At 64.5% G+C, this 57,671-nt stretch carries 49 protein-coding genes and 2 tRNA genes (1 of these 51 running past the window's edge); 33 read left to right on the top strand and 18 right to left on the bottom strand.

The window, feature by feature from the left end; translation table 11 throughout:
• Window positions 1–258, bottom strand: the start of a protein-coding gene (locus tag ABB26_RS01605; protein WP_057631828.1) for an ABC transporter ATP-binding protein. Its footprint begins 831 nt before the window's first position; the window shows 258 of its 1,089 coding nt (coding positions 1–258); its start codon is at window positions 256–258; its stop codon lies beyond the left edge, outside the window.
• A 327-nt stretch (window positions 259–585) separates the two neighbouring features.
• Here ABB26_RS01605 and zwf point away from each other — a divergent pair, with 327 nt between their 5' ends.
• The 5 genes from zwf (at window position 586) to eda (ending at window position 6,530) form a co-directional block, all read left to right on the top strand.
• A complete protein-coding gene (zwf, locus tag ABB26_RS01600; RefSeq protein ID WP_057631827.1) occupies window positions 586–2,025 on the top strand; it encodes a glucose-6-phosphate dehydrogenase in 1,440 nt (479 codons plus the stop codon).
• Entirely contained in the window at window positions 2,022–3,029 is a 1,008-nt protein-coding gene (gene glk / locus ABB26_RS01595) for a glucokinase (protein WP_057631826.1), read from the top strand. The genes zwf and glk overlap by 4 nt, the downstream gene beginning before the upstream one ends.
• A complete protein-coding gene (gene pgl / locus ABB26_RS01590; RefSeq protein ID WP_057631825.1) occupies window positions 3,026–3,745 on the top strand; it encodes a 6-phosphogluconolactonase in 720 nt (239 codons plus the stop codon). Before glk ends, pgl begins: the two co-directional genes overlap by 4 nt.
• 154 nt (window positions 3,746–3,899) lie before the next feature.
• Window positions 3,900–5,816, top strand: a complete 1,917-nt coding sequence (edd, locus tag ABB26_RS01585; protein WP_057631824.1) for a phosphogluconate dehydratase — start codon at window positions 3,900–3,902, stop codon at window positions 5,814–5,816.
• Between the two features lie 54 nt (window positions 5,817–5,870).
• The gene (gene eda, locus ABB26_RS01580; RefSeq protein ID WP_057631823.1) at window positions 5,871–6,530 is read left to right on the top strand and encodes a bifunctional 4-hydroxy-2-oxoglutarate aldolase/2-dehydro-3-deoxy-phosphogluconate aldolase; all 660 of its coding nucleotides are present in this window, start codon (window positions 5,871–5,873) and stop codon (window positions 6,528–6,530) included.
• Between the two features lie 220 nt (window positions 6,531–6,750).
• Here eda and ABB26_RS01575 read toward each other — a convergent pair whose 3' ends face one another.
• From ABB26_RS01575 to ABB26_RS01535, 9 genes are all read right to left on the bottom strand, one after another.
• Window positions 6,751–9,873, bottom strand: coding sequence for a discoidin domain-containing protein (locus tag ABB26_RS01575; RefSeq protein ID WP_057632007.1), 3,123 nt, complete (start codon window positions 9,871–9,873; stop codon window positions 6,751–6,753).
• Between the two features lie 159 nt (window positions 9,874–10,032).
• A complete protein-coding gene (locus ABB26_RS01570; RefSeq protein WP_057632006.1) occupies window positions 10,033–10,869 on the bottom strand; it encodes a carbohydrate ABC transporter permease in 837 nt (278 codons plus the stop codon).
• 11 nt (window positions 10,870–10,880) lie between these two features.
• On the bottom strand, window positions 10,881–11,762 hold the full coding sequence (locus ABB26_RS01565; RefSeq protein WP_057631822.1) for a carbohydrate ABC transporter permease: 882 nt from the start codon (window positions 11,760–11,762) through the stop codon (window positions 10,881–10,883).
• Window positions 11,759–13,039: a sugar ABC transporter substrate-binding protein gene (locus ABB26_RS01560; RefSeq protein ID WP_425477232.1), complete on the bottom strand. Its 1,281-nt coding sequence runs from the start codon at window positions 13,037–13,039 to the stop codon at window positions 11,759–11,761. Before ABB26_RS01560 ends, ABB26_RS01565 begins: the two co-directional genes overlap by 4 nt.
• A gap of 10 nt (window positions 13,040–13,049) precedes the next feature.
• On the bottom strand, window positions 13,050–14,582 hold the full coding sequence (locus tag ABB26_RS01555) for a glucoamylase family protein (RefSeq protein ID WP_245626116.1): 1,533 nt from the start codon (window positions 14,580–14,582) through the stop codon (window positions 13,050–13,052).
• Window positions 14,583–14,783: 201 nt separating this feature from the next.
• Window positions 14,784–17,753 carry a TonB-dependent receptor gene (locus tag ABB26_RS01550; RefSeq protein WP_057631819.1) on the bottom strand — a complete coding sequence of 990 codons (2,970 nt, stop codon included), beginning with the start codon at window positions 17,751–17,753 and terminating at the stop codon, window positions 14,784–14,786.
• 80 nt (window positions 17,754–17,833) lie between these two features.
• The gene (locus ABB26_RS01545) at window positions 17,834–18,853 is read right to left on the bottom strand and encodes a LacI family DNA-binding transcriptional regulator (protein ID WP_425477231.1); all 1,020 of its coding nucleotides are present in this window, start codon (window positions 18,851–18,853) and stop codon (window positions 17,834–17,836) included.
• Between the two features lie 129 nt (window positions 18,854–18,982).
• Window positions 18,983–19,261, bottom strand: a complete 279-nt coding sequence (locus ABB26_RS01540; RefSeq protein ID WP_057631817.1) for a BolA family protein — start codon at window positions 19,259–19,261, stop codon at window positions 18,983–18,985.
• Window positions 19,258–19,557, bottom strand: coding sequence for a YciI family protein (locus ABB26_RS01535; RefSeq protein ID WP_057631816.1), 300 nt, complete (start codon window positions 19,555–19,557; stop codon window positions 19,258–19,260). Before ABB26_RS01535 ends, ABB26_RS01540 begins: the two co-directional genes overlap by 4 nt.
• A 348-nt stretch (window positions 19,558–19,905) precedes the next feature.
• Between ABB26_RS01535 and ABB26_RS01530 the strand changes: the two genes are divergently transcribed.
• From ABB26_RS01530 to ABB26_RS01520, 3 genes are read left to right on the top strand one after another with little or no spacing between them, the layout of a single operon-like run.
• A complete protein-coding gene (locus ABB26_RS01530) occupies window positions 19,906–20,808 on the top strand; it encodes a segregation and condensation protein A (protein WP_057631815.1) in 903 nt (300 codons plus the stop codon).
• 16 nt (window positions 20,809–20,824) lie between these two features.
• Window positions 20,825–21,679, top strand: a complete 855-nt coding sequence (scpB, locus tag ABB26_RS01525) for an SMC-Scp complex subunit ScpB (protein ID WP_057631814.1) — start codon at window positions 20,825–20,827, stop codon at window positions 21,677–21,679.
• The gene (locus ABB26_RS01520; RefSeq protein ID WP_057631813.1) at window positions 21,672–23,363 is read left to right on the top strand and encodes a pseudouridine synthase; all 1,692 of its coding nucleotides are present in this window, start codon (window positions 21,672–21,674) and stop codon (window positions 23,361–23,363) included. The genes scpB and ABB26_RS01520 overlap by 8 nt, the downstream gene beginning before the upstream one ends.
• Window positions 23,364–24,071: 708 nt before the next feature.
• Here the strand turns inward: ABB26_RS01520 and ABB26_RS01515 are convergent.
• From ABB26_RS01515 to ABB26_RS01505, 3 genes are all read right to left on the bottom strand, one after another.
• Entirely contained in the window at window positions 24,072–24,506 is a 435-nt protein-coding gene (locus ABB26_RS01515; RefSeq protein WP_057631812.1) for a hypothetical protein, read from the bottom strand.
• A gap of 93 nt (window positions 24,507–24,599) precedes the next feature.
• Window positions 24,600–25,415: an amidohydrolase gene (locus ABB26_RS01510; protein WP_057631811.1), complete on the bottom strand. Its 816-nt coding sequence runs from the start codon at window positions 25,413–25,415 to the stop codon at window positions 24,600–24,602.
• Window positions 25,416–25,539: 124 nt separating this feature from the next.
• On the bottom strand, window positions 25,540–26,688 hold the full coding sequence (locus ABB26_RS01505) for a pyridoxal phosphate-dependent aminotransferase (protein WP_057631810.1): 1,149 nt from the start codon (window positions 26,686–26,688) through the stop codon (window positions 25,540–25,542).
• 176 nt (window positions 26,689–26,864) lie between these two features.
• Between ABB26_RS01505 and ccmA the strand changes: the two genes are divergently transcribed.
• The 15 genes from ccmA to ABB26_RS01430 all read left to right on the top strand — a co-directional run bounded on the left by ccmA (window position 26,865) and on the right by ABB26_RS01430 (window position 40,212).
• Entirely contained in the window at window positions 26,865–27,524 is a 660-nt protein-coding gene (gene ccmA, locus ABB26_RS01500) for a heme ABC exporter ATP-binding protein CcmA (RefSeq protein ID WP_057632005.1), read from the top strand.
• A complete protein-coding gene (gene ccmB, locus ABB26_RS01495) occupies window positions 27,521–28,216 on the top strand; it encodes a heme exporter protein CcmB (RefSeq protein ID WP_057631809.1) in 696 nt (231 codons plus the stop codon). Before ccmA ends, ccmB begins: the two co-directional genes overlap by 4 nt.
• Window positions 28,217–28,258: 42 nt before the next feature.
• Window positions 28,259–28,957: a TetR/AcrR family transcriptional regulator gene (locus tag ABB26_RS01490; protein WP_057631808.1), complete on the top strand. Its 699-nt coding sequence runs from the start codon at window positions 28,259–28,261 to the stop codon at window positions 28,955–28,957.
• A gap of 218 nt (window positions 28,958–29,175) precedes the next feature.
• Window positions 29,176–29,928 carry a heme ABC transporter permease CcmC gene (ccmC, locus tag ABB26_RS01485; protein WP_057631807.1) on the top strand — a complete coding sequence of 251 codons (753 nt, stop codon included), beginning with the start codon at window positions 29,176–29,178 and terminating at the stop codon, window positions 29,926–29,928.
• On the top strand, window positions 29,925–30,098 hold the full coding sequence (locus ABB26_RS01480) for a heme exporter protein CcmD (RefSeq protein ID WP_057631806.1): 174 nt from the start codon (window positions 29,925–29,927) through the stop codon (window positions 30,096–30,098). The genes ccmC and ABB26_RS01480 overlap by 4 nt, the downstream gene beginning before the upstream one ends.
• Entirely contained in the window at window positions 30,095–30,562 is a 468-nt protein-coding gene (ccmE, locus tag ABB26_RS01475; protein ID WP_057631805.1) for a cytochrome c maturation protein CcmE, read from the top strand. Before ABB26_RS01480 ends, ccmE begins: the two co-directional genes overlap by 4 nt.
• On the top strand, window positions 30,563–32,497 hold the full coding sequence (locus ABB26_RS01470) for a heme lyase CcmF/NrfE family subunit (protein WP_057631804.1): 1,935 nt from the start codon (window positions 30,563–30,565) through the stop codon (window positions 32,495–32,497).
• Window positions 32,494–33,120 carry a DsbE family thiol:disulfide interchange protein gene (locus ABB26_RS01465; RefSeq protein WP_057631803.1) on the top strand — a complete coding sequence of 209 codons (627 nt, stop codon included), beginning with the start codon at window positions 32,494–32,496 and terminating at the stop codon, window positions 33,118–33,120. The genes ABB26_RS01470 and ABB26_RS01465 overlap by 4 nt, the downstream gene beginning before the upstream one ends.
• Window positions 33,117–33,569, top strand: a complete 453-nt coding sequence (locus ABB26_RS01460) for a cytochrome c-type biogenesis protein (protein ID WP_057631802.1) — start codon at window positions 33,117–33,119, stop codon at window positions 33,567–33,569. The genes ABB26_RS01465 and ABB26_RS01460 overlap by 4 nt, the downstream gene beginning before the upstream one ends.
• Window positions 33,563–34,579, top strand: a complete 1,017-nt coding sequence (locus tag ABB26_RS01455) for a tetratricopeptide repeat protein (RefSeq protein ID WP_057631801.1) — start codon at window positions 33,563–33,565, stop codon at window positions 34,577–34,579. Before ABB26_RS01460 ends, ABB26_RS01455 begins: the two co-directional genes overlap by 7 nt.
• Window positions 34,580–34,653: 74 nt before the next feature.
• Window positions 34,654–35,793: a homoserine O-acetyltransferase MetX gene (gene metX, locus ABB26_RS01450; protein WP_057631800.1), complete on the top strand. Its 1,140-nt coding sequence runs from the start codon at window positions 34,654–34,656 to the stop codon at window positions 35,791–35,793.
• A 285-nt stretch (window positions 35,794–36,078) separates the two neighbouring features.
• Window positions 36,079–36,948, top strand: a complete 870-nt coding sequence (locus ABB26_RS01445; RefSeq protein WP_057631799.1) for a DNA ligase — start codon at window positions 36,079–36,081, stop codon at window positions 36,946–36,948.
• A gap of 229 nt (window positions 36,949–37,177) precedes the next feature.
• Window positions 37,178–37,408 (top strand): hypothetical protein, encoded by a 231-nt coding sequence (locus ABB26_RS01440; protein ID WP_057631798.1) that lies wholly within the window; start codon window positions 37,178–37,180, stop codon window positions 37,406–37,408.
• Window positions 37,409–37,473: 65 nt separating this feature from the next.
• A complete protein-coding gene (locus ABB26_RS01435; protein WP_057631797.1) occupies window positions 37,474–38,088 on the top strand; it encodes a DUF1294 domain-containing protein in 615 nt (204 codons plus the stop codon).
• 132 nt (window positions 38,089–38,220) lie between these two features.
• Window positions 38,221–40,212: a PEP/pyruvate-binding domain-containing protein gene (locus ABB26_RS01430; RefSeq protein WP_057631796.1), complete on the top strand. Its 1,992-nt coding sequence runs from the start codon at window positions 38,221–38,223 to the stop codon at window positions 40,210–40,212.
• Between the two features lie 31 nt (window positions 40,213–40,243).
• On the opposite strand, the gene cydC is transcribed toward ABB26_RS01430, so the two are convergent.
• Both cydC and cydD read right to left on the bottom strand, forming a co-directional pair.
• Window positions 40,244–41,944, bottom strand: coding sequence for a thiol reductant ABC exporter subunit CydC (gene cydC / locus ABB26_RS01425; RefSeq protein ID WP_057631795.1), 1,701 nt, complete (start codon window positions 41,942–41,944; stop codon window positions 40,244–40,246).
• Window positions 41,941–43,662 (bottom strand): thiol reductant ABC exporter subunit CydD, encoded by a 1,722-nt coding sequence (gene cydD, locus ABB26_RS01420; RefSeq protein WP_245626107.1) that lies wholly within the window; start codon window positions 43,660–43,662, stop codon window positions 41,941–41,943. The genes cydC and cydD overlap by 4 nt, the downstream gene beginning before the upstream one ends.
• 202 nt (window positions 43,663–43,864) lie before the next feature.
• Here cydD and ABB26_RS01415 point away from each other — a divergent pair, with 202 nt between their 5' ends.
• The 10 genes from ABB26_RS01415 (at window position 43,865) to pgaD (ending at window position 54,610) form a co-directional block, all read left to right on the top strand.
• Window positions 43,865–45,439 carry a cytochrome ubiquinol oxidase subunit I gene (locus tag ABB26_RS01415; RefSeq protein ID WP_057631793.1) on the top strand — a complete coding sequence of 525 codons (1,575 nt, stop codon included), beginning with the start codon at window positions 43,865–43,867 and terminating at the stop codon, window positions 45,437–45,439.
• Window positions 45,440–45,454: 15 nt separating this feature from the next.
• Complete coding sequence (gene cydB, locus ABB26_RS01410) at window positions 45,455–46,606, top strand: cytochrome d ubiquinol oxidase subunit II (RefSeq protein ID WP_057631792.1); 1,152 nt, start codon at window positions 45,455–45,457, stop codon at window positions 46,604–46,606.
• A gap of 34 nt (window positions 46,607–46,640) precedes the next feature.
• Window positions 46,641–46,751, top strand: a complete 111-nt coding sequence (gene cydX / locus ABB26_RS01405; protein WP_057631791.1) for a cytochrome bd-I oxidase subunit CydX — start codon at window positions 46,641–46,643, stop codon at window positions 46,749–46,751.
• A 60-nt stretch (window positions 46,752–46,811) separates the two neighbouring features.
• Window positions 46,812–46,888 (top strand) — tRNA-Pro (locus ABB26_RS01400).
• Between the two features lie 162 nt (window positions 46,889–47,050).
• Window positions 47,051–47,127: transfer RNA gene (locus tag ABB26_RS01395), tRNA-Pro, on the top strand.
• A 260-nt stretch (window positions 47,128–47,387) separates the two neighbouring features.
• A complete protein-coding gene (locus ABB26_RS01390) occupies window positions 47,388–48,587 on the top strand; it encodes a CynX/NimT family MFS transporter (RefSeq protein WP_057631790.1) in 1,200 nt (399 codons plus the stop codon).
• 277 nt (window positions 48,588–48,864) lie between these two features.
• Window positions 48,865–50,904: a poly-beta-1,6 N-acetyl-D-glucosamine export porin PgaA gene (pgaA, locus tag ABB26_RS01385; protein WP_057631789.1), complete on the top strand. Its 2,040-nt coding sequence runs from the start codon at window positions 48,865–48,867 to the stop codon at window positions 50,902–50,904.
• A 1-nt stretch (window position 50,905) separates the two neighbouring features.
• Entirely contained in the window at window positions 50,906–52,804 is a 1,899-nt protein-coding gene (pgaB, locus tag ABB26_RS01380; protein WP_057631788.1) for a poly-beta-1,6-N-acetyl-D-glucosamine N-deacetylase PgaB, read from the top strand.
• Between the two features lie 7 nt (window positions 52,805–52,811).
• A complete protein-coding gene (gene pgaC, locus ABB26_RS01375; protein WP_057632004.1) occupies window positions 52,812–54,059 on the top strand; it encodes a poly-beta-1,6-N-acetyl-D-glucosamine synthase in 1,248 nt (415 codons plus the stop codon).
• Window positions 54,056–54,610 (top strand): poly-beta-1,6-N-acetyl-D-glucosamine biosynthesis protein PgaD, encoded by a 555-nt coding sequence (pgaD, locus tag ABB26_RS01370; RefSeq protein ID WP_083490625.1) that lies wholly within the window; start codon window positions 54,056–54,058, stop codon window positions 54,608–54,610. Before pgaC ends, pgaD begins: the two co-directional genes overlap by 4 nt.
• A gap of 179 nt (window positions 54,611–54,789) precedes the next feature.
• Here the strand turns inward: pgaD and ABB26_RS01365 are convergent, their stop codons facing one another.
• The 3 genes from ABB26_RS01365 to ABB26_RS01355 are packed head-to-tail and all read right to left on the bottom strand — an operon-like array spanning window position 54,790 to window position 57,477.
• A complete protein-coding gene (locus ABB26_RS01365) occupies window positions 54,790–56,037 on the bottom strand; it encodes a glutamate-5-semialdehyde dehydrogenase (RefSeq protein ID WP_057632003.1) in 1,248 nt (415 codons plus the stop codon).
• Window positions 56,038–56,066: 29 nt separating this feature from the next.
• Entirely contained in the window at window positions 56,067–57,215 is a 1,149-nt protein-coding gene (gene proB / locus ABB26_RS01360; protein ID WP_057631787.1) for a glutamate 5-kinase, read from the bottom strand.
• 4 nt (window positions 57,216–57,219) lie between these two features.
• A complete protein-coding gene (locus tag ABB26_RS01355; protein WP_057631786.1) occupies window positions 57,220–57,477 on the bottom strand; it encodes a YciI family protein in 258 nt (85 codons plus the stop codon).
• Window positions 57,478–57,671 lie beyond the last annotated feature (194 nt).

The following is a 57,671-nucleotide window of genomic DNA, read 5'->3' as shown; positions in this document are numbered from 1 at the left end:
CGCGTAGTTCTGGAACACCATCGCGATGTCGCGATCCTTCGGCGCCACGTCGTTGACCACGCGGTCACCAATACTCAACGTGCCGGCGCTGATCTCTTCCAGCCCGGCCACCATGCGCAGCAGTGTGGACTTGCCGCAGCCGGACGGCCCCACCAGCACCATCAGCTCGCCATCGGCGATCTCGAAACTGGCCCCGTGCACGGCTACCTGACCGTTGTCGTAGACCTTGCGCACCCCGTCGAAACGAACCTTAGCCATCTTCACCTCTTCAACATCACGCCGTACTCGCGACCGAACCACTGCCATTGCAGCAACTTGACCGCTGTCATCGAAACACTGCAATCGTATACATCGGAAACCGAGTGCACCGTAAGCATATTCATATGGCACCATCGACCTTGCACTCGCGGAAGGCCTGCGCCGCAGGGGGAACGGGCGAAAACCCCCGCCCTGTCGCGATCCGGACCATGGACACCCCCGCTGCGACGCCCCGCTCCGCGGCCAATCGAACATACGCTACCCACTGGGCCAGCGCCTCATCACGACCAATTGACAACGATGTCACCAGCACACGAAACTCGGACCATGCATGACACCCTCTTCCTGTTCGGTGCCACAGGTGATCTGGCCCAGCGCTATCTGTTCCCCTCCCTGTTGCGCCTGCTGGGCGATGGATTGCTACCGGAAGACTTCCGCGTGCGTGCACTGGCGCTGTCGCCGCACGACACCGACAAGTTCCGTGACCTGCTGCGCCCGCGCCTTGAGCAGGCCATGCCGCAGGCCAGCCAGGGCGACATCAACAACCTTCTGGCGCGCATCGACTACCGCTCGGTGGACCTGCGCAACGCCGAATCGGTGGCCGAATCGGTCAAGGACCTGGTCCATCGCAGGTGCGTGAGCTATCTGGCGATTCCGCCGGGCCTGTACATCTCCACCTGCGAAGGCCTGGCACTGGGCGGGGCGCTGACCGCGCCGAACCGCCTGATGCTGGAAAAGCCGATCGGCTCCGACACCGACAGCGCTGAAGAAATCCTGCAGTCCATCGGCAAGCTGGTCGACGAAGACCGCGTATTCCGCCTGGATCACTACCTCGGCAAGGCGCCGGTGCAGAACCTGATGGCGCTGCGTTTCGGCAACACGCTGCTGGAGGCGGTGTGGAACCGCAACTTCATCGAGTCGGTGCACATCCTGGTCGCCGAGAGCGATGGCGTGGATGGCCGTGATTCCTATTACTCACGCTCCGGCGCGCTGCGCGACATGGTGCAGAGCCACATCCTGCAGCTGCTGTGCCTGGTGGCGATGGAGCCGCCGGCATCGCTGGAAGCGGACCGCATCCGCGACGAAAAGGTGAAAGTGCTGCGCGCCCTGCGCCCGCTCGACGCCAAGCACGCCGCCAAGGATTCGGTACGTGGCCGCTACACCGCCGGCACCATCAACGGCCAGCCGGCACAGGCCTACCAGCCGCCGGAAGGCAGCGAGGCGGAGACCTTTGTCGGCGTCACCGCCCACATCGACAACTGGCGCTGGGCCGGCGTGCCGTTCCATCTGGTTACCGGCAAGCGCCTGCCCGAACGCACCACGCGCATCGAGGTCAACCTCAAGCCGGTGACGCATTGGCTGTTCGAGCGCCCGGACCGCAAGCATGCCCAGCCCAACCGTTTGACCTTCCAGTTGCAGCCGCAGGAAAACATCCAGCTCGGCCTGATGAGTTCGCTGGCCGGCCCGGAATGGGGCGCGCTGGAGCTGCAACCACTGGAACTGGAACTGTCCGTGCCGACCGGCCTGCATCGCCGCATCGCCTACGAACGCCTGTTCCTGGATGCCTTCAACGGCAACCACGCGCTGTTCGTGCGCGATGACGAAGTGCGTGCGGCCTGGGCCTGGATCGACAGCGTCAGCGACGCATGGAAGGCAGGCGATCTGCCGATGGAGCCCTACCCGGCTGGCAGTTGGGGCCCGTCGCAGGCACATCAATTCCTGCCTGCCGCTATCGTTGCCGAAAACCGCACGGAATCCGGGCTGTGAGCCAAGCGGCCAACGCGGTGCTGGTGGCCGACATCGGCGGCACCAACGCACGTTTCGCGCTGGCGGATATCTCCGCCAGCGTTCCGCTGGACCAGAACAGCATCGACGAATATCCGGTCACGGAGTTCGCCTCGCTGGCCGATGCCGCCGCGCATTACCTGCAGCAGCAAGGCACCACCGCCAGCAGCGGCGTGTTCGCCGTGGCCGGGCGTGTGGACGGCGATGAAGCCCGCATCACCAATCATCCGTGGGTGATTTCGCGCTCGCGCACGGCAGCACAGCTGGGTTTCAGCGAGCTGCACCTGATCAATGACTTCGTCGCCCAGGCCATGTCCATCGCGCTGCTCGGGACACAGGACGTAGTACAGATCGGCGGCGCCAGCTGGTCACCGGCACCTGCCGGCGAATCCCGCAACTACTGCGTGCTCGGCCCGGGTACCGGTCTGGGTGTTGGCGGACTGGTGGCGCGCGATGGCCGCAACTATCCGCTGGCCACCGAAGGCGGCCACGCCAGCTTCGCCCCGGCCTCACCGGAACAGATCCGCATCCTTGAAATCCTTTCGGCACAGTTCGGGCGCGTTTCCAACGAGCGCCTGATCTGCGGCCCGGGCCTTGTCAACATCCACCGGGCCCTGAGCGAAATCGCCGACACCGACCCGGGACACCTGCAGCCGGCCGACGTCACCGCCCGCGCAACCGAAGGTGATGCCGTCGCGGCGCGCGCGGTGGAAGTATTCCTGGAAATTTTCGGTGCCGTCGCAGGCGACGCCGTACTGGTGCAGGGCGCATGGGACGGCGTGTTCCTGACCGGCGGGCTGGTACCGCGCCTGCTGCATCAACTGCAGCACTCCGGCTTCCGCCAGCGCTTCGAGAGCAAGGGACGCTTCTCCGCGACCATGTCGCAGATTCCGTCCATGGCCATCACCCATCCCTGCCCTGGCCTGCTCGGTGCCGCCGCTTACGCGGTGGACATGCAGCGGGCCGCTTCTGGAGCAATCGCATGACCGCCGCCGTATCCGACCGCATCACGCTCATCCGCCACGCCAACGAGGCCGAATGGATCGAAGACGTGGCCAAGGAGATGGAGACGATCCTGACCCAGGAAATCCAGCAGCGTGGCCGCGCGCGCATGCTGCTCTCCGGCGGCACCACACCCGCACCGATCTACGAACTTCTCGCTGAGCAGCCACTGGAATGGGCACGCATCGAGGTGGGCCTGGCCGACGAGCGCTGGCTGTCACCACAGGATCGCGACAGCAATGCATGGCTGGTGCGCAACAGCTTCATGAATCTGGCAGAAGGCGCGCATTTCGATCCGCTGGTGCGCGTGGGCCTGCCCATCGCCGAATGCGTGCACAGTGCCAACCTGCTGGCTGCACATTCGCAGCCGGCCTGCCTGGTGGTGCTGGGCATGGGCAATGACGGCCACACCGCGTCGTTGTTCCCCGGCTCGCGTGACCTTGGCCGCGCACTGCAGAGCAACCAGACCTACGCCTCGCTCGATGCCAGTGGCTGCCCCGTCGCCAAGGACTGGCACCTGCGCATCACCCTGACACCGCACGGCTTGGCGCCGATCAACAACCGCCTGCTGCTGTTGCGTGGCAAGCAGAAGCTGGAAGTGCTCAACGCCGCAATTGAATCCGGTGACGTGCATACCTATCCGGTACTGGCTGCGGTCAACGCGCCCGGAAGCAAGCTGCGCGTACATTGGTGCGCGTAACAACAGGGCACAGGGACATGGAAATCGGGACCGAAGGATTTGGATCGTTCTGATTAAGCGACGCCTTGAACCGAGCTTCCGCAACCCACGCATGCAAATGCACCTGCCTCTGTCGTTCCCTGTTCTCCAATCCCCATTCCCAGCCTAAAAGCCAATGAGCCTGCATCCGAAAATCCATGCCATCACCGAACGCATCCGCCAGCGCAGCGCCCCGTCGCGCGCGGCATATCTGGCGGGCATCGATGCCGCCCTGCGTGAAGGTCCGTTCCGTGCGCGCCTGAGCTGCGGCAACCTGGCGCATGCCTTCGCAGCCTGCGGCCCCACCGACAAGAGCCGGCTGCGCGGCGACGTGACGCCGAACCTGGGCATCATCACCGCCTACAACGACATGCTCTCGGCCCACCAGCCGTTCGAGCATTACCCCGAACTGATGCGCGATGCCGCGCGCGAGATCGGCGCCACCGCACAGGTGGCCGGCGCCGTGCCGGCCATGTGTGACGGCGTCACCCAGGGCCGTGGCGGCATGGAGCTGTCTCTGTTCTCGCGCGACATCATTGCCCAGGCCACCGCCATCGGCCTGAGCCACGACATGTTCGACGCGACCGTCTATCTGGGCGTGTGCGACAAGATCGTGCCCGGCCTGTTGATTGGCGCACTGGCCTTCGGCCACCTGCCGGCGGTGTTCGTGCCGGCTGGACCGATGACGCCGGGCATTCCCAACAAGAAGAAGGCTGAGGTCCGCGAACGTTATGCCGCGGGCGAAGCTACCCGCGAGGAGCTGCTGGAAGCCGAATCGGCGTCTTACCACGGCCCGGGCACCTGCACCTTCTACGGCACCGCCAACTCCAACCAGGTGTTGCTGGAAGCGATGGGCGTGCAGTTGCCGGGCGCTTCATTCGTCAACCCGGAACTGCCGTTGCGCGATGCGCTGACCCGCGCCGCGACCGTGCGTGCGCTGGAAATCTGCGCGCTTGGCGACGACTTCCGCCCGTTCGGTCATTTGATCGACGAACGCGCCATCGTCAATGCCGTCGTTGCACTGATGGCCACCGGCGGCTCCACCAATCACACCATCCACTGGATTGCGGTGGCGCGTGCGGCCGGCATCGTGCTGACCTGGGACGACATGGACGAACTGTCGCAGATCGTGCCGCTGTTGGCCCGTGTCTATCCCAATGGCGATGCCGACGTGAACCGCTTCGCCGCAGCTGGCGGCCCAGGCTTCGTGTTCCGCGAGCTGATGGACGCAGGTTTGATGCATGACGACCTGGTCACCATTGCCGAAGGCGGCATGCGCGCCTTCGCGCAGGAACCGCGACTGATCGACGGCAAGGTGAGCTACGTGCCTGCCGTGGCCGAAAGTGCCGATGAGGAAGTGGTGCGCCCTGCGTCCAATCCGTTCGAGGCACAAGGCGGCCTGCGTCTGCTCAAGGGCAACATCGGCAGCTCGCTGATCAAGTTGTCGGCGGTGAAGCCGCAGTACCGCACCATTGAGGCACCGGCCGTGGTCGTGGATGCACCGCAGGTGTTGAACAAACTGCATGCAGCCGGTGCCTTGCCGCATGATTTCGTGGCGGTGGTGCGTTACCAGGGTCCGCGCGCCAACGGCATGCCGGAACTGCATTCGCTGGCGCCGCTGCTGGGCCTGCTGCAGAACCAGGGCCGGCGGGTTGCACTGGTCACCGACGGTCGGTTGTCGGGGGCATCAGGCAAGATCCCGGCCGCCATCCATGTCACGCCGGAAGCCGCGCGCGGCGGCTCCATCGCCCGCGTCCGCGAAGGCGACATCATCCGTCTCGACGGCGAAGCCGGCACGCTGGAGGTGCTGGTGGATGCAACCGAATGGGCATCGCGCGGCATCGCCGCCAACACCGCACCGGCCGGCAACGACATGGGACGCAACCTGTTCGCCATGAACCGCCGCATGGTCGGCCCCGCCGATCAGGGCGCGGTGTCGATCTCCTGCGGCCCGGCACGCCCGGATGGCAGCGTCTGGGAATACGACGCCGAGTACGAGCTTGGCCACGATGCCGCAGCCGCTGGCGCTCCGCACGAAGCCAAGGACGCTTGATCCCCGCGCGCTGCCACGATTGCAGCGCGCTCCCCGTATCAGTAAAGGAACACGATGAGCATTGCCCAACATCAGGATCGCGCCGAGCAGTTGTTGACCGCAGCCGGCATCCTGCCAGTGGTCACCGTCCATACGCTTGACCAGGCGCGCGCGGTCAGCGCTGCGTTGCTGGAAGGCGGCCTGCCGGCCATCGAACTCACCCTGCGCACGCCGGTGGCGATGGAAGCGCTGGCCATGCTCAAACGCGAACTGCCCGACGTGGTGGTGGGCGCTGGCACCGTATTGACCGTCGATCAGATGCAGCGCTCCATTGATGCTGGTGCTGACTTCCTGGTGACGCCGGGCACGCCTGCACACATGGCCGATGCGCTGGCCGCCGCACAACTCCCGGTGGTGCCGGGCGCGGCGTCGCCGACCGAACTGCTGGCACTGGTCGCGCGCGGCTTCCGCATCTGCAAGCTGTTCCCGGCCACGGCCGTGGGTGGTCTGGCGATGATCAAGGGTGTCGCCGGGCCGATCCCGGAGCTGAAGCTGTGCCCCACCGGCGGCATCACCGAAGCGACGGCTGGCGATTACCTGTCGCAGAAGAACGTGGTCTGCATCGGCGGATCGTGGATGGTGCAGGACGCATGGATCCGCGAAGGCAACTGGGATGCGGTGAAGCAGTCGGCCGCGGCCGCGGCGGAAATCGTGAAGCGCGCCCGCGCGCTCTGAGTTTTACAGGTACGACGGTAGATCTCCCTCTCCCTCCGTCTACTGACCTGCGCCTCGGAGTTCGAGGCGCAGTTTTTGTTTGCAGGGTCCGATGGGTGAGCGGGTTGGCAATCCATCACTGTAGAGCGGAGCCATGCTCCGCTGGGGCATTGTTCGCAACCCGATGACGCTTTGCATGGCATGGCCCGGCGCTACAGGAGCGCTTGCATGGCTCGGGAGGTCAGCGACGGCTGCGCTCGCTGCGGCGCAGCTCGGCGGGAATTTCGATTTCGACCTTCGCTGGCAAAGTAGTGATGCGCAGTTCGTTGGCCATCCATTCCACCGGCTCGCCGTTGACGGTTGCCGTGCCCGGCGTGCCTGGATACGGCCACGGCAGCACCAACCCACCTGCCTGCAACTGCAGGCCTTCAGGGACCTGCAAGGTCAGCTGCTTGTCACTTCGAACAAGGCTGTACTTCACCGTCCCGTGTGCGGTGTGCAGGCCGTCGATGGCGATGCCCTTGCCACTCAGCCAGGCGGCCGACACACCGGCTGCCAGCACGATGGCGTCATCCACTTCGCGTTCGTAGGCAAACATGTCCAGTGCGGAGCGAACGAAATCCGATGCCACCCAGGCATGCGGCAGATCGCCGACGAAGAACGGCTTGCGCGGGGTTGAGGACACCACTTCCGCCCACTGGTTCCAGCCTTGCGGTGCCCGATCCTTGAAGAAGTAATCGCTGGCCTCGGTCGCCCGGGCGCGCCACCCCAGACGCACGAAGGCGGCGACATTGCGCCATTCGTAAGGCGTGTAGTCCTTCCACTGGCGCTTGCCATCGCGGCGTTCCACGAAGTGCGCCCAGTAACGCTCGAAGGTGTTGTTCAACGCAGGCTGCGGCAAGCGCCCCTGTTCGCCGCCCGGCGCCAGTGAGATCGTGGTGGAGGTGGCATCGAAGTCACCCAGTTCCACCGAGCCCGGCAGGTAGTCGATCCTGTGGGACTGCATGGTCGCCAGCAGTGAGTCGTTCAGATCCTGGCGGAACTGATCGCGCGAGGCCGCCATCACCAGCGCCTCCTCTTCCAGACCAAGCGCGGCCGCCATGTCGGCTGCGTCCTTGTAGCCACGCAATGCCCAGAAATCGTCCCAGTACGAATGCACCGGCTTGGCCGAATAGCCTTCGTGACTGATCGAGGCCGGCATCATCCCGTAGAAGCCCGGATGACGCGCACGATTCTCCTCGGTGCGCTCGCTCAGCCGCAGAGTTTCCATGTACTGCCACGCGCCCTGCACATGCGGCCACATGCGTTGCAGGAAGGCGAGATCACCGGTGTGTCGCCAGTATTCGGCGATGGTGTAGATCAACTCGCCGTGGCTGTCGTTCTCCGGTACCGGATCGCTGCCACGCGCGTCCACGCAACACGGCACCATGCCGCTCTCGAACTGGTACGGCGCGTACCAATCCACGTACTGGCGCACGGCATCGTCGCGCCCCATCCGCAGCAGACCTTCCGAGATCATCGCGCCGTCACGTATCCAGCTGCGGGCGTAGGAACGGGTTCCGGGCTGCAGGCTGGGACCGACGCGCGAGATCAACATGTGTGCCAGCGCCGTGCGTAGCGTATCGGCCAACGGCTTGCCGGCGTCCGGCAACTGCAGCTGCACCTGGTCGAGCTTCTGCCGCCACATCGCGGCGACCTGCTGCTGCGCTTTGTCGGCATCGAACGCAGCCGGCATGCGCCACTGCCCGGTCTGCGGCAATACCAGCGCGACTTCCCTGCTCTGCCCCGGATCGAGCTTCAGCGTGTACACCATCGCGCCGGAAGCCAGCCCGGTCGGATCGTTTACCTCATGCGAACCGGGCAATTGCCTGTCGGACAGATGGGTGACATCCAACTTGCCATCGAAGGTACTGGCAAAGGTTTCATCCGGCTTGGTGACCGCAAATGCACGCGGCTGGCCGTTAACGGACACCTGCCCGTCCTGCATGGCCAAGCGTTCAATGCGGCTGACACCACCCACGGTATTGAGGAACTGGCTGGGTGGGTTGACCTGGAACGGGCGCACCGCCAGGGCCAGCTTGTACTCGTGTACCACCTTGTCGGTGTTGCTCAGGCGATAGCGCGCCACCAGCTGCGCCTGATCCGGCTGCCCCTGCACGAAACCGGTGACACGCAGACCAAAGTGATCATGTTTCCAGTCAACAGAAGGCACCGGCAGATAGCCGTCCTGCAACGACTGCGTGGCACTGACATCCGCCCAGCCCAGCACCTTGCCATCCAGCACAACGAACGGCTCGATGCTGAAGCCGGACTTGGCCGCCTCCAGCGCACCATCCTCGCTCATCAACGCCTGCTCGCGGCCGCCGTCCAGGCCCAACAATGTCCAATACGATTGCTCGCCACTGAAGCCGCGCGGCAGCGACCCGCGCGGCAGATCGGCACCGACCGCACGGATGAAATCGTTCGTCGTGTTGGCAAAGGACAGCGGCTTGAGGCTGATGTCACGGATGCCATAACGCCAGCTGGGGCCGTCCTCCAGATCGAAGCGCAGGTAGCGGGCCTCGGTTTCCGGTAACGCCAGCCAATCGCGACCGCCACCACCGGTGGTGACTTCACGCAGCTTGTGCCAGTCGCGCCCGTCACTGGATGCCTGCACCACGTAGTGCGAGGCCTCCAGGCCCGGCACCCACTGCACCACCGCACCGCCAAACTCGCGCACCTTGCCCAGGTCCAGGCTGATGGTCTGGTGCTTCACGCCGCCGCTGATCCACATCGTGTCCGGCTTGCCATCGGCGATACGCTGCTGCAATGCGGTGGCGGTGTCGGCGATGACGGTCGTGGTCAGGGCCGAGGTGTCTTCCTTCGGCAACGGCTGCAGGGTCAGTTGATCGAAGCACACCGTGCCGCGGCCGCCGACCTTGCTGTAGATGGTGAATTCCACCGCCGCGCTGCGTCGCAGTGTCTTGTCTTCACCCGGCCCCCACGCCTTCTCGATATGGCGCTTGCGGTAGTCCACCCGCGTCCAGCGCTTGGGGAACTGATAGCCGGTGCGGTTGACCCACCACACGTTGTCGCCGCTGGCGTCGATGAGTTTGAACTGCAGGTCGTTGGCCGGCGAATCACCGCGCAGTTCGAAGGAGACCTGATAGTTTTCCGGCCAGGTGACATCCAGCTCACGACGGATGCCGGCGTAGCCGGAAACTTCATGGAAATCGTAATCCAGACACAAGGCGCGACCGTTGTTGCCACTGACCGGTCGCAACGAACCACTGACCTGCGGCGAGGTGATCAACTGCCAGGCGTTGACATCGTCGAACTTCGACAGAACCGCTGCCGCAGCCGGCAGGCTCGTGCCCAGCAACATCGCAAACAGCAGACAGACGGCGCGCTTACTCATCACCAGCATCTCGATTCATGCCCAACAATCCGGGCCGGATTTTCGCAGAGAACGACGCCCTGCGTGACAGTTGTTTCATTGGCAAACAGCGAAGTGCGGCCGTGCATCCAGGCAAACAACATCACCTCATCCCTTGACGCTACCCAACAGCAGGCCCTGGATGTAGTAGCGCTGCAACAACAGGAACAACAACAACACCGGCAACACCGTCACCACCGCGCCAGCCATCATCATCTCGACATCCATGATGTGCTCGCGCGACAAACTGGCCAGCGCCACCGGCAGCGTGTAGTGCTCCTGGTCGGTAAGCACGATCAACGGCCACATGAAGTCATTCCATGCGCCCATGAAGGTAAAAATGGCCAACGTCACCAGCACCGGCTTGAGCATCGGCAGCACGATCTGGAAGAAGATGCGTGCTTCGCTGGCGCCATCGATGCGTGCGGCCTCCAGCAGCTCATCCGGAATCGACCGCGCATACTGCCGCACCAGGAAGATGCCGAACACGCTGGCCAGCGCCGGGATCACCACGCCGCCGAAGGTGTTTACCAGGCCCATCTGCTTCATCAGCAGGAACAACGGCAACATCGCTACCTGCGCGGGTATCACCAGGGCCGCCAGCAGCATCTGGAATATCCGCTCACGGCCGGCGAAACGGAGCTTGGCGAAGGCATAGCCGGCCAGCGTATTGAACAGCAGCGAGCCCAAGGTGATGCCAACCGAAACCAACAGGCTGTTGATGAAGTTGCCGCCCATGCCGGTGCGTGCGAACAGTGCCTGATAGTTGGCCAGCGTGGTCTGCGCCGGCAGCAGCGGCGGTGGGAACTGCGAGGCCTGGCCGCTGGGCATGAACGACACCGACACCATCCACAACAGCGGCGCCAGACTGATGAGCGCCAACAGGCCCAGCCCGCCATTGATCCACCACGCATGCCAGCGTGACTGCCCGATTTCACGTGCCATGCCGACCTGGCTCATACCAGCTCCTTACGCTTGCCGAAGCGCAGCATCAGCGTGGTCACCGCCAGGATGATCAGGAACAACAGGAACGCCACTGCCGAAGCACGCCCCAGGTTCCACCACTTGAAGCCTTCCTCGAACATGAAATACAGCACGCTCACCGTGCTCTGCAGGGGATCACCGCGGGTCATCACGTAAGGCTCGGCGAACAACTGGAAGTAGCCGGACACGGTGATCACACCAACCACCAGCAACACCGGCCCCAGCATCGGCACGGTGATATGCAGGAACTGCTGCCAGCGCGACGCGCCATCGATGCGCGCGGCTTCGTACAGGTCCTTTGGAATGGCCTGCAAGCCGGCCAGGAAGATCACCATGTTGTAGCCGAAGTTCTTCCATACCGCGAAACCGATGATGGTTGGCATGGCCCAGTGCGGGTCACCCAGCCAATCCACCGGGTTGATGCCCACCTGCCCCAGCCCCCAGTTCACCAGCCCATAGCGGGTGTGGAACAGGTAGCGCCAGATCACCGCTACCGCGACCAGCGTGGTCACCACCGGCGCGAACAGCGCGGTACGGAACAATGCCTTGAAGCGGGCAGCCGGCGCATTGAGCAACATCGCCGCACCCAGAGACAAACCGATGGAAAGCGGCACGCCCACCACCACGAAGTACGCGGTGTTGCCTAGCGCCTTCCAGAACATCGGCGTCTGCAACAGGTCGATGTAGTTGCCCAGGCCCGCGAACCGCAGGTTGTGCGGGTCAGCCAGCGCGTACAGGTCGAAGTCGGTCAGACTCAGCGCCAGCGCCGATAACACCGGCAAGCCGAAGAACACACCGATCACGATCAAGGCCGGTGCAGCGAACAGCCAGCCGGCGAGCGAGCGCTGCTTCATCGCGCGCCCTCGGCCGTTGTCGCTTCGGCGCGCTGTTCCATCAGCCAGCGGCGCTTGGCGAGGATCTCATCAACCTGCTGATCCAGCTGCTCCACCGCCCGGTCCTGCGGCAGCCCGCCACGCACCACCTGTTCGGTGACGATGCGCATCTGCTGGGCGATGCGCTCCCACTCCAGCACCTTGGGCGTCGGCTTGACCCGCTCCAACTGGTCGGCGAACGCCGCAGTCAGCGGATCGCGGGTCAGTTCCGGCGCGTTCCAGGCGCTGCGACGCGGCGGCAGATCCCCGATGATCTTGTAGAACCGCTGCTGGATCGCCGGCCGCGACAGGAATTCAATCAACTTCCACGCGGCCTCCTTCTTCTGCGAAGAACGCATCACCACCAGACTGGTACCGCCGGCAATGCCCGCACCCGGGCCATGAGGACCCGGCAAGGCCGTGGTGCCCCACTCGCCCTCCAGACCGGCGGGCTGGCGTTGGCGGAACTCGCGGATGTTCCAGGGACCGGACAGATAGAACGCGGTGAACCCCCGGAAGAATTCATCCCAGACGTTGGATATCTGCGTCTCGGACATCTTCGGCGCCCAGCCCTGCTGGAACATGTTGTCGTAGAAGGCCAGCGTTCGCCTGAAGCCGGGGCTGCGGAAATTGCCCAGCGTGTCCCGCTCACGCAGCAAGGGATCGCTCTGCTGCAGGGCGAAGGACAACTGCGGCTCGAACTCGTTGAGCGGCATCAGCACCGGATAGCGCTTCGGGCCCATCAGCTTCTTCAGCGCGGCATTCATCTGGTCCCACTCAGCCCAGGTGCGCGGTGGGTGATCAAAGCCGGCCTGGCGCAGCAGATCCTTGCGGTAGAACAACAGCCGCGTGTCCACGTACCAGGGCACGCCGACCAGCTGCCCATCCACCACGTTGGTGTCCCAGATGCCGGGAAAATAATCCAGCGGCTTCACCACCGACGAGGCATCCACGTAGGGCTGCAACGGCGTGAGCGCCTGCAGCGTGGCGAACTCGGCGATCCACGTATTGCCCAGTTGGCAGACATCGGGAAGCCCATCCGCGGCATACGCGGTGAGCAGCTTCTCGTGCGCGGCGGTCCATGGAATGTTCTGGATCTCGACGCGGATGCCGGGGTTCTCGGCCTCGAACTCGCGGATCAACTCGCCGACCACTTCGGCTTCACGCCCCATCGCCCAGAACCGCAGCGTGACGCCCTCCTGCGGCTTGGCGCAGCCGGCCAACACCAGCATCAACAGCATCATGGCCAGCGCGCGGATCATCACCGGCTCACGGCTGCTTCGGCTTGGATGAAGGCGTTGCCACGGTCGCCGCCTTCTGCTCGGCAGCGGCCGCGGCACGCGACTCGGCGATGCCCGCAGCACGTGCCGAGGCAGCCTTCTCGTCCTTCCGTAGCGGCTGGAAACTGTCTTCCGGCGCCAACCAGCCACCGGTGAAACCCGCCCGCTCCAGGCCCTTGCGGATGTACGGGTTCTTCTTCATCACCTCCCATACGAACTCATTGCGGTAGTTGGCAATGCCGGTGAGGATCGGCCCCTGGTCGATGGCGATGTAATCGCTGGCCACCCAGCCACGGTCCGGAATCAGGCGCCCGGTCTTGAGCGGAATGTCGTAATTGAAGCTGGGGTTGAATGAATCCAGGAAGCCGTAACTGGAGTACAGGTAGTCACCGAAGCGCTGATGCATCTCCACGGTGGCCGGGATCACCACTTCCGGGGCGAACGGCAGCGACGACACCGCTGCCGACGGCACGATGGTGCCATCATCGAAATTCTCGCGCAGGCCAGCGCCACGCGCCGAGTAATGACGGAACTGGCGCTGCTCGCCACGGTATTCCTGGGTGGTGTTCTGCGGGCCGTCACCCGCGGTCAGGCCCCACACGTTGGCGCTGTACTCGCGCCACTGCATCGGGTTCTCGATGGCGTATTCGCGTTGGGCCAGGGTGGCACGCCGGCTGTTGAGGAAGTAGTCGATGCCGCGCTCGCGCATGTAGGCATCCTGGATGTCGCGGAAATCGATCCAGACGTGGCTGTACTGGTGGCCGAACAACGGCCCGAACGCCAGATACTCCTGCCCTTCGTACACGCCCCAGTCGTTGTCGTAGGTGCGCGTCCAGACCGTCCAAGCATCCGGCTCGACCGGATGCGTCGGCGAGCCGAGGGCAAGGATGTACAGCATCATCGCCTCGTTGTAGCCCATCCAGTCGTGCTGGATGAAGCCGCTCTCCGGGAACCAGCCCATCGACACCAGCGGCTTGTTGCGCTGCAGCCACTGCCAGTCCACGCGTTTGTAGAGGCTGTCGGCGATCTGGCGGATTTCCTTTTCGCGCGCATCGTCGCCGTCGTAATACGTCTGTGCGAACAGCACGCCCATCAGCAGCAGCGCGGTATCAACACTGGACAGCTCCACCCAGCTGTCGTAACGGCGTCCTTCCTGCATGTCCAGGAAGTGATAGTAGAAACCCTTGTAGCCGGCCTTGCCGGTGCGCTGCGGGCCGGTCGGCAGATCACGGAAAAAGCGCAACGTGGTCAGGGTGCGCTCCACGGCCTGGTTGCGGCTTACCCAACCGTTCTCGATGCCGATGGGGTACGCGGTCAATGCAAAGCCCACCGAGGCGATGCTGGCGAACGGCCGCGACGGATAGCGGTCCGGCGTCAGCCCGTTCTGCTCGTTGGTGGTGTCCCAGAAGAACTGGAACGTGCGCCGTTCGATGTCATCGAACAGCGGCGGCAGCTCGGGCTTCATCGGTCGCGGTGGCAGATCGGCTTCGATCAGGATCACCTGCGGTAACACCTTGGGCATCGGAGGTTCCGGCGCCTTGCCGCACCCCGCCAACAGCGCCAGCCCGAAACCGGCAACGACACAGGCCAACAATTGGGTGGTGCGTGACTTGCTCAAGACGACATCCATGAATAAGAAATCAGGCTGTCACCAATGGGTGACAGAGAACACGAAAAGCCAACGGGTTGCCCCGGCCGCCATCACGCGGCCGGAGCTGACCGTTTACCAATCCAGTCCGAACGACAGCTTGAAGGTCCGGGTCTGGAACTGATCCCAACTGCTGACCACATTGGTATCCCAGTTGATGCCGTAACCGCCCCAATTGGTCCAATTGAAGGCATTGAGGATGTCGGCACGCACCTTCAGTTTCAGGTCGGTGCCGGTGTCCCAGGTCTTGGTCAGCGACATGTCGAACTGCTTGAAGCCCAGCGAACCATCCGGCTCCCAGCTGTGCGGTCGCTCATAGCCACCATAGGCTGCGGTACCGTCGATATCCCAACGCTTGATCTTGCTGGCCAGGGTCAACTTGCCGGACACACTCATGCCCCACGGCAGGTCGGTGAAGCCACTGACCACCAGGCGATGACGCGGCGTCCATGCACCGTCGTACCAGCCGCCCTGCGCGAAGTACCAGCCGTACACCGGATCCTTCTCGTGGATGTTCTGCTTGGCATCGGTGAGCGTGTAGGCAACGTTGAAGTTCCACGGACTCTCGGCCGTGTACGGTTTGTCCAAACTCAACAGCAACGCGGTGCTCTTGGATTCAAACCCGTTGGTGGCCACGATCAGCGAGCCCAGTCCCGGCAGCCCCGGCGCGCTCCAGGGACTGCCATTCGGGCCGTATGCGTCGCCATCGGGGTAGCGATTGCCGCGCGAGATCAGCAGGCCGTCCTTGTAACGGGTGTGCTGCAGCGTGGTCGAGCTGTTCCAGTCCAGGCCGCCCAGGTTGAAGCTGTTGCGGATGCCCAGGCTGATCTGGTCCGAATGCGGCGTCTTCAGATCGTTGTCGAACATCCACACTTCACGACCGGCTTCGGTCGCGTTGACCAGCGACATCAGATAGTCGCGATCCAGCAGTTGCGGGTTCCAATCCAGGCAGTCGCCACCCACGGCGCAGGCATGACCAGGCGAGTTGATCTTGAAGCGGCGGGTCGGGAACGAGGCCTTGCTGCGTTCCAGCTGCAGGTAGTCGAACAGGTTGCGGTCGTAGGACCGGCCGATGCCGCCGAACACCACATGCCGCTCGTCACCGGTCAGGTCATAGGAGAAACCCACACGCGGCTGGATTGCATCCTTGAACGGCTTACGGTTGTTGCCGGTGCTGATATAGCGGTTGATGTCGATGCCACCCAGCGCCAGTGTCTGCGCGTAGGTCTGCCCCGGTGCGTTTCCTGCGCGCGTGTCCACCGTCGACAGCGAGGCCAGCACGTCCGGCGCGGTGGTGTAGTCCAGGTAGGAGGGTGTCTTCTCGTAATCCCAGCGCAGGCCGAGGTTCAAGGTCAGGCGGTCGGTGACGTCCCAGTCGTCCTGGATGTAGAGGCCGAATTGCTTGTTCTTGGAGGTGACCGCGCCGCCACCGGTACCCACCGCCGGGCTGCCGAAACGCACGAAGTACGGAACGTCGCCGCCCTGGCGGATGTCGTAATAGAACTGCGGGTTGTAGGGCTGCTGTTCGGTGGTATCCAGGTCGACCTGCTTGTACTTCACACCGAACTTGAGCGTGTGGCCTTCCCAGCCGAAGAAAGTGGTGTCGTTCTGGAACGACCAGCCCTTCTGCCCCTTGTCCTGCAAGCCACCTTCACCACCGCCGATGCGGTAGATCTGCTTGCCATCGTCGCCACTGCCGTCGGTGAGCACCCGGCCGTTGTCGAAATTGATCGGCGCTTTGGTCCAGAACGCTTTCTCATAGGTCAGGTGAGCGTCGTTGAGCCAATTGGTGTTGGAGTACTGCCAGCGCAGGTCGTAGCGGTCTTCCTCGACGCCGGTATCGGTGCCGTAACTGCGCGCACTCTGACCACCCACATTGCCGATCTCGCTTTCCTCCCGGCGCTTGTAGGTCAGCTCGACCAGATTCTCATCGTTGATCGACCAATCCAGCTTGCCGAAGTACAGGTCTTCCTTGAATGGCGTCGCCGTCGCACCGAGCTGGTCGCGCCATGCCTGCGGCAGGTCACCCGGCAGACGGCCTTCGCCCGGCTTCAGGTCCTGCGGCGCGTTGTATTCCTTGCCCTCATAGGTGACGAAGAAATGCGCCTTGTCCTGCACTATCGGGCCACCGAAGGAGGCGCCATACTGCTTTTCGCCGGAGCGGGTCTTGCCGACGCCGTTCTTCTCGCTTTCGCGCGGCTCGCGCCAATCCTGGTTGGTGTAGTCCCAGAAGAACGAGCCCTTGAATTCGTTGGTGCCGGATTTGGTCACCGCCGTCACCGCTGCCGAGCTGATCTGGTCGTACTCGGCCTTGTAGTTGGAGGTGATGACCTTGTATTCACCGATGGCCAGCTGCGGGAACGGATTGCCGCGACTGGCGTCCTGCCCGGTGATGCCACCCTGGGTGACATAGTTCTTCTGGCCGACGCCATCGATATAGACGTTGACGTTGTTGGCGCTCTGCACACCGCCACGCAGCTTGGTCGATCCATTGGCCGGGTTCTGTTCGAACGCCATGCCCGGAACGGTGTCGGCAAAGGCAAGGAAGTTGCGCGTTCCCTGCGGCAGCGCCTGGATCTGCTGCGGCGTGATGTAGGTGGCGATTTCCGACGTCTTGGTCTCGATCGGCGCCTGCGCGGTCACCTGCACCGCATCCAGCGTGGTGGCTGCCCCGCCCTGTGCGGTTTCGCCCACACCGCCCACGCCCAGGTTCACGGTCGCGGTCTGGCCCACCTGCACGGTGATGTTCTGGGTGCTGGTCTTGCCGCCGGCGCTGACATCAACGCGGTAGGTACCCGGCGGCAGACCTGCCAGCGAATAGCTGCCACTGGCCGTGCTCTGCACGCTGCGGCTCAGGCCGGTGGCGGTATTGGTCGCGGTCACCTGCGCCTGTGCGGCCGGTGTCGAATCGGTGGTCACCTGGCCACGGATGGTGGCGCCGGTGCTCTGCGCAAATGCGGGGGCGGCGCCCAACAACAGGCAGCCAGCCAATGCACAGCAGAGCAGCTTGCGCGGCGGAGCGTTCTTCAACGGGTCAATTCTCATGTTTCAACTCTCTCCTCGGCGGCAGTCTGGGGGCTGCCAGGAATTTGGACTAAAGGGGGGTGCCCGGTGCGCTCACGGGGTCAGGAGGGGCCACGGGCAGCGGTCGAATCACGCACGACCAGGCTGGGAGTCAGGGTGATGCCATGCACTTCGCTGGCGTCTTCGTCGTCAATCTGCCGCACCAATTGCTGCATCGCTCTTTCTCCCAACTCGGCGATGCTCACCTGCATCGTCGTCAAGGAGGGGTGAACAAAGCGTGCCAGCGGGATGTCGTCAAAGCCGGCCAGCGCCACCTGTCCGGGCACGTGCACCCCAGCATGGGCGAACGCGTACAGGCATCCCAGCGCCATCATGTCATTGGCCGCAAACACCGCATCAGGCAGGGTTTCGCGCTTGAGCAAAGCCATACCGGCGCGGTGGCCGCTGGCTTCATCGAAGTCACCGGGCAACTCGATCGCCTCGCTACCGCCAGCCTGTGCCGCCATGGCATCGCGAAACCCGCGCAGGCGCTCCTGTGCATCATGGTTCTGCGCCGGACCACCGATGAACGCGATGCGGCGGTGGCCTTGCGCCAACAGATGCTCGGTCATCGCCACGGCGCCTGCATGGTCATCAATGCTGAACACCGCATGCTGGCCATCCGCCAAAGGCGTGTTGATCAACACCGTCGGAATGGTCGCAGGCAGGCTTTCAAGCAGGAAACCGGCATCGCCGGCATAGGGTGAGAGCAGCAGCAGGCCGTCCACGCGACCGCGCATCGTCTGCAACACCGTGCGCTGCTGCTGTGGATCACCGTGATAGCTGGACACAAGCAGGTGCCGGCGATGGGCGCTGGCCACACCGTCGATACCGCGCATCAATTCGGAAAAAAACTCGCCATGCAGGTCCGGCAGCACCACGCCAACCGTCTGGGTGCTGCGGCTGCTCAGGCTGCGGGCGGCGGCATGCGGCGTGTAGCGCAGCCGGTTGGCGACTTCCAGCACGCGGGTGCGGACCGCCTGCGCGACATTGTCATGCCCGTTGAGGGCACGCGACACGGTAGCAACGGAGACGTTCGCCTCGCGGGCAACATCCTTGATGGTGATTGCCGTTTTTGCCACCGTCATGCCCTCCGCAGCACGGTTGGGCGGAATGTAAACGTTTTCAATTGCATCTGTAAACCGTTTGTCATGCTGCACCGGGCCATGACCGGACATTCGCTGTCCACGCAGCGCACCGGACAGGCCGGCTCACGCGGCGCCTGCATGCTCCCCCGGTGTCAGCGCCTTGATCGACAACGCATGGATGTCGGTCTCCATCATCGCCCCCAGCGCGGCATAGACGGCGCGATGGCGCGCCAACGGTGCCTTGCCGGCAAAGGCTTCGCTCACCACGACCACGTTGAAGTGACCGCGGCCGTCACGCGCCCCGGCATGCCCCGCGTGGCGATGGCTGTCGTCCTCCACCTCCAGCAGTTCGGGCGCCAGGGCCGCCAGCAGCGCGGCGCGGATCTGCTCGACCCGGTTCATGGCAGCACCCTGCGGAACGGGCGCACATCCACCCGCACATAAACGCCGGCCGCCACATAAGGATCGGCGTCGGCCCAGGCCCGGGCGGCTTCCAGGCTGTCAAATTCAGCAATCACCACGCTGCCGCTGAAGCCGGCTTCACCCGGGTCTTCGGCGTCAATGGCAGGACAAGGGCCAGCCAAAAGCAGTCTCCCCTGGTCAAGCAATGCCTTCAACCGGTCCAGATGCGCGGTCCTGGCCTGCATGCGCGCGGCCAGCACCTGCTGGCCGTCATAGCCTTCAATCACGTACCACACGGGCGTCTATCTCCTTGTCCGTTGAATGAATCGGAGACAAGTCTAGCCGCACAAGGCTGGACACCGCCCGGTTCCGGCGATTACTCTTTGCGCTATTGCACGCAGCCGGTCTGTAGCGGCTCGGTTCGGAGGCAGGCTCAGGCCCCGCCGGTTGACCGAAGCAGATCTCTTCCCGGATCGCGTAGACGACCTCCTCGTAACGACGTTGCCGCCCTTCGCGGTGCGTCTTGTTGTTCATGTATGGAAGAAGCGCGCCAGACAAGCGTGCATGGCTCGCAATACCAGCGCTGAACCCTACCGGGCATGAATCCGGGATGCGTACGGCTCGCAACACCCGATGTCGACCTGATGACTTCCGAACTCGCGCACGACGCGAACCCGCCAGCGCCGCCCCACATACCGCAGCAGCAGGAAATGCCGCTGGCGATGGTGCATGGTCAGCCGGTACTGCAGATCCCGCAGGATCTGTACATCCCGCCGGACGCGCTGGAAGTGATCCTGGATGCATTTGAAGGCCCGCTGGATTTGCTGCTGTACCTGATCCGCCGGCAGAACCTGGACATCCTGGATATCCCGGTCGCCGAGATCACCAAGCAATACGTCGAATACATCAATGTGATGCAGGAGCTGCGCTTCGAACTGGCAGCCGAGTACCTGGTCATGGCGGCCATGCTTGCCGAGATCAAATCGCGCATGCTGCTGCCACGGCCGCCGAGCGTGGAAGGCGATGAAGCCGATCCACGTGCGGAACTGGTACGCCGCCTGCAGGAATACGAACGCTTCAAACAGGCCGCCGAGGACATCGACACCCTGCCCCGGCAGGACCGCGACACCAGCGTGGCAACGGCCTTCGTACCGGAGCGCATTGCGGTGAAACTGCCGCCACCGGTGGACCTGAAGGAAATGCTGCTGGCGCTGCATGACGTGCTCAAGCGTGCCGAGCTGTTCAGCGGCCACGCGATCAAGCGTGAGGCGCTGAGTGTGCGCCAGCGCATGGGCGACATCCTCAGCCAGTTGGAAGATGGCAAGTTCTACCGCTTTGAAACCCTGTTCACCGCCGAAGAAGGCAAGCTCGGCGTTCTGGTGACCTTTCTGGCCATGCTGGAACTGGCCAAGGAGCAGCTGCTGGACATCGTGCAGGAAACCTCGCTCGCCCCGATCTACGTGAAGTCCCTGGCTTCCGGCAACACCAATGCACCGCTGGCCTTCTCCAGCGAGTTCGATGATGCCGATGCCCCCGATCCCGCCTGACCAATCAGACCGACGCATGGATCAACCGCTGATCAACCGCATTGTCGAAGGTGCCCTGCTGGCGTCCAGCCAGCCGCTGACACTGTCGCAGTTGCAGGGCCTGTTCCCGGAAGACGCACCCGCGCCTCCGGGCAGCGTGGAGCGTGCGCTGGAGCTGCTGCGGAATGCCTGCGCCGAGCGCGGCGTGGAACTGGTCGAAGTGGCCTCCGGGTTCCGCTACCAGATCACCAGCGAAGTGCATGGCTGGGTTTCCCGGCTATGGACCGAACGCAAGACCCGCTACACCCGCGCCACCCTGGAAACCCTGGCATTGATTGCCTACCGCCAGCCCATCACCCGTGGCGAGATCGAACAGGTGCGCGGCGTGGCGGTGAGCAGCAACATCATCCAGGCACTGGAAGAGCGCGAGTGGATCCGGGTCATCGGCCACCGCGATGTCCCTGGCAAGCCGGCATTGTTCGGCACCACCAAGGGCTTTCTGGATTACTTCGGGCTCAAGCGCCTGGATGAACTGCCGCCATTGTCCGAACTGCGCGACATCGGCGAACTGGAACCGCAACTCCCGCTGGATGGCGACGGCCAACCCGCTGCACCCCTGACCGCCGGCGCTGCCGCACCCGATGACCGTGCCGAGCCGGGCGAATCAGACAACACAGATACCGCAGCTGACGACGAATCTCCGGATTTGGAGGCAACCGCATCCGATACCGCCCTCACGGGCGAACCCGACGCCGCGCCGGGAGAGCGCGCGGCGGAAGTGGAACAAACTGAAAACAACGCCGTCGCGACGACGACCGTGGCTGTTGACGTAGCCGATTCCGACCATGAGGCCGACGCGGAAAACGCCGGCCGGAGCAAAACAGATGAGTGACACCCCCCGTAAACCAACGTTGAACAAGCTTTCGCTCAAGCGCGAAGCCGGCACCGAACAGCCCAAGCTCGAAGAGCGCCTGCACAAGGTCCTGGCCCAGGCCGGACTGGGCTCGCGCCGCGCGCTGGAGCAGCGCATTGCCGATGGCCTGGTCAAGGTCAATGGTGAAACCGCGCAGATCGGCATGTCGGTCAAGAGCGGCGACAAGATCGACCTGGATGGCCGCAGCTTCGTTGCCAGCGCCCTGACCGATCCCTCGCGCGTACTGATCTACAACAAGCCCGAAGGCGAAGTCACCACGCGTGACGACCCCGAAGGCCGCCCGACCGTTTTCGAAGCCCTGCCGCCGCTCAAGGGCGCGCGCTGGATCGCCATCGGCCGCCTGGACATCAACACCACCGGCCTGCTGCTGGCAACCACCGACGGTGAGCTGGCCAACGCCATGATGCACCCGTCCTTCGAGGTCGAGCGCGAGTACGTGGTACGCGTGCGCGCCCCGGAAGGCGAAGAAAAGGTATCGGACGCCATCATCGAGCGTCTTGGCCGCGGCGTGCTGCTGGAAGACGGCGGCGCCAAGTTCGACGAAGTCGAGCGCATTGGCGGCACCGATTCGCACGACTGGTTCCGCGTGGTCGTCAAGGAAGGTCGCAACCGCGAAGTGCGCCGCCTGTGGGAATCCCAGGGCTGCCAGGTCAGTCGCCTCAAGCGCACCCGTTACGGCAAGATCGAGCTGCCGCGCGAACTGATGCGCGGCAAGTCGGTGGAACTGACCAGCCCGCAGGTTGAGGCGCTGCGCGCCCAGCTGAAGCTGGAAGAAGGCACCCCGTCCGCGCTGACCCTGCAGCCGGTGATCGGCCAGCGCAAGGCGGCCAAGACCACCGTGCGCGTCTCGCGCGACGGCGGCCGTGGCAACGCCTATGTCAACGGCCACAGCACCGCTGACGAAGGCCGTGAACTGCGTCGTTTCGACTCCGTGCGCGAAGATCGCGGCCGCGGCCGTGGCGGCAAGCCCGGCGGTGGCTACAAGGGTGGCCTGACGGTCAGCGGCGACGCCGCTGCCAAGCAGTCACAGCGTCCGTTCAAGCAGCGCAAGCCTGCTGGCGATCGCAGCCTGCCCGATGGCAACCCCGCTGCATTCCGCACCTGGTATGTGCCCGATGGCGTGAGCACCGGCCCGAGCGGCCACCGCAACGCCGGCCCGGGTGGCAATCGTGGACCGGGCCGCGGCCCGGCCGGTGAAGGCCAGGCTCGCCCGTACGGCAAGCCACGTCCGGGTGGCGCTGCAGGCGCTGGCGCCGGTCGTGGCGGCCCGGGTCAGGGTCGTCCGCAGGGCGGCGGTTACGGCGGCGCAGGCGGCCAGGGCCGCCCGCAGGGTGCTGCCGGCGCAGGTGCCGGGCAGGGCCAGCGCAAGCATCCTTATGGTCATCCGGGTAATGCTCCGAGCTTCCCGTCCGACCATGCCACCCCGAGCTACAGCCCGTACGGTGCACGCCCGGCCAGCGCCCGCCCAAGTGGCGGCAACCGCGGCCCGGGTGGTCCAGGCGGCCCCGGCGGTCGTCCGTCCGGTGGTCCGCGTCCCGGCGGCAATCGCCCGGGTGGCGCCGGTCGTCCGGGCGGTGGTGGCCGTCCCGGTGGCGGCGGTCGCCCTGGCGGCGGTGGCAACCGTGGCCCGCGTGGCGGCTGATTCCAGCCCCTACGCCCTCTGACGCAGAGCGCCCGGTGCAGTGCACCGGGCGTTTTGCTTCATGCCATCCAGCCGTGCCGGCAAGCCGAACGCCGCCTGCATGGGAATACTGGACAAACCTCTCCTCCCACGTTGCTGTGCGACGTCTGTGGGCAGCATGAAATCATGCCTCCGGTTTCGCGGACTGGGCAGCGCCGAGTTGCATTTGCAGCAGATTGCCAATCGTGTCACGGCCGGCGGACACGCTGTTTCCGAGGCCGGAATCCGGCAACGCCTCGACCGCTCGCGGCTCACGCTGGACGAGCGACTGCCCGATCTGTCGACAAGGCACATCTACGACAACAGCCACCCGGCGAATGCCGGCGGCAGATGGAACCGCCGCTTGTGCTGGAACCGGAGCGAGGATGGATTCTGCGCCAGCTGCACAGAAGGAATTCGCGTAGTACCGGAATGCGCAAAGTCGATTGTGTGGGTCCCGCTGAGGGCGTTTCCGGGGACTACGGAGGGGTGACCGCGTTGGCTTTGGCGGTTGCTGCTGTGGTCACTTCTCCCTTAAGCGGGAGAAGGTGCCCGAAGCGCGGATGAGGGGCGCTCTTGCTTTGCTTACTCATAAAAGCGCCCTCTCTCCCCCCCCCACTCCCGCCTACGGGAGAGGGGTATTCAATTCAGGAGCTTTCAATCCAGAAGCTCTGAATCTCAAGCATTGCCTCAGCGACGTTCAATCACGAAATTGCCGAAGCCCACACCCAGGCTCCAGCCACGGCCGGTGCCCGCAAGTGCCAGCGAGACATCACCCTTGGTCATCACCTGTGCATCGCTGGCGCGCGACGCACTGGCATGCACCTCGGCGGCAGCATAGGTGCCGAGCAGGTCATTGGTGGAATATGCCCCGGTGAATTTGCCACGGCCATCGGTGATGGTGGTACGACCCACCGTCAAGCCGCCGCCCTTGGCGCTGATCCTGACCGGTATGCTCGTCCCGTTGTCACAGGTGATCGTTCCCGTGCCCGACGCCGTTTTGTAGAACGCCGACCAACCGGACAAGTTGTAACGCAACTCGCAATCGATATTGCCCGCGGCCTGTGCTGCCGGCATCAGGCCCGCTGCTGCCAACAACACCAATACTGCCATCGTGAATTTCATGGTTGCAGCCTCCTGCGTGTTGAAACCGATGTCGAGCCTACCAGCCCGATCCGGTCTTGCAGCGCAGTCAATGACGCCACATCGGGTTGAGGTTCAGCGAGCCGCCGCCGGGCCGGGAAGCGTGAATGCATCGGCATCCAGCATCGCCGGGAAACGCTCGCGATGGGTTGCCAATGCCGCCGCTGAAATGGTGGTGGTGACAACTTGTTCGCGCTCGCGGATTTCCAGCTGCGGCTGACCGAGAAAATCGATCACCGCACTGTCACCGGAATAATGCAGCCCATTTCCATCCACGCCGACACGATTGACGATGGCCACGTAGCACAGGTTTTCGATCGCACGTGCGCGTGCCAGCGTCTGCCACGCGTAAGCGCGTGCCGACGGCCAGTTGGCGACGAAGATCTGCAGGTCGAAATCCATCTGCCCAGGCCGCTCTACATCGAAGCGATTGCGGCAGAACACCGGGAAACGCAGGTCATAGCAGATCTGTGGATTGATCCGCCAGCCTTTCAACTCCACGCACAGGCGCGCTTCGCCGGCCGCGTAGCGCTTGTGCTCACCGCCGAAACGGAACAGATGACGCTTGTCGTAATACTGCAGATCACCGTCCGGCGCGGCCCATAGCAGTCGGTTGTAGACGCCCTCGCCCACACGCAGCTGCACGCTGCCGGTGACGACCGCATTCAGCGCGCGCGCCTGTTCTCGGATCCACGCGACAGTGGGGCCATCCATGTCCTCGGCCTTGTCGACAGCGTCGTTGGAAAAGCCGCTGGTGAACGTCTCCGGCAGGATCACCAGATCCGTCGTGCCTGCCAGCGGTGCCAGCAAGGCGCCGTAGTACGCGCGATTGGCCTCTGGGTCATGCCAGCGGGTGTCGCCCTGCACCAGGGAAATGCGAAGGTCATTCATTTTTCAAAAGCCGGGAATGGGGAAATGGAGAACAGGGAACGGGAGAGCACGAACGAGGAAGGTACATACCAGGAACGAGGAAGCTTTCATTCCCCGCCCCTATTCCTCGCTCCCCGCCCTTGAATCACAGTTTCTGCAGTCGCTCGATCGCAGCATCCAGCGTGGCGTCGTTCTTGGCGAAGCACAGGCGGACCAGGCGCTGCCCGGCCGGTGGCGTTTCATAGAACGGTGACAGCGGGATGGCGGTGACGCCCTTCTCGATGGTCAGCCACTTCACGAACTCATGATCGGGCAGGTCACTGATCGCCGAATAATCCACCAGCTGGAAATAGCCACCGGGAACAGGCAACGGCTTCAGGCGAGTGGTCAGCAGCTGGTCGCGGAAACGGTCACGCTTTGCCTGATAGAACGCCCCCAGCTCCAGGTGATGCTCCGGCTCGTCACGGATCATCGCGGCAAAGCCATATTGCGCCGGGCTGAAAGTGGTGAAGGTGTTGTACTGATGGACCTTGCGGAACTCGGCAGTCATTGCCGGCGGCGCGATGGCGTAGCCGATCTTCCAGCCGGTGCAATGGTAAGTCTTGCCGAAACTTGAAATGACGAATGCGCGCTCGCGCAGTTCCGGGTAACGCAATGCCGATTCGTGACGCACGCCGTCATAGATGATGTGCTCGTACACCTCATCGGAAATCAGATAGATATCGGTGCCACGCAGCACTTCGATCAGCGCCTGCATGTCGGCAGCGGACAACATCGCGCCGGACGGGTTATGTGGCGTGTTGACCATCAGCATGCGGGTCTTGGGTGTGATCGCCGCGCGCACCTTGTCCCAGTCAACCGCGAAGGTCTGCGGGTCCAACGCCACATGCACGGCACGCGCACCGGCCAGGTCGATGGCCGGCTCGTAGCAGTCGTAGGCCGGGTCGAGCACGATCACTTCATCCCCTGCCCGCACCACGGCATGGATCGCATTGAAGATGGCTTCGGTACCACCGGAGGTGACCGTGATCTCGCTGTCCGGGTCGACCTGCGCGCCGTAGCAATCCAACGCCTTCTGCGCGATGGCCTGGCGCAGCGGTGCCACGCCGGTCATCGGCGCGTATTGGTTGAAACCCTCGCGCATGGCCTTGGCGGTTTCGTCGACCAGGCGCTGCGGTGCCGGGAAATCCGGAAAACCCTGCCCCAGATTCACGGCGCCATGCTCGGCGGCCATCTGCGACATCACGGTGAAAATGGTGGTGCCCACCTTGGGCAACTTGGTCTGCGGCTGCATCGGTACGTACACACGGGGGAAGAGAGCAGCGAGTGTACGCAAAGCCGGCAGCAGGGGGACAGCGCGCGCTGCGCGCGATCCTGCCTCATATGGCCCATCAGGGCGGGTCTATAATGCCGCCGCCCCATGCGCCAGCCAGCCTGCGCTGCCACCCCAAGGACGGAAGCGCCGATCCGATGATTGATTCCCCGAACACCCCGCCGCTGCTCGCCGCACGCGGCCTGCGCTTCACCCGCAATGATGACCCGGTGTTCGGCCCGCTGGACCTGCATGTGGATGCCGGCGAAGCGCTGCTGGTACAGGGCGGCAATGGCGCCGGCAAGACCACGCTGTTGCGCGTGCTGGCCGGGCTGCTGCGCCCGGATGATGGCCAGATCGACATCGACGGCCGGCCGGCCAACAGCAACGAGCGCTCCCGCTACATGGCCTATCTAAGCCACCTCACCGCGCTCAAGCAGGACCTGGGCACGCTGGAGAACCTGCACCTGATGTGCGGCCTGCAAGGGCGTCGCGCGCGGCAGATGCCGGGCAATGCCCTGGCCATCGTCGGCCTGGCCGGCTATGAGGACACGCTGGTGCGGCAGCTCTCCGCCGGGCAGAAAAAGCGTCTCTCGCTGGCGCGCGTGTGGTTGTCGCCCGCACCGTTGTGGCTGCTCGATGAGCCTTACGCCAACCTGGACCTGGATGGCATCAATCTGGTCAATCGCATGATCTCCGCACACCTGCGCAGCGGTGGTGCCGCACTGGTCACCACGCACGGTGCCTACGCGGCGCCGCCGGTCCGCAACCGCACCCTGGTGCTTGCCAGCGCCCAACCGCAGGAGCACGCCGCATGAGCCTGCCCGGTCCGCGGCCCACCTTGATGACCGCCGCCAAGTCCCTGCTCGCACGCGACCTGCGGTTGTTGTGGCGGCGGCGCGGCGATGCGGCACAGCCCATTCTGTTCGCCGTGCTGGTGGTGGCGCTGTTCGCACTGGCACTGGGCGGGGAGCCGGAACTGCTGCAGAGCGTGGCCTCGGCCGTGTTGTGGCTGTCCATCCTGCTGGCCGGCCTGTTGTCGCTGGACACCCTGTTCCGCAGCGATGCCGAGGATGGCTCGCTGGAACAGTGGCTGTTGTCGCCCGTTCCGCTGGCATGGCTGGTCGCGGTGCGGGTGTTCTCGCATTGGCTGACCACCGCCTTCCCCCTGGTTCTGGTCAGCCCGTTGCTGGCCGAGCTGATGCACCTGCCGCGCGAACAGCTGCCGGCGCTGCTGGCCGCACTGGCACTGGGCACGCCGCTGCTGAGCCTGCTGGGCGCGGTGGTCGCCGCCCTGACCGTGGGCATGCGCCGCGCCGGCATCCTGCTCGCTTTGCTGGTGTTGCCGCTGTACGTACCGGTTCTGGTTTTCGGTGCGGGTGCCGTGGCCCTGGCTGCCCGGGGCTTCGACCCCGCCGGTCCGCTGCTGATGCTCGCTGCCGGACTGGTGGTCTGCGCCCTGCTGGCCCCGCTCACCGCCGCGGCCGCCATCCGCATCGCCAATTCGTAATTCGTATACCGCGCAAACAACGGTATTCTCTCAGCCTGCTTCATGGCCCTGTTGCCCACCATGTCCAACCGGCACCGCCCGAACACCTCGGAAACGGGGAAACCCTCCCTCCCGCCCCGCCCTGCGGTCGAACTGCAGCGCCGCGGCGAACTGCGCGTGGAGAAATTCCTCGAAGCAGCGACCGAAGTGTTCAACGAGAAGGGCTACCAGGCCGCACGGCTGTCCGACATCGTCAAACGCGCCGGCGGCTCCATGGCTACCCTGTACCGCGCATTCGGCGACAAGACCGGATTGGTGCATGCATTGATGGAGCGCAGCATCGACAGCTTCGGGCAGAGCCTGGACGAGTTGATGCAGTCCCCGCTGCCGCCGGATGAAGCGCTTGAACAGGCCGCCTACCGGATGGTCGAGGAAATTCTCACTCCCGCACGGATTGCCTGCCACCGCGTGGTCATCTCCGAGGGCATGCGCCTGCCGGAGCTGCGTGACTGGTTCCAGGCCCATGGCGTGGAACCGATGGAAGCGCTGTTGAATGAGTACTTCCAACGCGAGACCGAAGCCGGCCGCCTGTATGTGGAAGATCCCGACCGCAGTGCCCACCTGTTCTACATGATGGTGATCGGTGGCCTGATCCTGCGCTCGGTCAACGGCCGCATGAGTCCAGACGATGTTCCGCATGCCAAGCAACAGGCGCGGCTGGCGGTGCGCCTGTTCCTGTCCGGCGTGCTGCCGCGCACTTGATCGGGTTTTGCCGCAGCGCAGCGTGAGTGCATCGGGCATGTTCCGCTGCGACCGTTGGTCGCACGCCGCCCTGCAGGCCTCGTATTGGCCGACCACCCGGTAGATTTCAGGTATCTTGAGCCGGGTCTGAAACAGCAACGGCGCCGCCCCTGCGCGGTACCCAGCCGGCCGGGACGCTCCATGCGATCTGGCCTTGGTCTTCCTCAGCGAGCGAGCGGATGTTCAAAGGTTTAGTAGGTTGGTTTCACAAGCTGGGCTCTCCGCCCTACTTCGACACCTTCGCCGCCCGCTGGTCAACGTGGTGTTACGTCATTTCGCTGCCGCTGTTCGGCTACGGCCTGTGGCAGGCGCTGGCGGTGGTGCCGGCCGACTACCAGCAGGGTGACAGCTTCCGCATCCTCTACATCCACGTGCCAGCGGCATGGATGAGCCTGTTCGTGTTCGGATTGATGGCCTTCTACAGTGCCATCGCGCTGATATGGCGCATCAAACTGTGCGAGATCCTGGCCATGGCCTGCGCACCGATCGGCGCAGCGTTCACTCTGATCACGCTGTTGACCGGCAGCATCTGGGGCAAGCCGATGTGGGGCACCTGGTGGGATTGGGACCCACGGCTGACCACCGAACTGATCCTGCTGTTCCTCTACCTCGGCGTGATGGGCCTGTACGGCGCCATCGACGACCGCCGCGCGGCCGCGCGTGCCGCAGGCCTGCTGTCCATCGTCGGTGTGGCGCTGCTGCCGGTCATCCGCTACTCGGTACTGTGGTGGAACTCGCTGCACCAAGGGCAGACCATCCGCGTGTTCGGCGAATCCAGCATGGACAGCAGCATGGTGCTGCCGCTGTGGATCATGGTGCTGGCCACCAAGTTCTGGTTTGTCGGCTCACTGCTGTCACGCGCACGCGCCGACAACCTGCGGCGCGAAACCGGCAAGGCGTGGCTGCGTGAGCGGATGGAGAAATCGTCATGAGCTATTTCAAGTACGTGGCCATGGCGTATGCCGTTTTCTTCATTGTGCTGGCCTGGGATTTCATCGTGCCGCGCCTGCAGATCCGTCAACAACTGCGTGAAGCCCGCAACCGCGTGGTCCGCGCCAAGCGTGCTGCCGCCACGCCGGTGGAAGAGGAGTTGAGCCGATGAGCCCTACCCAACGCCGTCGTCTGTTGCTGGTGGTGCTGGTGCTGGCCGTCGCCGGGATCGCGGTTGCCCTGGTGGCCACCGCCCTGCAGCGCAACATCGCCTATCTCTATACGCCGGCCGAAGTACACGCCGGCAAGGTCCCGCCAGAGGCGCGGTTCCGTCTGGGCGGGATGGTCGGCAAAGGTTCGTTCAAACGGGAACCCGGCGCATTGCTGGCGCGTTTCGAGGTGACCGACGGCGACGCCATGCTTCCGGTCAGCTACGACCGCATCCTGCCCGACCTGTTCCGTGAGGGTCAGGCCGTGGTTGCCACCGGGCGCATGATCGATGGCGTGTTCGTGGCCGAGGACGTTCTGGCCAAACACGACGAGACCTACATGCCCAAGGAGCTGGCCGACAAGATGGGCCAGGCACATACCAAGCATCAGGTCCCGGCTACCGCCCCTGCAATGGAAACGCCCTGAGTGCTCGCTGAAATCGGACAGGTACTGCTGATCCTTTCGCTGCTTGCAGCACTGCTGCAGAGCGTTCTTCCGCTGGTCGGGGCACAACGCCGACAGCCCACGCTGATGGCCATCGCACGCCCCGCCGCCATGCTGCAGCTGGCCATGGTGCTGGGCGCCTTCGTGGTGCTGACCATCGCCTTCGTCCGCCAGGATTTCTCGCTGCGCTACGTCGCGGAAAACTCCAACTCGCTGCTGCCGATGATTTACCGCTACTCGGCGGTATGGGGCGCGCACGAAGGTTCGTTGCTGTTGTGGACATTGGTACTGGCACTGTGGAGTGCGGCGGTAAGCGCGTTTTCGCGCCAGCTGCCCGACCCGGTGATGGCCCGTGTGCTGTCGGTGATGGGCATGATCAGCGTGGGCTTCCTGGCCTTCCTGTTGTTCACCTCCAACCCGTTCGCACGGCTGTTGCCGTCGCCTGGCGAAGGCCATGACCTCAACCCGTTGCTGCAGGACCCGGGGCTGATCATCCATCCGCCGTTGCTGTACATCGGCTACGTCGGCTTTGTCGTACCGTTCGCCTTCGCCATCGCCGCCCTGCTCGACGGCCATATCGACGTGCGCTGGCTGCGCTGGACACGGCCCTGGACCAACGCCGCGTGGGGCTTCCTTACCCTTGGCATCGCGCTGGGCAGCTGGTGGGCCTATTACGAACTCGGCTGGGGCGGTTGGTGGTTCTGGGACCCGGTGGAAAACGCCAGTTTCATGCCGTGGCTGGTGGGTGCGGCGTTGCTGCATTCGCAGGCCGCCACCGAGAAGCGCGGCGTATTCATCGGATGGACGTTGCTGCTCGCCATCGCCGCCTTCGCGCTGTCGTTGCTGGGGACGTTCCTGGTGCGCTCGGGCGTGCTGACCAGCGTGCACTCCTTCGCCGCCGACCCCGCGCGCGGCTTGTTCATCCTGATCTTCCTTGCGCTGGTGGTCGGCAGCTCGCTGCTGCTGTACGTACTGCGCGCGCCGTCGGTTGGCGGCAATGCACGCTCCACCAATCGCGCCTTCGCCCTCAATTCGCGCGAAACGCTGCTGCTTGCGAACAACCTTCTGCTCACCTGCGCCTGCGCGATGGTGCTGCTGGGCACGCTCTATCCCCTGCTTGCCGATGCGCTGGACCTGGGCAAGGTATCGGTGGGGCCGCCCTACTTCGGCACGCTGTTCGTGGTGCTGATGGCGCCACTGGTGTTGCTGCTGCCGTTCGGCCCGCTGACCCGCTGGCAGCGTGAACAGGGCATGCGCCCGCTCGCCTTGCTGGCACCGTGGGCGCTGCTGGCGGTGGTGCTGGGCGTGGTCGGCTGGTTCATGGCCCCCCAGGGCAAGCTCAAGGCCGCCGCCGGCATTGCCGGCGCGGCGTGGGTGGCCGGCGGCACGCTGTACTACCTGTGGACACGCCTGCGCAACGGCGGCCGTTTGTCTGCCGAGATGACCGGCATGCTGATCGGACATCTGGGCATTGCGGTGTTCCTGGTCGGCGCCCTGCTGGTGGAAGCGCTCAACGTGCAGCACGAAGTGGCTTTGGCACCCGGCCAGTCCGTGAATGCAGGTGGCTACACGTTGGTATTTGAAGGCGTGGATGCCAGCGAAGGCCCCAACTATCACTCTGATCGCGGCCACCTGAAGGTGCTGCGCGACGACACGCTGATCACCCGGCTCCATCCCGAAAAACGCATGTATGCCAGCGGCGGCCAGCCGATGACCGAAGCCGGCATTCATCCCGCGCTGGGTGGCGATATCTATGTCGCACTGGGAGAATCACTGGGCGACGGCTCCTGGGCCGTGCGTGTGCAGATCAAACCCTTTGTCCGCTGGATCTGGCTGGGCGCCGCGTTGATGGCCCTGGGCGGCTTCATCACCGCCGTCGACCGTCGCTTCCGCCGGCTGCCTGGTAAAACCCAATGACCCCCTCGACACCTCCCGAATCCAACAAACCACACCGCCTGCCGCTGGTCGCCATCGTCATTGGCGCGCTGTTCTTCCTCGGCCTGCTGGGACTGATGCTGTATGGCGTGAGCCGTTCGGACCGCCCTGACCGCGACACCCTGCCCTCGGCGCTGATCGGCAAACCCGCCCCGTCGTTCTCGTTGCCGGTGCTTCACGACCCGAGCGTGCAGGTCAGCGACACCCAGCTTCGCGGCGCACCGTATCTGCTCAATGTCTGGGGCAGCTGGTGCCCGGCCTGCCGCGATGAACATCCGGTCCTCACCCGGTTCGCCGAAACCAAGCGGGTGCGCGTAGTCGGCTACAACTGGAAAGACGAGCGCGCCGATGCACTGCGCTGGCTGGAGCAGCTGGGCAATCCGTACATGGTGGTGCTGGCCGACGAGGAAGGCCGCACCGCGCTGGACTGGGGCATCGTCGCCGCACCGGAAACCTTCCTGGTCGATGGCAGCGGCATCGTGCGCTGGAAGTACAGCGGCGCCATCACCCAGGACGTGCTCGATCAGCAACTGATCCCGGTACTGGAGAAGGTCGAAGCCGAAGCCGGGGGCAGACGCGCTCCTGACATGGGCGCTGCACGATGAAATGGATGGCCGGCGCGTTGCTGTGGCTGGGCATGGCACTGGCCGCCAGCGCCCAACCGGCAGGCGACCCCACCCCGCTGCAGTATCGCGACCGCGCTGAAGAAGCACGCTTCCACGCACTCACTGCCGAACTGCGCTGCGTGCAATGCCAGAACCAGTCGCTGGCAGACTCCAATGCACAGATCGCCCACGACCTGCGCCGCGAAGTGCTGACGCTGATGCATGAAGGCCGCAGCGATGCGCAGATCAAGCAGTTCCTGGTCGAGCGCTACGGCGAGTTCGTGCTGTACCGCCCGGCGATGGAACCCGGCACCGCACTGCTGTGGTTCGGCCCCGGCCTGCTGCTGCTTGCCGGCGCGGTGGTGTTGGTGATCCAGGTACGCCGACGTGCACGCGCGCTGCCGGCAACCGCAGCCGATGAGCACGCACAGGAAGATCGCGAATGGTGAATACCGCTTTCCTGGCTGGCGCGGCACTGCTCGCCGCCGTCACCACCGGGCTCACACTATGGCCGTTGTGGCGCAGCGGCAAGCGCGGTATCTGGGCCACCCTGGTAGGCACGCTGGTGGTGGCCACGCTCGGCCTCTACCAATGGCTGGGCACACCCGCAGCCTTGCAGCCGCAGGCCAGTGCGACGGCACCGCAGACCATCGAGGACGGTATCGCCCAACTGCAATCGGTACTGCAGCAGAACCCCGAACGCATGGATGGCTGGGTGTTGCTGGCACGCTCGCAACTGGAGGTCGGCAAGGTCGCCGATGCCGCTGAGTCGTATCAACGCGCAGTGAAGCTGGCTCCGGACGAGCCAGGCCTGCTGGTGGAAGCCGCACAGACCCGCGCCCAGGCCGCGCCCGACTTCCTGTTCGATGACACCGCCGCGCAGTGGCTGCAGCATGCACGCAGCCTGGCGCCCGACAACGAGCGCGCCATCTGGTTGATTGGCATCGTGCAGCGCCAACGTGGCCAGAATGACGACGCTGCCCGTACCTGGGAAAGCCTGCTACCGAAACTGGAACCGGCTGCAGCCGCCGCACTGCAGGAGCAGATCGACATCGCACGCGGCAGGGCCACCACGGAATCCTCCTCTGCAGCGCCGACCACCACCGCAGGTTCGGCAAACGCCATCACCGTGACGGTCACCCTGGCACCGTCATTGGCCGCGCGTGCTGCCTCGGGCAAGGACACTGTATTCGTCATCGCCCGCGTGCCCGGCGGACCACCGATGCCGGTGGCGGTGGAACGCCACCCTGTGCGGGGCATGCCGCTGACCGTCACCCTGGACGATGCCGACGGCCCGATGCCCACGCAGAAACTGTCTGCCCTGAAGGAAGTGGAAGTCTTCGCACGGCTCTCGGCCAGCGGCAAGGCAATGCGCCAGGAAGGCGATGTCGACTCCGCCCCGGTCCGCGTCAGCCTGCCTGCCGAAACGCCACTGGAAATCACGCTCGGACAACCCTGACCCGGACATATTCAAATAGCGTCCGGTTATCAGTGCTTGCAAAGCCCGCCCTTCCCAGCCGTTAAAATTGGCCGATGACTGAATTCATCCCCGAAGGCAGCCGCTTTCACGCGCTATCGTCCCCGTTCCCGATGAAGCGTGGCGGCGCCCTGCTTGGCGCACACGTTGCCTACGAAACCTGGGGCACCCTGGCCGCCGATGCGGGCAATGCCATCCTGATCGTCACCGGACTGTCGCCGGACGCACACGCGGCCAGCAGTACCGCCAATCCCGCACCCGGTTGGTGGGAACCGATGCTCGGCCCCGGCAAACCCATCGATACCGACCGCTGGTTCGTCGTCTGCGTGAACTCGCTGGGCAGCTGCAAAGGTTCCACCGGCCCGGCGACCCTCGACGCAGCAAGCGGCAAGCCCTACCGCCTGACCTTCCCCGAGTTGTCCATCGAGGATGTCGCCAATGCGGCTGCCGAGGTGGTCAAGGCACTGGGCATCTCGCAGCTGGCCTGTCTGATCGGCAATTCGATGGGCGGCATGACCGCACTGGCGCTGCTGCTGCAGCACCCGGGCATTGCGCGCACCCACATCAACATTTCCGGCAGCGCGCAGGCCCTGCCTTTCTCAATCGCCATCCGCTCGCTGCAACGCGAAGCCATTCGCCTGGACCCGGCCTGGAACAACGGCGAGTACGACGAGAACAGCTATCCCGAATCCGGCATGCGCATGGCGCGCAAGCTGGGCGTCATCACCTACCGTTCCGCGCTGGAATGGGATGGCCGTTTTGGCCGCGTGCGCCTGGATTCTGAGCTGACCGACGATGGTCCGTTTGGACTGGAATTCCAGGTGGAGAGCTACCTGGAAGGCCACGCACGCCGTTTCGTACGCCGCTTCGACCCGAACTGTTACCTCTATCTCGGCCGCTCGATGGACTGGTTCGACCTGGCCGAGTACGCCGACGGCGATGTGATGGCCGGCCTGGCCAAGATCCATGTCGAACGCGCGCTGGCCATCGGCGCCAACACCGACATCCTGTTCCCGGTCGAACAGCAACAGCAGATCGCCGACGGCCTGCGCGCAGGCGGCGCCGAAACGCAATTCATCGGTATGGATTCACCACAGGGCCACGACGCCTTCCTGGTGGACTACGACCGCTTTGGCCCGGCCGTGCGCGATTTCCTGCAATCACTGCAACAAGACTTGCCCTCTCCGCAGGAGTGACATTGGTCGGGAAGATGCGGCTGCACCCGCTTCTGGCAGCCGCACGACTGCATGTTCGCTGCCACGCCTGCGTCTGAACGGCATCGACCACTTGAGTGCAGCAACTGCCCTCCCCCGCCTGCGACAAGGGAGGCAGTTGCGCGCGCGGACAACTTCATGGCCTGTAGCGGTCCGCGCGCTCAGCAGCTCCGCGTCACCGCTGCGCTCACCGGCCTTCCTACCCCGCTGGCCTGCAGCGACCGATAGCCGGGGCCATTCCCCAACCCCACGCTGGCAACCCTCACCATGCAAGGGTTCACCATGCTGCGTCTGTTCCTGTGCTGCCTGCTGTTGTCCTGCCTGCCCACTTCCAGCAGCGCATCGCCTCCCTCGCTGATGCTGGCCGGAAAATGGCGGGACCGCCCGGATGTCGCCCATTATCTCGTCAGCGAAAAGCTCGATGGTGTCCGCGCCCGTTGGGACGGCCGCCGACTGATCAGCCGCGCGGGATACGTCATTCCGGCACCGGCATGGTTCACCCATGCATGGCCACAGCACGCTCTCGATGGTGAACTGTGGTCCAGCCGCGGCAACTTCGACACCATCAGTGCCATTGTCCGGCGCACGCCCGCCGATGATGCCCAATGGCGCACACTGCGCTTCATGGCCTTCGACCTGCCTGCGCATCCCGGTACGTTCGAACAACGATTCGCGACCATGCGCGAACTCATTCACGGAACCGACCACCCCTACCTGGCAGTCATCGCCCAACAGCGCTTCACCGACAGCGCCGCACTGCACGCACACTTGCGCCGTGTGGTCGCCGCCGGTGGCGAAGGGCTGATGCTGCATCACCAGGACAATCCCTATAGATCAGGTCGCAGCGAAGGTCTGCTGAAACTCAAACCGTTTGACGACGCAGAAGCCCGCGTCGTCGGCTATATCCCCGGCAAGGGAAAGTACGAAGGAATGGTGGGCGCCCTGCAGATGCAAGCCGACGACGGCAGGCGCTTCCGCATAGGCAGCGGCCTGAACGATGCGCAGCGCGCCCATCCGCCCGCCATCGGCAGCCTCGTCACCTATCGCTACAACGGCCTCACCGTGCACGGCCTGCCGCGCTTCGCGCGTTTCCTGCGGATACGCGAGGAACCCACACCAGTTGCCACGCAGCGGTAGTCACTACGTGTGCACGCTGACGTGCATCTTCCGACCAAGTACGCCTGATCAACCATTGAAAATACCCGCGAGTGCGCGCTACCGTTGTCAATCGCGCAGGTTGTTGTCTGCTGGATATTCCACGAAAAGCCTGCGGCTATTTACTGGGAAAGCAGCTGGCACTGCACGACAAGCAGCTTGAAAATCAGGCTATCCTGCTGGCTCAATGAAGCTCCGGCCACTCACCCACATGCCACTCGACGACATCGCTGGCGGACTATTGAACGGGGTATTCCGCTTCATCGGGCACCTGTTGTACGAGGTGTTCATCGAGTTTCTGTTTCACGGAACCGGACGTGTGGTCACGCACGTGCTGTTTCCGGGCCGACATTTTGGCGACACCACCCTGACCGCCATCGGCCTTCTGTTCTGGATCACCGTGCCGCTGCTGCTGTTCGTCGGCTACAGGGCGCTGAGCTGACCCTGCTGCTTCACAATACCGACGTCCGCGGGTTTCAATGTGCGACCGACAGAGCAGAGGCACGCATGCGTTACCAAGGACGACTTCAGGACTGGAATGACGACAAGGGTTTCGGTTTCGTCTCGCCCAATGGCGGCGGCGAGCGTGCCTTCGTCCATATCAAGGCCTTCGAACGCGCATCGCAGCGGCCGGCCAACGGCCTGCTCATCAGCTATGAGCAACTCAGGGATGCGCGCGGCAGACTCACTGCAACCACCATCCGCCCCGCTTCGGCAAGCAAGGCCCAGGTCGCAGCAAAATCCGCGGGTCCGGCACACCGCTTACCGCGTACTGCTCTCGGACTGCTGGCTCTGCTTGGCACGACGTTGGCCTGGATGCTGAAACTCGTCCCGGACTGGACGATGCTGGCAATCAGCGGCATGAGCCTGCTCGCGCTGATCTTCTACGTCGGCGACAAAGCGGCCGCGCAGGGTAACCGCTGGCGGACCACCGAAAGCACGCTGCACATGATCGCGCTGCTGGGTGGCTGGCCGGGCGCCCTGCTGGCGCAGGGACTGTTCAACCACAAGACCCGCAAACGCAGTTTCCAGCGTGTGTTCTGGGTGACGGTGACGGCCAACCTCCTGGGCATCATCAGCCTGATCGTACTGGTGGATACGCTGCTGCCTGCTGCATCGTGAGTCCGCGGCACGCTTCACCAGACCATTCCACGGCAGGCGGTGGCTCATGCCGCCAGGCCTCCGGATCCGCGACGTGATTCATCCAGCGCAGCCGTCGATTATGCTGCCGCACCCACCTTACCTAACGGCACCATGGATAGCGCCCGTACCCCGTCTGTTCTCCTTCGTACTCTCGCCTTCCTTGCCGGGCTGGGCGCGCTCTCGCTGATCAGCCCGGATGTGGTGGCACAGACCGCCCGCAAGCCATCGCCCTACGAGTACCGCAAAGGTACGGAGGCACAACCCTCGCAGCCTGTGGATGATGCGCGGACGCCCAATCACCTTCCACGCATCGGCAGCCGCGATGACTTCATGCGACTTGCACGTGTCTACAACGTCGGCACCCCGCTGGAAATCCCGCATCTGATCTTCACCATCGATCGGCGTGAACCGGCGCGCATGTATTACATCAACGCCACCCGCTACGACCTGCACGAACAGTTCGTGCGTCGCCAGGGGCTGATGGCGCCGGACAAGGCCACGCTCAATGCACAATACAAGGATCCGCAGCGGCGCTTCCTGTTCGGCACGGTGAGCTGGCAACGTGACCTGCCCGGCTATACCTATGAATTCTGGGAGGGCGACCAGCTCACGCCGGACCTGCTCCGGCAGACCGATCAACTGGTGCACGCGTCCTTCTACGACGGCATACGTTTCAAGACCAACTCCACACTGCATGAGCAGGTTGCGCGAGCCGCCGCACTTCCCTTTGTCACCCAGGAAGCGCTGCTGCGCGAGCAGCGCTTCCTGCCGCTGAACACCGGGCGCGCGCAGGGCCGGTTGCGCATCATCGCTTCGGTTGAGCAAACCGATGATCTGTCGCCGCAGGACATCGTGGTGCTGGACGAAGTGCCCATCACATTGCCCCCGGTCGCAGGCCTGGTGACGCAACGCCCCTCCACGTTGCTGTCGCACGTCAACCTGTTGGCCAAGGGCTGGCGCATACCCAATGCCTATGTCCGCGGTGCACAGGCATCCCTGCGCCAATACAACGGGCAATGGGTGGAGTTGGAGGTCAGCAGCAACGACTACCGGGTACGGCCGATGGCTCGTCCGGCAAGGACACCGGCGACCGCCGTGCGGGCCACCAGCCAGAACTTGCCTCGGCCTGATCTTTCCGTGACCGCGCTCAAACCACTGTCCGCCCTGCGTGCCCGCGACAGCCGTCATTGCGGCGTCAAAGCGGCAAATCTTGGCACCCTGAAAGCCTCACTGCCGCCAGCGGCGCGCGTACCGGATGGCTTCTGTATTCCCTTCTCGCAGTACCAGGCGGCAATGCTGCGTCTGCAGATTCCGCAGCGCCTGGCAGCGCTGCAACAGCGTCCCGGCTTTGCCACCGATGCAACGGTGCGCCGCAATGCCCTGACCACTTTGCGCGACGAGATCAGCAATGCCGCGCCCGACGCTGCCCTGTCACGTCTGCTGCAGACGCAATGGGAAGCCCAGCTTCACGGCCGGGGCGTGTTCGTGCGCAGTTCGTCCAACTCCGAGGACCTGCCCGGCTTCAGTGGCGCCGGTCTCTACACCACCATACCCAACGTCACCCGCGGCGATGCCTTGGTGCGCGCGGTACAGGCGGTGTGGGCATCGGTCTACAACTTCGAAGCCTACGAAGCGCGCCGTGCCGCCGGACTCGGCCAGGATGCGGTGGCGATGGCCGTGCTGGTGCAACTGGCCGCACCATCGGACAGCTCCGGAGTGATGATCACCCGTGATCCGTTCGACGCGGGCCGCCGCCACATCACCTACATTTCAGCCAAACGTGGGCTGGGTATCCGGGTGGTGGAAGGCAAGCGGCAGGCCGAGCAGGTGATGTACTCCAACTGGTCAAAAGCGGTGCAGGTGCTCAGCCGCTCGGCCGAGGACACACAGCTGGTCGCCGATACCCGTGGCGGCGTGCGTGAGGTACCGATCGTCGGCACGCGTCAGGTGCTGACCGATGCATTGATCGCGCGGTTGGCCGCGGTGGGACGCGGTACGAAACAAGCACTGGGCGGTGCTGAACAGGATATCGAATGGGCGGTGGTGGGCGACGATATCGTCATCCTTCAGTCACGCCCTTACGTTGACGGCGGCAACCGGTAACGCGGCCGCTACGGCCGCGCCCCCAGGTCCCTCAGCCCAGTTGCAGCAACTGCCCTCGGTGCAGGCGATACTCGCGTTGCACCACGCCTTCGGGCAGTTCGCCGTGGGTAATCATCAACAGACTGCGATTACCCAGCGCTGCGGCCAAATCAATCAACAAGGCGTGGGCGGTATCCACGTCCAATCCTTCGGTGGGTTCGTCCAACACCATCAGCGGTGCGTTGCGCAGCAGTGCGCGGGCCAACGCCAGGCGTCGCGCCTGACCCGCCGACATGGTGCCGCCGTTCTCGCCCACCCACGCCAACAGGCCACCTTGCTGTCGTGCCCACTCCTGCAGGCGCACCTGCTCCAGTACCGACCACATTGCTTCGTCGCTGGCGTTGGGCCCGCCCAAGCGCAGGTTGTCGGCAATGCTGCCGGCAAACACCGGAGCACCTTGTGGCAGCCAGGCGATCTGGCGATGCCAGTCGTCCTGCAGCAGCGCACGCAGATCGGTACCGCCATAGCGGATCGTGCCCTGCTCCGGGTCCCACAAACGCAACATCAAGGCCGACAGGGTGGTTTTGCCGCACCCGCTGTCGCCACGGATGGCGATGCGCTCACCCGGCGCCAACTGCAGGTCGACTCCATCGAGCAGCCTGCGCGTTTCACCCGGCCAGGCGAACACGACCTTTTCGAACGACAACACGGCCGGCGGCGTTGGCACGGCAACGGGATGTGCGGGATCAGACACCGCGGGCGCTTGATCCACGATCTGCTGCAAGCGCCCTGCCGCAACCCGCGCCGACTGCAACGCCTGCCACGCAAGGCTGCTACCGGCAGCCACTTCCAGCAACGCCACCGTCAGGAAGACCAGGCCTGCGGCCATCGGCGCCTCCACCTTGCCAGCCTCGAATGCTGACAACGCCAGCCACAGCATCCCCAGCAGACCCAGCCCCGACAACAGCGAGTGCAGCATGTTGCCGCTGATCAGGCGTCGCCGCCGGCGTCGGTCAGCGCCGGCCAGTTGAGCTGCCGCTGCATCCACCTGCAGTGTCCACGCATCACGTGCATGCAGCGCTGTCAGGTCGGCAATGCCTTCCAGGCCCTCATACGCCATCGTGCGTAGTGCGGCACGATGGCGCGCGCGCAGCGCTTCATTGGCATCGCCACGACGCACTGCCAATACCGGCACGCCCAACCCGACCAGCAACGCCAGCACCACCAACAGCAGCGCGGCCGGCCAATGGATCAATGCCGCAGCGAACACCGCGACCGACGCAATGCCCACCAGCGCCAGCAACGGCCCCACCGCACGTACCACCGCGCCGTCGACATCACTGATGTCGGAGATCAACCGTGCCAGCAGCTCGCCGGTGCGACTACTGCCCAGGCGTGCCGGCGCCAACGGCAGTGCCCGACGGAAGAACCACACGCGCAGATCACGCGCGATGCGCAGGGTAGCGTCGTGGCCGACCAGTTTTTCGAGATAGCGCGACACGATCCGCATCATCGTCAGGCCACGGATGCCGGCCGATGGCGAGAAGAAGTTGAACGTTGCACCCGCGCCCAGGGCGCCGGCCAATGCGGCACCGGTAAGGAACCCACCCGACAGGCCCAACAGGCCTACACCGGCCAGCATCGTGGTGAACAACAACACGGTGGTCAGCAGCAACCATCCGCCATGACGTACGAACACACTGCGCATGTCGTCGCGTTCGAGCCCGGTACGCTTGGTGTCGTCGGGCTTCATGCGCGTTCCCCCGTATGTGCGTTCACGTTGGCCGGTAGAGTGATGACCTTGTCGGCCCAGCGCATGGCCACCTCGCCGTGGGTCGCCATCAGCACGGTGCGCCCGCGCGTATGCGAAGCCAGCGCCTGCAGCAGGTCACGTTCGGTCTGCGGATCGAGGAATGCGGTGGGCTCATCCAGCAGGAACAGATCCGGATCTCGCAACAGCAACCGGGCCAGGCCAATCCGCCGTGCCTCTCCGCCGGACAGGCCGAACCCACGTTCGCCGATCACCGTATCCAGGCCCTGCGGCAGATGCCGGGCGAAGTGCATCACCTGTGCCACCTCGGCCACCGCCTGCAGCCGCGCGTTGCTGACTGCGGGGTCCGCCAACCGCAGGTTGTCGGCGATGCTGCCGTGGAACAGGTAAGGCCGCTGCCCGGCGTAACCGATGCGCACCCCATCGCGCACGATGATCCTGCCTTCGCGCGGCGGCAACCAGCCTGCCAGCGCTTCCAGCACGGTGCTCTTGCCGCTGCCGCTGGGGCCAACCAGTGCCAGGCGCTGGCCCTCGGCGATATCCAGCGAGAAGCCCGTCAGTACGTCATGGTGCGCCCCCTGGGGGCGCAGGGTCACAGCCTGCACTTGCACCATCGGGGCATGCCGTTGCACCGGCTCGATACTGACCGGGGCACTGATGACCTCGTTCGCGGACACCGACGACACCTCCTCGACCAGCAGCCGCTCGACCTCGGAGGCGGCTGCCAGCGCGTTGGCGCGATCGTGGTAGTGGGCCGCCAGGCGGCGCAATGGCGCGTAGAACTCTGGTGCCAGCAGCAGGCAGAACATGCCGGTACCCAGGGTCGGCACGGTCGCATGCAGCGACATCATCCCCAGATAGTTCAGACCCAGGTACAACGCCACCATCGCCACGCTCACCGAAGCGAAGAACTCCAGCACCGTGGAGGACAGGAAGGCGATCCGCAGCACCTTCATTGTGCGTACGCGCACGCCCTCCGCGGCCTGCTCGATACCACCCAGCTCGGCCTCGCCCTGCCCATAAAGACGCAGCAGCCCCAGGCCTTTGATGCGATCGGCGAAATGCCCGCTCATCCGCGCCAGCTCGCCCAGCTGCGCCCGCCCGGCGGCTTCGGCACCCCAGCCCACCAGCATCATGAAGAACGGCACCAGCGGTGCGGTGAACAGGAAGATCAATGCCACCACCCAGTCCACATAGGCCACGGCGGCCAGAATCAACAGTGGCACCACCACCACTTCCACCCGTACCGGCTGGAAACCGGCGTAATAGCCTTCGATGGCATCACCATGGGCCAGCAGCAGCTCACCCAGCTCGCCGGTGCGCTGCCGCCGCAACCACAGAGGGCCGCGCTCCATCAGCCGCTGGTAGACCTGCCCGCGCAGGGCCAGTTTGGCGGTATCGGCCACATCCCCGGCCGCCGATTGCGCCAACCCTCCCAGCAGGCTGCGCACCAGCAGAACCAGCGCCAGCAGCCCGAAAACCGGACCTGCCTGCACGATGGCTACACGCTCGACGACTATGCTCTGGATCAACCACGCGATGGCAGCGGCCTGTAGGATCAGGAGCGCGCCCGATCCGCACACCGCCAGGGCTGCCAACCGCTGCTGCGAACGTGCGCCGGCGGCCAGGGACGCAAGCCACTGCTGTTGTTGACGACGCTGTTGAAGCAACGTATCGCCGGAATGTGGAACATCGCTCAAGACTGGCAACTCAGCTGAAAGGAATCCGCCCGATTGTAAGCAAGCTGCACCCTGCCCGCCGGTCCCATGCACGATCACAGCAGCAGGCCCTGGCCTCATTGATCCAGATCAAGGCGGGAACAAGCATGAACAGGGAGCATCCACGTCATTAACCCCACTTCTGCCACCCAAAGATGCCCAACACCAACGAGGTAGCCTGGCCATGATCGACTCAACAGTCGTAGAGCTGTCGCGGCTGCAGTTTGCACTGACCGCGATGTACCACTTCCTTTTCGTCCCGCTCACGCTGGGCCTCTCCGTCATGATCGCGATCATGGAGAGCGTCTATGTCATGACCGGCAAGGATGTCTGGCGCCGCATGACCCTGTTCTGGGGCGTGCTGTTCGGCATCAACTTTGCCATCGGCGTCAGTACCGGCATCGTGATGGAATTCCAGTTCGGCATGAACTGGTCGTATTACAGCCATTACGTCGGTGACATCTTCGGCGCACCACTGGCCATCGAAGGCCTGATGGCGTTCTTCCTGGAAGCCACCTTCATCGGCCTGTTCTTCTTCGGCTGGGGGCGTCTGTCCAAGTTGCAGCACCTCACCGTGACCTGGCTGATGGCGTTGGGCACCAACCTGTCGGCACTGTGGATCCTGATCGCCAACGGCTGGATGCAGAACCCGGTCGGTGCGGTGTTCAACCCGGAAACGATGCGCATGGAAGTCGTCGACTTCATGGCCGTGTTGTTCAACCCGGTGGCACAGGCCAAGTTCGTGCACACGGTCTCGGCCGGTTATGTCACCGGCGCGATGTTCGTGATGTCGATCAGCGCCCTGTTCCTGCTGCGCAACAAGCATCACGAAGTCGCCCGCCGCTCGTTCGCAGTGGCTGCCGCGTTCGGCCTGCTGTCCTCGCTGTCGGTGGTGGTGCTGGGTGACGAGAGCGGTTACGCCGCCAACGAACACCAGAAGATGAAGCTGGCGGCGATTGAAGCGATGTGGGAGACCGAGCGCGCCCCGGCCGACTTCACCGCCTTCGGCATCCCGAACCAGAAGACCCACCAGAACGACTACGAGATCAAGATCCCGTACCTGATGGGCCTGATCGCCACCCGTTCGTTGAACCAGCCGATCCCGGGCATCCTGGAACTGGTCGACCGCGCCGAACACCGCATCCGTGGCGGCCAGCTCGCCTACGGTGCACTGGAACGCATCCGCGCCAACAAGGAAGACCTTGAAGCCCGCGAGATGTTCGACCGCCATTGGCAGGATCTGGGCCACGGCCTGCTGCTGAAGCGCTATCGCGATGACATCCTCAATGCCACCCCGCAGGAAATCTCGCAAGCGGCCATGGATACGGTGCCGCGTGTGGCCCCGCTGTTCTGGACGTTCCGCATCATGGCGGGCCTGGGCTTCTACCTCATCGCGTTCTTCAGCGTGGCGTTCTACTACTCGTGCCGCAACAACTTCGAAAGCAAGCGCACGTTCCTGAAGATCGCGCTGTGGTCGCTGCCGGCACCGTGGATCGCCATCGAATGTGGCTGGTTCATCGCCGAGTATGGCCGTCAGCCGTGGGCCGTTGAAGGCGTGCTGCCGACCTTCTATGCCGCTTCGGGCCTGGCCCTGCATGAAATCGTCATGACCCTGGCAGGCTTCACCGCGCTGTACACGGTACTGATGATCATCGAGGTCAAGCTGATGCTCAAAGCCATCCGCAAGGGCCCGGACGACATCCTGCCTTCGCTGCAGGGCGGCGCTTCCCACCACGCATCGGCCACGCGCCGCGCATAAGGAAGGAGAACACTCATGGATTTCATTCTTCTGGACTACACGACACTGCGCGTGATCTGGTGGCTGCTGTTGGGCGTGCTGCTGATCGGTTTCGCGGTGATGGATGGTTTCGACCTGGGCGTCGGCGCATTGCTGCCGTTCGTGGCCAAGACCGACGAAGAGCGCCGGTTGGTGATCAACACCGTTGGCCCGGTATGGGAGGGCAACCAGGTATGGCTGGTGCTGGGGGGTGGCGCGATCTTCGCCGCCTGGCCGCCGCTGTACGCGGTGAGCTTCTCCGGCTTCTATCTGGCGATGTTCGTCATCCTGTTCGCACTGATCCTGCGACCGGTCGGCTTCAAGTACCGCAGCAAGATGCCCACCGCACGCTGGCGCAACAACTGGGACCGGGCGTTGTTCGTTGGCGGCTTCATCCCGGCATTGATCATGGGCGTGGCGGTTGGCAACGTGCTGCTCGGCGTTCCGTTCCACTTCGATGACACCCAGCGCATCTGGTACACGGGCACCTTCTTCGGCCTGCTGACCCCGTTCGCCCTGCTTGCCGGCCTGCTCAGCGTGGCCATGGTGGTTTCGCACGGTGCCGCCATGCTGGTGATCAAGACCGATGGCGCGGTGGCGGATCGTTCGGCCCGTTTCGGCAGCATCGCCGCATTGCTGACCTTCGTGCTGTTCGCCCTGGGCGGCGTCTGGGTGGCACTGGGCCTGCCGGGCTATGGCTTCACCTCCCAGGTGGTGACCGATGGTCCCAGCAACCCGCTGCTGAAGACGGTCGAAATCACTGCAGCCGGTGGCTGGATGCGCAACTACAGCGCGATGCCGGCCACGATCCTGGCACCGGTAGTGGGCCTGCTCGGTGCGCTGCTCAGCGCGGTACTGCTGCGCAAGCGTCGTGGCGGCCTGGCGTTCATCGCTTCGGGCGCCTCGATTGCCGGCATCATTCTCACCGTCGGCTTCGCGGCGTTCCCGTTCCTGCTGCCCTCCTCCAGCCAGCCCGGCTCCAGCCTGACGCTGTGGGATGCATCCTCCAGCCATCTGACGCTGTGGATCATGCTGCTGGCCACGCTGTTGTTCCTGCCGATCATCATCGCCTACACCACCTGGGTGTACCGCGTGCTCAAGGGCAAGACCACGCTGGCTGAAATGGGTGAAAACCCGAACGCTTACTGACCTGCATCCACGACATACGTAAAGGAGTCTTCCCATGTGGTATTTCGCCTGGATTCTCGGCGCCGGCCTCGCTTGCACAGCAGCCATCCTCAACGGCATGTGGTTTGAAGCCCGCGAAGCGCACAAGAACGACGCAAAACACTAAAAAACCGCTTCTAGGTATTGTCAGGAGCCCGGACTGAGCGTATCTTTCCGGCTCCCTTCGCGGGGTGTAGCTCAGTCTGGTAGAGCGCTACGTTCGGGACGTAGAGGTCGCAGGTTCGAATCCTGTCTCCCCGACCAAGAAGGTCACAAGGAAGCCTGGAAAACGGCGACGTTTTTCAGGTTTTTTTGTTCGAGAAAGTCGCCCTCCCGGGCGCACCGGCACCCACCCGTCCGCGGGGTTGGCCACCGGGGAAACACTTGCAAGGCAGCGGAATCACCGCTATCATAGGCGGCTCCTTACGGGGTGTAGCTCAGTCTGGTAGAGCGCTACGTTCGGGACGTAGAGGTCGCAGGTTCGAATCCTGTCTCCCCGACCAAGGAAGGATGAAAGGTCTGGAAATGCACCCGCATTTCCAGACCTTTTTTCTTTGGCGCTACATCACCCCGCTCAGGAACTGCAACATCGAGCCGGTGGCGGCGCGAACGCATCCCATTCACGGGCTGCGCCGTACAATGCGCAATCGCGATTTTCCGGTCCGCCTGCTCTGCTGGCCCCCGCCTTTTTATCGCTCACCTGACCCTGCTTGCCCGTGCCGAGATCGGCCTGGGACGCAATGCTATCTGTGAAGAACGTTCCATGACCGACACCACCCACTCCTCCCACCCACTGCTGCGCGGCCGCGTCCTGGCGTTTTTCGCCATCGTGCTGGCGGCCGTCAATCTGCGTACGGCAGTGACTTCGCTGACGCCGCTGTTGGACCAGCTGGAGAAGGTGTTCAATTTCGGCAGCACCATGACCGGCGTGCTCGGCATGATGCCGACCGCAGCCTTCGCGTTGTTGGGCCTGTCCACGCCCGCCATGACCCGCCGAATCGGCCTGGAGCGCACGGCCCTGCTGGCCATGGCACTGGCCACCGTTGGCCTGTTGATCCGCGCAGGTGCCGGCAATGTCGGAATGCTGCTGGTGGGCTCGGGTGTCGCACTGGCTGGCATGGGCATCGGCAACGTGGTGGTGCCGCCGCTGGTGAAGCGTTACTTCGCCGATCGCGTTGGCACCATGAGCACGCTTTACATCACCGTGCTGCAGGCAGGCACGATGATCCCGGCCCTGCTCGCCGTGCCGATGGCCGAAAGCTACGACTGGCGCATCTCGCTGGGCATGTGGGCGTTGCTGTCATTGGCAGCGATGCTGCCGTGGCTGATGCTGGCGCGCAGCACGCGCGCGCCGGAAGCGCACAACGCGCCGGTCCATGCACCGGGCAAGGTCTGGCGTACATCGCTGGGCTGGGGCCTGGCGTTGATGTTCGGCATGACTTCGCTGATCACCTATTCGATGTTCACCTGGTTGCCGAAGATGATGATCGAGGCCGGTGCATCACCCGCCTTCGGCGGCGTGACCGTGGCGGTGTTCTCGGCGCTGGGGCTGGTGCCTTCACTGCTGATGCCGGCACTTGCCGTGCGCCTGCGCAATCCGTTCCCGATCGTCGCGCTGGCCTTCGCCATCAACCTGACCGCCTTCGCCGGTCTGCTCTGGGCGCCGATGTCGGCACCGCTGCTGTGGGCCACGCTGCTGGGCTTGGGGCCGTCCACTTTCCCGCTGGCGCTGACCTTGATCAACCTGCGTACCCGCACCCCGGCCGGCTCGGCGGCGCTATCCGGCTTCATGCAGGGCGTCGGTTACAGCTTCGCCTGCCTGGGCCCGCTCCTGTTCGGCTGGCTGCATGGCGCCACCGACGCGTGGCTGTTGCCGTTCGCCTTCCTCACCGTGTGCGCCCTGGTGCTGCTGACCGCAGCCTGGTTTGCCTGCCGTCCACAGCACCTGGAAGACCACTGGTAAGCACGCCGGCGGCCTTCCCCGCACCCAGGCAGGGCGGGCGATGGGCATCCGCCCGATGCCCGATGCAAGCGGGCGCCGCTTGCCCCGACGCACCGGCCGCGTAAGAGCCTGGGGTGACTGCCACCGCCTGCAAACCACCAAGAAACGCCGCAAGTCATTGATGTGAATACTCTATTCACAAAATTAAAATCCAGTTAAGCGGGACCGGTCGTTCACACACTTACGACCGTGATGCATGTCACAATTTTTTGCTTTGTGACTGTATCCAGGGATTTTCATGGCTGTATGGAAGCCGCTCACACTGAGTGCTGCCCTGGCGGGGGCTTTGTTCGGCATCAGTGGCAACGGCTTGGCGTCCGATGCGGAGAGGGAAAAAGATGATGCGTTGACCCGCATCAGTCAGCATCGCGATCAAGGGCAATGGCTGGATGCACTGGCCGAAATCGAACGATTGCAGCAGCACTATCCGCAGGACGATTTTCTGTTCCGGCTGCAGGTGCTCACCCTGTCCGACATCGGCAATGCCGGCCGCGCGTGGCAGTTGTATCAGCAGCGCCCGCAGCTGTTCGACGAAGCGCAGCGCCATCGTCTGGAAGCCAACCGCCTCTCCAAACTCGTGGGTTGGAGCCTTGCCTATGGCAAGAGCGAAGACACGCGCCTGGATGAAGCCGAGCATGCTCTGGCGGAAATGCAGCGTGTGCTGCAACAGGATGGCCTGGACGCGTCCAGCGCGCCGCTGCGGATCCGCTTCGACCGCCTGATCCTGCTCAACCGCATGGCATTGCATGCGCAGGTACGCGACGAGTACTTCGCGCTGACGCAGGATGGACATGCCCTGCCCGATTACGTGCTGCCCGCCGTTGGCGATTCGCTGATGGCCACCCAGCATCCCGAGCAGGCCATACCGATCCTGCAGGCTGCAATCAAATCCGAACCGGAGCGCGACGACCTGCGTTCCGAACTCGGCTATGCCTATCTTGAGAACAGCCAGGAACAACTGGCCATCGACAGCCTGCGCCAATGGCGCGACGCGGAGCCGCCATTCCGTCGTCAAGCCGGTGCCAAGCAGTCGTACTCGAACTGGGCGCGCTACGAAGCCGACCTGACCCTGGCGATGATCCGCGCCTACGGCGGCGACCTGCCCACCGCACAGCACGATCTCGAACAGATGGCCGATGCGGCTCCCGGCAACGGCGGCCTGCATGCGTCGCTCGGCCGCGTTTACCAGATGCGCGGTTGGCCGCGCCGCGCGCTGGAACGCCAGCAGATGGCCTACACGCTGGACCCACGCGAAGTGCAGCCGCGGGCGGGCCAGTTCGAAGCGTATGTCGACCTGCAACGCGACGACCTGGCACGTCCTTACTACGAAGACCTGCTGCGTCGTTATCCTACCCAACCGGTGGTGCAGCGCATGCAGCAGCAATGGCGCGCCCATCGTGGCTGGCAGCTGCATGCCTATGCCGAAGGCGGCCGCAGCAGCGGCGGTGGCGTTTCACCGCTGGGCAACGACGACCGCCACTACGGTGTGGAAGTGCAGTCACCAATCCTCGACGACCGCTGGCGGTTGGTGGCGTTCGCCGACCGTCGCAGCGTCGATTACACCGATCAGCGTTTGAACCCGTTGCGCCTCGGCGCGGGCGCGCGCTATCGCTTCGGCCAGCTGGATGCGGAACTGCTGGTCAACCATGCCGATGACAACATCGGCGGTGTCGGCATCCGCGCCGGCGCGGGCTGGCAGTTCAACGATCAGTGGCACATCGGCCTGAGCGGCGCGCGCAACGACGAGGAAGCCTCGATGCAGGCACGCGCGGCCGGCATCGACGCCGACAGCATGGCGCTGGCGCTTTCCTACCAGCGCAGCGAACGCACGCAGTGGAGCGTCAGTGCCAGCCGCTTCCACTATGCCGACGACAACAACCGCGACCTGCTCAGCAGCAGCATCGAGCAACGCTTGCTGACCCTGCCCAAGTTGCAGGTCAGCGGCGTCGGCAGCGGTTACCTGGGCCGAGGCAGCCGCAGTGATGTGCCCTATTTCAACCCGGAGCGCGACGGTCTGGCCGAACTTGGCCTGCGTCTGGAGCACAGGACCTGGCAGCGCTACGACCGTCATTTCAAGCAGCGGCTGGAACTGTCGCTGGGCAATTACTGGCAACGTGGATACGGCAGCGCGCTAGTGCCCAGTGCGGGCTATCGCCACGAATGGCAGATCGGCATGGGGCGGGTTCTGGAATACGGCGTGCGCTGGTCGCGGCCGGTCTATGACGGGCGACGTGAGCGACATATCGGTCTGGATGCCGCGATCCACTGGGGACAATGAAATGCGCAACAACTTCACCCGTTTCGCCAGCTGGATGTTGGCACTGCTCTGCTGTGTCGGCAGCGCCCACGCGCGTGCACCCGACGTCGATCTGGACGCGTCCGACAACGGCCTGCTGGTACTGAGCTACCACGACATCCGCGACGATGTCGTGCGTCGTGGCGACCCCGACCTGTACGCGGTCAGCACGCAGAACTTCGCCGCGCACCTGGATTGGTTGTCCACCCACGGCTACCACCCGGTCTCGCTGTCACAGCTGATCGAGGCCTCGCGCGGTGGCACTCCGTTGCCGCCGCAGCCGGTGCTGCTGACCTTCGACGATGGCCTGCGCAGCGTCTACAGCAAAGTGTTCCTGCTGCTGCGCGCCTACAACTACCCGGCGCTGATCGCAGTGATCACCGACTACGTGGACATGGCACCCGGGCGCAGCATCGATTACGGCTACCGCCCGTTCAATGGCGATGATTTCCTGACCTGGCAGCAGATCCGTGAGATGCAGGCCAGCGGTCTGATCGAGGTCGCCAGCCACACCGACAACCTGCACCACGGCGTGCAGTCCAATCCGCAGGGCAACTCCACCCCGGCGGTGATCACCCGCGTCTACGACCCGGCCACGGCCCGCTACGAAACCCCGCAGGCCTACGAGCAGCGCATCCGCGACGACCTTGCCCGCAGCGTGCAGCGCATCGCCGAGAACACCGGCAGCAGACCACGCGCCATCGTCTGGCCCTACGCCGCCTACAACGCTTATACCAATGACCTGGCCAGGCAGCTGGGCATGGAGGTTTCCTTCGACCTGGAAGGGCGCAGCACGCCGGTCACCGATGATCTTGGCGGACTGGCGCGGTTGCTGATGGTGGACAACCCCACCGTCCCCAGTCTGGCCCGCGAGCTGCGCCGTGACACCGACCTGCAGAACGTGCGCGCATTGCAGATCGATCTGGACATGGTCTACGACGATGACCCGCAGCAGCAGTCGCGCAATCTCGATGCGCTGATCGAGCGGGTCAAGCGCATCGGTCCCAGCCACGTCTACCTGCAGGCATTCGCCGACCCCGACGGCAACGGCTCGGCCGACGCGCTGTACTTCCCCAACCGGCACCTGCCGATGCGCGCGGACCTGTTCAACCGTGTCGCGTGGCAATTGAAGACCCGCGCCGGGGTGAAGGTCTACGCCTGGCTGCCGGTACTTGGCTTCGAGTTGAAAGACCCGGCCATCCGCGACGCGCTGAAGATCCAGAGCCCCGAACACGACGGCATCTTCCGGCTTGATTTCACCCAGCCGCAGGTGCGCCGGATCATCAAGGACATCTACGAAGACCTGGCCATCAATTCCTATATGGAAGGCCTGTTGTTCCACGATGACGCCTACCTGCGCGACACCGAGCTGGCGCACCTGCCGGCCGAAGGCGAGGACGGCGCGCGCACCCAGGCGCTGATCGACTTCACCCTGGAACTGCGCGATGCCGCACAGCGCTGGCGGCCGAAGCTGGCCACGGTGCGCAACCTGTACGCACAGCCGGTACTGCAGCCGCACAGCTCGGCCTGGTTCGCCCAGCGCCTGGACCTGTTCAACCGCGCCTACACGCACACCGCCTTGATGGCGATGCCGTGGATGGAAGGCAGCCGCCACCCGGAGCGTTGGCTGGACCAGCTGGTCGAAGCGGTGCGTGTGCAGGACCCGCAGTTCAAGCACACCCTGTTCGAGCTGCAGACCGTGGACTGGCGCACCGGCAAGCCCATCGATGGTGCACAGCTGCGCGCCTTGGTGCGCCGCCTGCAGGCTGCCGGCGTCAAGCACATGGGCTGGTACCCGGATGACTTCATCGCCAACCGTCCGGCGCTGGAGGATGCACGCGCGACCATGTCGGTACGCAACTTCCCCTACGAGGAGAAGTGACGTGCAGATGCATCCGATCCTGTACGGGCTGTTGCAGTTCGCCTTCTTCTACCCGCTGGTGATGGCGTTCCTGTGGATGGTCGGCGGCCTGTATTACTTCTTCCGTCGCGAGCGCAAGGCGCGTGACCGCACCGACCCACCGCCGATGGCGGAGTACCCGTTCGCCAGCATTCTCATCCCCTGCCACAACGAAGCCGACAATCTGGAAGACACGCTCAGCGCCGCCCTGAACCAGAACTACCCGGACTACGAAGTCATCGCGATCAACGATGGCAGCGGCGACGACACCGGTGCCCGCCTCGACGTGCTGGCCACCCAGCACCCACGCCTGCGCGTGATCCACCTGGATCGCAACCTGGGCAAGGCCAATGCATTGCGCATGGGCGCGCTGGCGGCACGCTCGGAGTACCTGGTGTGCATCGATGGCGATGCCATGCTGGAGGAGTACGCCATGCACTGGATGATCTGGCACCTGACCTCCGGGCCGCGCGTGGGCGCGGTCACCGGAAACCCGCGCATCCGCAACCGCTCCACATTGCTGGGCCGGCTGCAGGTGGCCGAGTTCTCCTCGATCATCGGCATGATCAAACGCACCCAGCGGGTGTACGGGCGCATCTTCACCATCTCCGGCGTGATCGCCGGCTTCCGTCGTACCGCGCTGCATCGCATCGGCTACTGGGCCGATGACATGATCACCGAGGACATCGACATCAGCTGGCGGTTGCAGCTGGATCATTGGGACATCCGTTACGAACCCAATGCGCTGTGCTTCATCCTGATGCCGGAAACCCTCAAAGGTCTGTGGAAGCAGCGCCTGCGCTGGGCCCAGGGCGGCGTGGAAGTGATGCTGCGGCATGCCACTTCGTTGTTGAGCTGGCGCAAGCGGCGCATGTGGGGCGTGCTGCTGGAGTATCTGCTCAGTGTGCTGTGGGCCTACACCATGGCCGCCATCCTGGTGCTGTGGGCGCTGGGCAAGTTCATTCCGATGCCGCCGCAGCTGTATATCGCCACCGTGCTGCCGCAATGGCATGGCGTAATCCTGGCGCTGGTCTGCCTGGCGCAGTTCGCCAGCAGTCTGATCATCGACCGACGTTACGAAACCCACGTGGGCCGCAACTACTTCTGGGTGATCTGGTACCCGATGGCGTACTGGCTGATCAGCCTGTGCACCACGGTGGTCGCCCTGCCCAAGACCCTGCTCAAGCGGCGCGGCAAACGCGCCACCTGGGTCAGCCCTGACCGGGGAATACGATGAACACCAAACCGGACAACAGCAGCGGTACCAAGTTTGATTCGCGCCTGATCCGCAAGCCGCGCGAGCAGCCGCGCCTGCAACGCACCTTGTGGGGCGCGGTGAACGTGGCGTTCTGGGCGTTCCTGATGGTGCTTTGCGTGCCGCTGCTGACCTTGCTGTCGTGGCTGCTGGGCATCCGTCTGGCGTGGCGGCAGTTGTACGAGTACCAGGACCAGGTGGACCCGTTCCTGCTGATGGCGGCGCCGGTGATCCTGCTGTGCTGCACCGTCGCATTGATCGCCTGGGCCGAGTACAACCGCATCCGTTTCACCGGCAAGGAACGCCGCAGCGCGGTTGCGCCGATCGGCATCGAAAAGATCGCACGCGATCTGGGAGCCGACGCCGCGCTTGCCGAAGGGTTGGCCGGCAGCAAATCGGTGGTGCTGCATATGGACGACCATGCGCGTCCGGTAGGCTTCACCCGGCAGCAGGCCCTGCCCAAGGAAGAAGCCGGCCGTGCGCGGGTGAAGATCGTCGAGCACCGCGATTCAGTCGAAGACGCGTTGTTGTGAACACCTGCGTGCCTGGCCCTGCAGGAGCGGCGTAAGCCGCGAAACCGGCGACGGCCCAGCCCACGCGGAACCTGCACTGGCACCCCGCCTGCACAGCCGTCGCATCACCAGCTGCGCGGCTCACGCCGCTGCTGCAAAAGCGCAATTCAGCGAGACGGCCTGCACGCCACTACTGCAACTCAATGCCGAACCTGGCCCTCACCACGCACCACGAAACGCTCGACGGTGAGCGCTTCCAGGCCCATCGGGCCATAGGAATGCAGGCGCGTGGTGGAGATGCCGATCTCCGCGCCCAAGCCCAGCTCGCCACCGTCGGAGAAGCGTGACGAGGCGTTGACCATCACCACCGCCGAGCGCAGTGCATGCACGAAAGTTTCGCCGTGGGCGGGATTGCCGGTGGCGATCACTTCGGTGTGGTCCGACGTATAGCGCTGGATGTGAGCGATGGCCGCTCCCATGTCCGGCACCACGCGGATGGACAGGATCAGGTCCAGATACTCGGCCGCGTAATCCGCTTCGCTGGCCGGCAGCACATCGGCCAGCAACGCCTGCGTCGCCGTATCACCGCGCAGCTCCACGCCCCGTTCGCGCAATGCAGCCGCAGCAACCGGCAGGAATCGCGACGCGATGGCCTCGTGCACCAGCAGCGTTTCCAGCGAATTGCAGGCCGCCGGGCGCGACACCTTGCCGTCGATCAGCAGCCGCACCGCCAGGTCCAGATCCGCGCTGTCATCCACGAACAGATGGCACACGCCCTTGTAGTGCTTGATCACCGGCACCCGCGCATGTTCGGCCACGAAACGGATCAGGCCTTCGCCACCGCGCGGGATCGCCAGATCGATGATGTCGTTGAGCTGCAACAGCTCCAGCATGGTTTCGCGACGCAGGTCTTCCACCAGGGTCAATGCCGCTTCGGGCAGGCCGGCCTGGCGCAGGGCGCGTTTCAGACTGGCGGCAATGGCCATGTTGGAATGAATGGCCTCCGAGCCGCCGCGCAGGATCACACCGTTGCCGGCCTTGATGCACAACGCGGCGGCATCGGCGGTGACGTTCGGCCGCGCCTCGTAGATCATCGCGATCACGCCTAGCGGCACCCGCACCTTTTGCACGCGGATACCGTTGGGCCGCACGTAATCGCGGGTCACCTCGCCGACCGGGTCCGGCAATGCCGCCACCTCGCGCAATGCATCGGCAACGCCCGCCAGGCGCGACGGATTCAATGCCAACCGGTCGAGCATCGCAGTGCCCACGCCCTTGTCGCGCGCGGCCTGCAGATCCTTCTCGTTGGCGGCAAGAATGCCAGGCGCATCGGCACCCAGCGCGTCCGCCATCGACACCAGCAGCGCACTACGCGCCTGCGTGGAAAGCTGGCCCAGCTGCTGGGCGGCATCACGGCATTGCAATGCGAGCGTGCGGATATCACTCATGACCATTCCCGTAGCGGTGGAGGACGACATCACAGCACCACCATGTCGTCGCGGTGAACCACGTTGTCACCGTAGTTGTAACCAAGGATCGATTCGATCTCACGCGTGTGGTGCTGGCTGATGCGACGGATATCCACCGCCGAGTACTGGCTGACACCCCGTGCGATACGCTGCTGTCCCTGCGCGTCGAACAGACGCACTTCAACCATGTCGCCGCGTCGGAATTCGCCCTCCGCACCGACAACCCCACCCGGCAGCAGCGACGCACCCTTCTCGCGCAGCGCACGCGCGGCACCGGCATCGACCAGGATCGCACCCGGCTCCAGTGGCGCATGACGCAGCCAGTACTTGCGCGCGGCGATGCGCGATTGCCCTGCATGCAGGCGCGTACCGAGCAGACGCCCCAGCGCCAGGCCGCGCACCACGTCGCCATCACGGCCATTGAACAGGAAGGTATCGATCCCCGCTGCACCCGCCTTGGCCGCGGCCTGCAACTTGGTGTGCATGCCGCCGGTGCCTACCGCGCTGCCACTGCCACCGGCCATCGCCATAACTTCCGGCGTCAGCTCGGTGACTTCATTGATCGGCCGTGCATCCGGGTTGCTGCGCGGGTCGGCGGTATACAGCCCATCGATATCGGTAGCGATGAACAGGGCATCGGCGTCCACCAGCGCGGCGACGATGGCGGCAAGGTTGTCGTTGTCGCCGAGCTTGAGTTCGTCCACCGAGACCGTGTCGTTTTCATTGATCACCGGCAGCGCACCGAGTGCCAGTAGTTCGTTGAGCGTGGCCCGCGCGTTGAGATAGCGGCGGCGATTGCGCAGGTCATCATGCGTGAGCAGCACCTGTGCCACCGGGCGCTCGAAGAAGCGCTGCCACAACGTGATCAGCTGCGCCTGCCCCAGTGCGGCCAGCGCCTGACGCGCCGCCATCGCGGCGCCGGCTTCGGCCGCCTTGGGCACGATGGCGCGGCCCGCAGCGACTGCGCCAGAGGAGACGATCACCACTTCGCGCCCGGCCTGCACATTGGCCGAGACAAACTGCGCCAACCCAAGTGCGAAGCGTGGTGTCAGACCACCGCCATCAGCGGCCAACAGGCTGCTTCCAACCTTGAGCACGGCGCGGCGCCACTGCGGCAGCGCTTGTTCGGTGAATGGCGAAAGTGAAGTCTGGATCATGGGATCAGCGTGTATTCCACTCGTGAACGGTCAGCACGGAGCTGCCGTGGACGGCCAACGGATCGGTGGCGACGATGGCTTTGGCGGCTTCCAGAGTTTCGATGTTCTTCAAGACATAAGCGCCGCCGGTGCCATCACCGAAGCCGCCAGTCAAATGCAGCTGGTCTTTCGCGACGAGTGCGTTGAGGAAAGCGATGTGTGGGGCAATCACTGCGTCGTCAAATGACGGTTTGCGCATTGCCAGTACAAGGTAGAGCTTCATTGCATTCTCCTTTGGATGCGTATGACACCACGACGAAAGCCAAGGTGGCACGATTGCTTTCGCTTGGAACTTGCTTGGGCTTTGACGGTTGCTTTGGCTGTCCCTTCTCCCGCCTGCGGGAGAAGAAGCCCGAAGGGCGGATGAGGGAGCTTTTGACTTTGCCTCGCCAGGGAGCTTCCCCTCACCCCAACCCC

The sequence above is a fragment of the Stenotrophomonas humi genome (genome assembly GCF_001431415.1).
Taxonomy (GTDB): domain Bacteria; phylum Pseudomonadota; class Gammaproteobacteria; order Xanthomonadales; family Xanthomonadaceae; genus Stenotrophomonas; species Stenotrophomonas humi.
Note: the sequence above shows the minus strand (reverse complement) of the source record. Positions and strands in the feature narration are given on the sequence as shown.

Coding starts and splice junctions, on each gene's coding strand:
- zwf (WP_057631827.1), top strand. CDS start 586: ATGCATGACACCCTCTTCCTGTTCGGTGCCACAGGTGATCTGGCCCAG.
- pgl (WP_057631825.1), top strand. CDS start 3,026: ATGACCGCCGCCGTATCCGACCGCATCACGCTCATCCGCCACGCCAAC.
- edd (WP_057631824.1), top strand. CDS start 3,900: ATGAGCCTGCATCCGAAAATCCATGCCATCACCGAACGCATCCGCCAG.
- eda (WP_057631823.1), top strand. CDS start 5,871: ATGAGCATTGCCCAACATCAGGATCGCGCCGAGCAGTTGTTGACCGCA.
- ABB26_RS01575 (WP_057632007.1), bottom strand. CDS start 9,873: ATGTTGCTGGGCACGAGCCTGCCGGCTGCGGCAGCGGTTCTGTCGAAG.
- ABB26_RS01570 (WP_057632006.1), bottom strand. CDS start 10,869: ATGGCACGTGAAATCGGGCAGTCACGCTGGCATGCGTGGTGGATCAAT.
- ABB26_RS01565 (WP_057631822.1), bottom strand. CDS start 11,762: ATGAAGCAGCGCTCGCTCGCCGGCTGGCTGTTCGCTGCACCGGCCTTG.
- ABB26_RS01555 (WP_245626116.1), bottom strand. CDS start 14,582: ATGCCCAAGGTGTTACCGCAGGTGATCCTGATCGAAGCCGATCTGCCA.
- ABB26_RS01550 (WP_057631819.1), bottom strand. CDS start 17,753: ATGAGAATTGACCCGTTGAAGAACGCTCCGCCGCGCAAGCTGCTCTGC.
- ABB26_RS01540 (WP_057631817.1), bottom strand. CDS start 19,261: ATGAACCGGGTCGAGCAGATCCGCGCCGCGCTGCTGGCGGCCCTGGCG.
- ABB26_RS01530 (WP_057631815.1), top strand. CDS start 19,906: ATGACTTCCGAACTCGCGCACGACGCGAACCCGCCAGCGCCGCCCCAC.
- scpB (WP_057631814.1), top strand. CDS start 20,825: ATGGATCAACCGCTGATCAACCGCATTGTCGAAGGTGCCCTGCTGGCG.
- ABB26_RS01520 (WP_057631813.1), top strand. CDS start 21,672: ATGAGTGACACCCCCCGTAAACCAACGTTGAACAAGCTTTCGCTCAAG.
- ABB26_RS01515 (WP_057631812.1), bottom strand. CDS start 24,506: ATGAAATTCACGATGGCAGTATTGGTGTTGTTGGCAGCAGCGGGCCTG.
- ABB26_RS01510 (WP_057631811.1), bottom strand. CDS start 25,415: ATGAATGACCTTCGCATTTCCCTGGTGCAGGGCGACACCCGCTGGCAT.
- ABB26_RS01505 (WP_057631810.1), bottom strand. CDS start 26,688: ATGCAGCCGCAGACCAAGTTGCCCAAGGTGGGCACCACCATTTTCACC.
- ccmA (WP_057632005.1), top strand. CDS start 26,865: ATGATTGATTCCCCGAACACCCCGCCGCTGCTCGCCGCACGCGGCCTG.
- ccmB (WP_057631809.1), top strand. CDS start 27,521: ATGAGCCTGCCCGGTCCGCGGCCCACCTTGATGACCGCCGCCAAGTCC.
- ABB26_RS01490 (WP_057631808.1), top strand. CDS start 28,259: ATGGCCCTGTTGCCCACCATGTCCAACCGGCACCGCCCGAACACCTCG.
- ccmC (WP_057631807.1), top strand. CDS start 29,176: ATGTTCAAAGGTTTAGTAGGTTGGTTTCACAAGCTGGGCTCTCCGCCC.
- ABB26_RS01480 (WP_057631806.1), top strand. CDS start 29,925: ATGAGCTATTTCAAGTACGTGGCCATGGCGTATGCCGTTTTCTTCATT.
- ccmE (WP_057631805.1), top strand. CDS start 30,095: ATGAGCCCTACCCAACGCCGTCGTCTGTTGCTGGTGGTGCTGGTGCTG.
- ABB26_RS01465 (WP_057631803.1), top strand. CDS start 32,494: ATGACCCCCTCGACACCTCCCGAATCCAACAAACCACACCGCCTGCCG.
- ABB26_RS01460 (WP_057631802.1), top strand. CDS start 33,117: ATGAAATGGATGGCCGGCGCGTTGCTGTGGCTGGGCATGGCACTGGCC.
- ABB26_RS01455 (WP_057631801.1), top strand. CDS start 33,563: ATGGTGAATACCGCTTTCCTGGCTGGCGCGGCACTGCTCGCCGCCGTC.
- metX (WP_057631800.1), top strand. CDS start 34,654: ATGACTGAATTCATCCCCGAAGGCAGCCGCTTTCACGCGCTATCGTCC.
- ABB26_RS01445 (WP_057631799.1), top strand. CDS start 36,079: ATGCAAGGGTTCACCATGCTGCGTCTGTTCCTGTGCTGCCTGCTGTTG.
- ABB26_RS01440 (WP_057631798.1), top strand. CDS start 37,178: ATGCCACTCGACGACATCGCTGGCGGACTATTGAACGGGGTATTCCGC.
- ABB26_RS01435 (WP_057631797.1), top strand. CDS start 37,474: ATGCGTTACCAAGGACGACTTCAGGACTGGAATGACGACAAGGGTTTC.
- ABB26_RS01430 (WP_057631796.1), top strand. CDS start 38,221: ATGGATAGCGCCCGTACCCCGTCTGTTCTCCTTCGTACTCTCGCCTTC.
- cydC (WP_057631795.1), bottom strand. CDS start 41,944: ATGAAGCCCGACGACACCAAGCGTACCGGGCTCGAACGCGACGACATG.
- ABB26_RS01415 (WP_057631793.1), top strand. CDS start 43,865: ATGATCGACTCAACAGTCGTAGAGCTGTCGCGGCTGCAGTTTGCACTG.
- cydB (WP_057631792.1), top strand. CDS start 45,455: ATGGATTTCATTCTTCTGGACTACACGACACTGCGCGTGATCTGGTGG.
- cydX (WP_057631791.1), top strand. CDS start 46,641: ATGTGGTATTTCGCCTGGATTCTCGGCGCCGGCCTCGCTTGCACAGCA.
- ABB26_RS01390 (WP_057631790.1), top strand. CDS start 47,388: ATGACCGACACCACCCACTCCTCCCACCCACTGCTGCGCGGCCGCGTC.
- pgaA (WP_057631789.1), top strand. CDS start 48,865: ATGGCTGTATGGAAGCCGCTCACACTGAGTGCTGCCCTGGCGGGGGCT.
- pgaB (WP_057631788.1), top strand. CDS start 50,906: ATGCGCAACAACTTCACCCGTTTCGCCAGCTGGATGTTGGCACTGCTC.
- pgaC (WP_057632004.1), top strand. CDS start 52,812: ATGCATCCGATCCTGTACGGGCTGTTGCAGTTCGCCTTCTTCTACCCG.
- pgaD (WP_083490625.1), top strand. CDS start 54,056: ATGAACACCAAACCGGACAACAGCAGCGGTACCAAGTTTGATTCGCGC.
- ABB26_RS01365 (WP_057632003.1), bottom strand. CDS start 56,037: ATGAGTGATATCCGCACGCTCGCATTGCAATGCCGTGATGCCGCCCAG.
- proB (WP_057631787.1), bottom strand. CDS start 57,215: ATGATCCAGACTTCACTTTCGCCATTCACCGAACAAGCGCTGCCGCAG.
- ABB26_RS01355 (WP_057631786.1), bottom strand. CDS start 57,477: ATGAAGCTCTACCTTGTACTGGCAATGCGCAAACCGTCATTTGACGAC.